Genomic DNA, 57,671 nt, shown 5'->3' with positions numbered 1-57,671 from the left:
GCGGCGTCGGGACTTTCTGTCCTTTATGGACAGTGATCGACGGGTGGGAAGTCTGTTCATCCAATGAACCGGTGCGTTGTCGTCGGCTTCGTGGCTGCACAGACTCGCCGCGCGGCCCGGTGGCTGACGTGGAATCCCGTCGAGTGGTCAGGAGTGGGCTGATGTCGGAAATCGACCGGAGGGACGCGCCGCGGGTGGCGACGTCCGACCTGTTCATCGGCGGCCGGTTCGTGCCGGCGAGCGGTGGTCGGTACGTGCGGACCGTCGAGGCCGTCGACGGCACGCCGATCGCCCGGGTCGCGGCGGCGACGGTGCGGGACGTCGACCTCGCGGTCGAGGCGGCCGCGGCGGCGTCGGCCGGGTGGGCCGGGTTGCCGCCGGCACGGCGGCGGGACGTGCTGGCGCGGGCCGCCGTGTTGTTCGGCGAACGGGCCGAGGAGCTGTCGGCGATCATGGGGCGGGAGATGGGCGCCACCCGGCCCTGGTGCCGGTTCAACGTCGACGTCGCGCGGGGGATGCTGGTCGAGGCCGCGGCGCAGGCCTATTCCGCCGTGGGCGAGGTCGTGCCGTCCGACGTCCCGGGCTTGACGGCGCTCGGAATCCGTCAACCCGCCGGTGTCGTCGTGGGCATCGCGCCGTGGAACGCGCCGCTGATCCTCGGCGTCCGGGCGGTCGCGATGCCCCTGGTGTACGGCAACACGGTCGTGCTCAAGTCCTCCGAGCAGACGCCGCTCACGCAGGCCGCCATCGTGGAGGTGCTGCACGACGCCGGCGCGCCCGCGGGCGTGGTCAACCTGATCAGCAACGCGCCCGAGGACGCGCCCGCGATCGTCGAGGCGCTCATCGCCCACCCGGCCACCGCGCGGGTCAACTTCACCGGTTCCACGAAGGTGGGCCGGATCATCGGCGAACTGGGCGGGCGGCACCTGACCCGGGTGGTGCTCGAACTGGGCGGGAAGGCGCCGCTCGTCGTGCTCGCCGACGCGGACCTGGAGGCCGCGGCGGCGGCTGCCTCGTTCGGGGCCTTCGTCAACCAGGGCGAGGTCTGCATGTCCACCGAGCGGGTGGTGGTCGAGCGGTCGGTGGCCGACGAGTTGAGCTCCCTGCTGGCCGCGCGGGCGGCGAAGCTCGTCGTCGGCGCGCCGGACGACGACGCCGCCCAGATCGGCCCGCTCGTGCACACCGGTGCCCGCGACCACGTGATGGCGCTGGTCGAGGACGCCGTGCGGCACGGCGCGGAGGTGCTCGCGGGCGGCACCGCCGACGGTCTTTACGTCCGGCCGACCGTGCTGCGGCACGTCACCCCCGACATGCGGATCTACCGCGAGGAGACCTTCGGCCCGGTGGTGTCGATCATCGAGGTGGACGACGTCGACGCCGCCGTCGCGACCGCGAACGACACCGAGTACGGGCTGTCGGCGGGCGTCTTCTGCCGGGATGGCGGCCTGGCGCTCGACGTGGCACGCCGGATCCGCTCGGGGATCTGCCACATCAACGGCGCGACCGTGCACGACGAGCCGCAGATGCCGTTCGGCGGCGTGGGCGCCAGCGGCTGGGGGCGGTTCGGGTCCCGCGCCGCCCTGGAGGAGTTCACCGAGCTGCGGTGGATCACGCAGCAGTCCGGCGCGCGCCACTACCCGATCTGAGCACGTCCACCCCCTGCTCGAGGAGACGACCCACGTGACCGACGCGAACCCCGCCACCGACGACGCCCCTCCGGGCCCGGACACGACCGTGCGGGAGGCGGTGTTCGAGGTGCTGCGGCGGCACGGGATGACGACGATCTTCGCCAACCCCGGGTCGACGGAGATCACCTTCCTGACCGGGCTGCCGGACGACTTCGACTTCACGCTCGCGCTGCACGAAGGCGCGGTCGTGGGCACGGCCACCGGCTGGGCGATCGCGACCGGCCGGCCCGCGTTCGTCAACCTCCACACGACCGCCGGGTTGGCCAACGCCGCGGGCGCGCTCGCGACCGCGCGGACCAACCGGGTGCCGCTGGTGGTCGTGGTCGGCCAGCAGGACCGCCGTCACCTCGCGCACGATCCGTTCCTCGCCGGTCGGCTGACCGGGCTCGTCGGCGAGTACCCGGTGTGGACCGGCCACCCGGCGCGGGCGCAGGACGTGCCCGGCGCGGTCGCCCGCGCGCACCACGAGGCGGTCACCGGCGCGGGCCCCGCGCTGGTCGTGGTGCCGATGGACGACTGGCTCCGGCCCGCGGCGCGACTCCGCCCGGCGGCGGCGCTCGACATCCGCCGGGGACGGCCCACCCTCGGTCGGGAGATCGACGGGCTCGCGGCCGTCCTGGACGACGCGCGGTCGCCGGCGGTCGTGGTCGGGTCCGCCGCGGACAGCGAGTCGGACTGGGCCGCCGTCGCCGCGCTGGCCGACCGCCTCGGCGCGCCGGTGTGGCAGGAGCCGTTCGGCGCGCGGGCGGGCTTTCCGCAGGACCACCCCGCCTTCGCGGGGCACCTGCCGCCGGCGCGGTCGGCGGTGCGGTCCGCGCTGGCCGACCACGACGTGGTCCTGGTGCTCGGCGCGCCGGCGTTCCGGCAGTACCCCTGGGAGCCGGGTGACATGGTCCCCGCGACGAGCACCGTCCTCCAGGTGACACCGCACGCGGACGACACCCACCACAGCATCGCCGACCGCGCCTTCGTCGCCGACGTCTCATCGACCTGTCAGGCACTCGTCGGCCGCATCCGTTGCCGGGAAAGGAAGTTCTCCGCCCGCCCACCGGTGACGCCCCTGCCGCCGCCGCGGCCCGGGGAGCAGTTGCGGCCCGGTCACGTCTTCGACCTCCTGGCCCGCGACCTGCCGCGGGACGCGATCCTCGTGGAGGAATCGCCGTCCAGCCGGCCGGAGTTGCACCGCCGGGTCCCCGTCCGCGCGCCGCTCGGTTTCCTGAGCGCCGCCGCGGGCGGCCTCGGGTTCGGCCTGCCGGCGGCGATCGGGCTCAAGCTGGGCGCACCACGTCGTCCCGTCGTCGCGGTGCTCGGTGACGGGTCGTCGCTCTACGGCATCCAGGGGTTGTGGAGCGCCGCGCACTACGGCGTCGGCGCGCTGTTCCTGGTGCTGTCCAACGGCGGCTACGCGATCATGGACCGGCTCGCGGAGCAGTCCGGGCGGGGCAAGCAGCCGTGGCCGTCGTTCTCCGAGGTGGGCATCGCCGCGATCGCGGCCGGGTTCGGCTGTCCGGCCCGCCGGATCGGGGACTACGACGAGCTGGCGGCGACGCTCGCCGAACACCTGCCCGCGCTCGCCGGGCGGACGAGCCCGCTGGTGCTCGACGTCGAGGTGGCCGCCGACCCGGCCTACGGGTGAGCGCTTTCCCGGAAATCCCAATCACGTCAGTCACATCGAGTCAGGAGAGATGCCCCGTGGTGGAGAACGACGTCGCGTCGGATGTGGTCGTGCTGACCGGAGCCGGCGGTGGGATCGGCCGGGCCGTCGCCGTGCGCCTGGGCGGGCGCGGCGTGCGCCTCGCGTTGACCGACGTGGACGAGCCGGCGCTGCGGGAGACCGCGGACCTGGTCGCCGAAACCGGTCGTGCGCCGATCGCGGTGGCCGGCGACGGCCTGGACGCCGGTGTCGTGGCGGCGGTGGTCACCGAGGCGACCGAGGCCTGGGGCCGGATCGACGGACTGGTCAACGCGACCGGCATCAGCCTGCCCAAGGCGTTGCGGGACACCACGTCCGAGGACTTCGACCGCGTCATGTCGGTCAACGTGAAGACCCACCTGCTGATGATGCAGGAGGTCCTGCCGGTCATGGCCCGCGCCCGGTACGGCTCGATCGTCAACATCTCGTCGGTGGGCGGCCGGATCGCGCTGCCGAACCTGAGCGTGTACTGCGCGTCCAAGGCCGCGGTGATCGGGTTGAGCCGCGGCGTCGCGGCCGAGTACGCCGCCGACAACGTGCGGTGCAACGCGATCTGCCCCGGTGGCGTGGACACACCGTTGGGGCGGGCCGCCCTGGACCCGTTCGAGGACAAGCAGAAGGGGCTGGAGATCCTCACCGGCCGCCAGCTGTTCAAGCGCTGGGCCGATCCGGACGAGATCGCCGGCCTGGTCGAATACCTCGTCGGTCGCGGCTCGACGTTCGTCACCGGCGCGGTGTTCGACATCGACGGCGGCCACACCACCACCTGATTTCCCCGCCACCTAGGAGAAGCACGTGCAGATCACCCACCTCGGGCACGCGTGCGTGCTCGTGGACACCGGTTCCGCCAGGCTGCTCGTCGATCCCGGCGTGCTGTCCGATGTGGACGGTGTCGGCGACCTCGACGCGGTGTTGCTCACCCACCGGCACCCCGATCACGTCGACCCGGCGAAGGTCCGGGGCCTGCTGGCCCGCAGTCGCCGGGCGGTGCTGGTGGGGCCCGGCGACCTCGGCGCGTCGGACCTGCCGGAGCACCGGGTTGTCGAACCGGGCGGGACGTTGACGTTCGGCGGCACCGCGGTCGAGGTCGTCGGCGGCCGGCACGCGACCGTGCACGAGACCATTCCCGGTTGCGTGAACCTGGGCTACCTGGTCGACGGCGGCGCGTTCTTCCACCCCGGCGACTCCTTCCACGAACCCGGTTCGGACGTCGGGGTCCTCGCCGTCGCGATCGACGGTCCGTGGCTCAAGATCGCCGAGTCCATCGACTACGTGCGACGGGTTTCGCCCCGGGTCGCGATCCCCGTCCACGAGGGGGAAACCCTCGATCCCGCGAAGTACGTGTCCATGATGGACAACGCGGTCGGCGGCGATGTCGTGCGGCGTCTGGAACGCGGGTCGGCGACCTCGCTGTAGTCGTCACGACGTCCGCGGCCCGCGGACGTCGACATCGGTCCTCAACGGAGAGGTAGGGCGACGATGCCCCTGTTCCCGGTTCCCGCGCCGCGTCGGCGGCGGTCGAGACGTTCGTCCGGTGCGGTGGTGTGATGGCGACGACCGGATCCGACGCGCGCCGCTACGAGCGGCGGCTGCTCGTCGTGCTGTTCCTGGGCGTGGGTTTCGTGCTGTTCGACCGGCAGGCGCTCGCGTTCCTGGCGCCGTACATCGAGTTCGGGCTGTCGTCCACGCAGCTCGGTGTGGCCGCGGGGGCGCTGTCCTGCACCTGGGCCGTGTCCGGCATCGTGATGGGAGCGCTCTCCGACCGGCTCGGCAGGCGCAAGTCGTTGCTGATCACGGCGGTGGTGCTGTTCTCGCTGATCTCCGCGGTGTCCGGGCTGGTCACGGGTTTCCTCGGGCTGTTCGTCGCGCGGGCGCTCATGGGCGCGGCCGAGGGCGGCGTGATCCCGTTGGCGCAGTCGCTGATGGCCCAGGCCTCGCGGCCGAAGCGCCGCGGGTTGAACATGGGGTTGATCCAGGGTGCGTCGGCGGGCCTGCTCGGTGGTGTCGTGGCGCCCTTCGCCTTCATCCGGCTCGCCGAGTCCGTCGGCTGGCGCTGGTCGTTCCTCGTGACGCTGCTGCCGGGTCTGCTGATCGCGGGCGCGATGGCGGTGATCGTCCGCGAACGCCCGTCGGCTCCGGTCGTCGGCACGACGCTGAAGCCGAGGGCCCCGCTGCGCGAGGTCTTGTCGCAGCGCAACGTGGTGCTCTGCGTGCTGATCGCGATCTGCTTCCTCACGTGGTTCGCCACCGTCGTCACGTTCACCCCGCGATACCTGTTGAGCGTCAAGGGTTTCACGCCGGGGACGATGGGGACGGTGATGACGTGCCTCGGCGTCGCCTGGATGGTGTGGGGTGTCGCGACACCCGCGATCTCGGACCGGATCGGCCGCAAGCCGGCGCTGGTGGGGTTCAGCGTTCTGGCCGTGTGCTGCCCGTTGGCGGTGATGTTCGTGGACGACGCGTGGCTCCTCGGGGCGGCGATGATGGTGACCTACACGGGAGTCGGGTGCTTCACGCTGTTCATGGCGGTCATCCCGGCGGAGACCGTGTCGCCGGGTGCGCTGGCGACGGCGGTGGGCGTGACGATGGGTGTGGGCGAACTGCTCGGCGGCGCGCTGGGCCCGGTGCTCGCGGGGTGGGCGTCGGACCGGTGGGGCCTGGACGCGGCGATGGTGATCGCGGCGGTGAGCGCGGCACTCGTGGTCCTGCTGGGCCTCGGCCTGCGCGAGACGGCACCCCGTGCCCTGGCCCGGTCGAAGGACCCCCTGCCGCCGCTGGTCGAGGACGTGCCCTGAGGGTTCCGGCGACGGCTCACCCGCCGCGATGAACCTCGCGCCGAGGAGCCCGACGTCCGGTTGGGCCTCCTCGATGCGTCTCTCGCCCTGGGCCACCGTCGACGCGATAGGCACGGCGCGACGGGTGTTGCGCGACATCGCCGAGGAGGCCGTGCCGTTGTCGAAGGAGTCCATTTCGATCATGGTCACCGCGGTGCCGCCGATGCTGCGGGTTCCTCGTGGAGGGGATGCGAGTTGGCCGCAACCGACTTGTCGAGGCGTCAAATGCGCTCAACTGCCTCAAAACAGCGTGTCGGATCGACATTCTCGCAGGTCGGAGCCTGATCGGGGCGAACCTGGGTGTCAAGGGGTCGCAGGGTCGAATCCTGTTGTCCCGCTGGTCCGAGGAAAACCGCTCGTGTCGATCTTGAGGGTGGTTGCGAAACGATCACCGCCCGAACCGGCGGGCTGTCCGAGGCCCGTCGGTGGGGTGGTTCGACGGCTCAGGTGAACGGGCCTTCGGTGATGAGGCGGTGCAGGCCGCGGGCGAATGTTTCGGCTTCGCCTGGTGGCCAGGTTGTCAGGCTTGCGGTGATGTGGGCGGCCAGGCGGCGGCGTAGTTCGTCCACTGCGCGTTCGCCGTGTTCGGTGAGGATGAGCAGGGTTGCTCGTCGGTCGAACGGGTCGGGTTCGCGGCGGACCAGTCCGGCCTGTTCGAGTCTGGAGGCGCGGCGGGTGACGCCGGAGCGGTCCAGGCCTACCTCCGCGGCCAGGTCGGCTGCGCTTCGGGGGCCGATTCTGGCCACCGCGCTCAGGACCGGGTAGGTCAGTTCGTCCAGTGCTTCGCCCATGTCGGCGGTCAGCGTCCGGTACAGCTGGACGCGTGTGGCGCGTCTGAGCAGCACGCCCAGCGCGTCGGCGATCTCGCCTCCCACCTCGTTCTGCATCTCCGCATACTACCGTGCGCCGCGCACGCATCATGTGCTAGCTTCGCGGTAGTGCGTGCGTGGCGCACGCACTTCGACGGTAGCTGTGAAAGGATCTCCATGGACCGGACCGGTATCCGTGCCGCCCTCACCGACCTGTTGTTCACCCCCGACCTCGACCTGCACGAGGCCGCCGATCGGCATTTCAGCCCCGACTACCGCCAACGCACCGACGGTGAGTGGGCCGACCGCGAGGGGTTCATCGCGCACATCGCCCACCTGCGCACGATCGTGACCGCCGGGTCCGTCGAGGTCCACGACGAGCTGTACGACGGTGCCCACTACGCCGATCGCCACACCGTCGAGGTCACCAAGGCGGACGGGTCGACCGTGCGCACGGAGGTCTACGTCTTCGGCGAGTTCGCGCCCGACGGGCGCTTCAGCCGCATCGAGGAGACCACGCTCCTGCTCCACGGCTCCGACGCGGACCGGAACATCGGTCGTGCCCGCTGAGGTTTCGGCGCACGCCCGACGGTCCACCCGCAACCGGTCCGACAACGCCTTGACCAGTGGGGAGCCTTGCCATGTCCGCCGAGCCGTTCGAGGTCAGCGTCACCGAAGGCGAGATCGCGGACCTGCGTGAACGGTTGCGCCGGACGCGGTGGCCCGAGCGCGAGCCGGTGGACGACTGGTCACAGGGTGTGCCGCTGGCGTACGCGAAGGAGCTGTGCCGCAGCTGGGCCGAGGACTACGACTTCGGGTTCGCCGAGCGGCTGAACGCGTTCCCGCAGTACCGCGACACGATCGACGGGCTGGGCATCCACTTCCTGCACGTCCGCTCGCCGGAGCCGGACGCGTTCCCGCTGGTGCTCACGCACGGGTGGCCGGGTTCGGTGCTCGAGTTCCTGGAGGTCCTCGGCCCGCTGACCGACCCCCGCGCGCACGGCGGTGACCCGGCGGACGCGTTCCACGTGGTCGCGCCGTCGTTGCCCGGGTACGGCTGGAGCGACAAGCCGGCGACGACCGGGTGGGGGCTCGCCCGCACCGCGCGCGCCTGGGACGCGTTGATGGTCTCGCTGGGTTACGGACGGTACGGCGCGCAGGGCGGTGACTGGGGTTCGGCGGTGTCCGCGGTGCTGGGCGAGGTGGCGCCCGAGCGGGTTGCCGGCGTGCACCTGAACCTGGGATCCGTGGCGGCGGGCACGTTCGACGACCCGACGCCCGCGGAGCTGGCGAACCTCGAGGCCGAGAAGGAGATGCAGCGCACCGGCCGCGGGTACTCGGCGATCCAGGCGACCCGCCCGCAGACGCTCGGCTACGGCCTCACCGACTCCCCGGCGGGGCAGGCCGCCTGGATCGCCGAGAAGTTCCGGGCGTGGACGGACAACGACGGGCATCCCGAGGACGCGTTGTCGCGGCAGGCGATCCTGGACGAGATCTCCGTCTACTGGTTCACCGCGTCGGCCACGTCGTCGGCGCGGCTGTACTGGGAGAGCTTCGACCACTTCCGGGACGTGGTGACCGCGCCGTCCGGGCTGTCGGTCTACCCGCGCGACATCACCCGCCCGTCGAGGCGGGAGGCCGAGTTGCGGTTCACCGACCTGCGCTGGTTCGAGGAGCTACCGCGTGGTGGCCACTTCGCCGCGCTCGAGCAGCCGGAGTCACTGGTCGAGCAGGTGCGTGGATTCTTCCGCCTGTTCCGCTGACCGTCCGTGCGGCCGACCCGGCGGGCGATCACCCCGCGTGCCGGACGGGGGCGCCGCGTCAGCCGTCCAGTCGCCGGCCCGACGTCCACCGGCCCTGCCATCGTGGTCGCGGAGCGGTCCGCCCACCGCGGGACGTCAGTGCGGAAGGAACCACCGACCCATGAGACCCGGGATCACCCGACTTCCGGCCGCGCTCGCGGTCACGGCGGCGCTGCTGTCGCCCTCGGCCGCCGTCGCCGACCGCGGGGCCGACCGCTGGCCGGACCGCGGTGCCGACATCGCCGCGCCCGCCCTGGTGGCCGGGCAGACGGTGGTGAACGGCCCGGACGGGCTGGAGGTCTACCTCCGCGCCGTCGACGGCGCGGTGTGGCGGATCCGGAAGCTGTCGTCCACCCCCACCGGGTGGAGCACCTGGCAGAGCCTCGGCGGTGACGTCGTGGGCGTGCCGGCGGTGGGGTACAACGCCTACGGCCGGCTCGAGGTCTTCGCCCTGGGTGCGAACGGCGCGCTGGTGCACGCCGCGCAGCGGTCGGCGGACCCGGCCGACTGGGGGCCGTGGGAAAGCCTGGGCGGCACCCTGGACTCGGCCCCGTCGGTGGTGATGGGCGAGTACGGCGGCCTGGAGGTGTACGCCAGGGGAACGGACGGCACGTTGCGGCGCATCTGGCAGCGGCAGGTCTACCCCACCGTCTGGAGCAGCTGGGAGAACCTGGGCGGCTCGCTCACCTCCGCGCCCGCGGCCACCCTGAACAACTACGGCCAGACCGAGGTCTTCGCCCGCGGCGGCGGGAACTCGTTGTGGCACATCAGGCAGCAGGCCACGCCCGGCGGGTGGAGCGGCTGGATCGACCACGGCGGAACCCTCGCCTCGCTCCCGACGGTCGTGCGCAAGATCCGCGTCACCGGCCTGGAGGTGTTCGCCCAGGGGCAGGACGGCGCGCTGTGGCACATGAAGCAGTCGGGAGGGGTTGCCGACTGGAGCGCGTGGAGCAGCCTCGGCGGTCGGGTCACCAGCCCGATCGGGGTGGGCGAGAACGTCGACGGCCGACTGGAGGCGTTCGTGCGCGGCGACGACAGCGCGTTGTGGCACATCTGGGAACAGCCACCGGAGTGGAGCATCTGGCTGAGCATCCGCGGCAACTGGGCGACGGCGCCCGCGACCGACCTCGACCCGGACGGCACCTTGGAGGTGTTCGTCCAGGACGCCCACCGCGCGCTGTGGCACACCCGGCAGCAACCGCCCGGCGGCTGGAGCACCTGGCACAGCCTGGGTTCGCCGCCCTTCACCTCCCCGACCGCACCGGCGGCGCCGCGCGTCGACGAGAGCACCGGCGTCCTGCGGTGACCCGCCGTCCCGGAGTGGGTCGTCCAGTCCTTTGTGGTCGATCGTCGTCAGAAGTCGTTGCGGCCTCGGCAAGGCGGGCGTGCGGCTGGTGATCCCCGGTCAGCGGCGGCGAGGGGCGAGGATGACGAGGAACTGGCCGCCGCCCGCTTCGACGCCGGCGGTCACCGGCACGTCCGGTACCAGGCGGGAGAAGCGGTCGACCAGCCAGTCCGCCGCCTCCTGGGCGTCCTGCGCGGTCGGGCAGCGGGCCACCATCTCGCGGCCGCCCTTGCGTTCCAGCCTCGCGGCGACGGTGATCAGCGGCGCGGGTTCGACCACGTGCAGTCGTTCCGGCCAGGCGATGACCGCCTTGACCGCGCCCTTGCGGGTGTTGCAGCCGCGGTGCGCGAGCCGTTCGGCGACCTTGGCCTTCCGGTCGGCGGTTCGGCTGTCGACGCTCGGTCCGCGGGGGTCGTTCACCGACATGTCGGGGTCGACCGGCTCGTCGCACACCCAGCACCGCCAGCCGTCGCGGTCGGCCACGTCATCGAGGAGGCTCACCCGGGCAACCTAGCCTCCCGGTCGCCGCACCCCGCACCCGGGACGAACGCGCTCGGCCTGGTGGTCGTGGGCTGGGTGGTCGTCCCGGAGTTTTCTCCCGATCGGTGGTGCTGTGGGTTCCGATCCCGCTGCCATGCTGAACGGAGTCCCGCGCCGCGCGCGTGCGGGATCCGTTCCGGAGCAAGGAGGTCCACCGTGATCCGTCGCCTGCTGGTCGCCGTCGTCGCGGCACTCGGCGTCGCCGTCCTCGTGCCGGCCTCGGCGCAGGCCATCCCGGTGTGCAGGAGCGGCTACGCCTGCCTTTACCAGTGGTACGCCGACCTGGCGCACACCCGGTTCAACGGATACCGGTCCGTCGACTGCGACGGCACCGTGGACAGCTCCGGCGTGCAACGCGGCTACATGGAGTTCAGCCAGTCGCGCTGCAACACCCCCTGATCAACTCGACCTCGAGGGGGCGTCGCTCGGCGGTTCCGGTGTTTGTCCCGGCCGCTGGAGGAGTTCTTTCACCTGGCCGGCCAACTCGGCTATCCGCTCGGCGGAGACGGTGGGAATCCGGTAGTCCTGGCTTCTGATGTGTGCCAGGAAGGCCGGGTCCAGGCGAAGGTTGTACTTGCCGAAGTAGTAGGACAGGCTGTCCCGCCAGACCCACACCCCGTCTTACGCCTGGTCTGCTGGCCGGCGCTTGATCGGCTGGTACGTCATCGGCCCAACGCGGGGGCAGCTCAAGCAACCGGATGCGCCGACCGCCGCCCCAAGCACGGTTCCTGTTCCCCACGACACCGCGACCACCTGGTTCGCGCGCCGAGTCGTGCGTGGCGGCGGGTGGGTCAGAGGTTGGCGTGGGCGGTGGTGATGGATTGTTCGGCGTGGGGGTCGCGGAACTCGAAGTGGGAGTTGTCCGGGAAGGTGATGCGCACGAACCACTCCGGCTGGTCGGCGCGGCCCAGGGGGGTGGCGGTGTAGGTCGCGTGGTGGGCGGGCGCCTCCCACCACGTGGTCAGGGGTGGGGTGTCCGGCTGTCGTGGGCCGCGGGAGAGGACTCGGCCCACCAGGCCCGCCGACGACGGCTCGGGTGGGTGGGTCAGGTCGGCCTCCACGACGAGGGCCAGGCGGTGGGTGCTGAGCAGGAGCCAGCACTCGTCGTGTCCCGCGCCGAACAGGTCGGCCCAGCGGGCGGCGGTGTGGCCCGGGTGCGTGCCGTGTGCCCAGCCCCAGATCGCCGGGTCGTGTGCCCATTCGTCGCGGTGGAAGCGGTTCTCGCCGACCGCTCGGGTCGGGAGGGGCCAGGCCGGTTCCGGGGCGTGCAGTTCGGGGGTGTGGTCGAGGGCGGTGTGCGGCGCGGTGCGGGTGGTGCCGATCGTGCTGCCCAGGTGGCCGGTGCGGTTGACCGCCCACACCACCTGTTCGCCGGGGGCGCACCAGGTCCGCTGGGCGAGTTCGGCGATCTTCGTGCGGCTCTTGGGCATCGGTCGCTATCCCGTCACGAGCGTCAGCAGGCGGTGTGCGTGCTCCGGTCCGCGCACCGCGACCACGTCCAGGCCGGAGCCGTCGACCAGGGACAGCCGCAGCACGTGCGCCTGCCGCGGTTGCACGCCGCGGGGCAGTTTGCGCTCGGCGAGCGCGACACCGGCGATGTGCTCGCGAGGCACCTCCGCCACGGTGACGACCTCTTCCGTCTCGACGGGCCGGTGCGGCGGGTAGGACGTGGCCGTGAAGATGTCCCGCGCGCCCTTGGCGAAGCCGGTCACCCGGTCCAGCAGGCTCTTCTCCGGCTCGGGATCCGGGGGCGGCTGCACCACCGTGACGCAGCCGAGCCGGTGCGACGTGAGCACCAGCCACGACTGGCCGGTGCCGACGCGGCAGGTGCGGGTGGCGAGGGTGTCGGGCCGCGGACCCCACACCACCGCGGTCGGTGCGTCCGGTCCGCCGTCCTCCGGGCCGGAGCCTCCGGTGGCGGCGTTGGCCACGGAGAACACCGCGTTGCCCAAGCCTCCCGCGACCTTGCCGAGTGCGCCGCGCTCGGGCCGGCCCCACCAGTCCAGGCCCGTCACGTCGAAGCGGATCGCGCTCGGGGACACGCCGACGCACAGCAGCACGGGCTCGTCGGGGCGCGCCCAGGACTCGCGGATGGCCAGTACGCCGCCGAGTTTCACCAGGAGAACCCGCGTTCCTGCGTCTCGCGACGTTCCTCTTCGGACGGTGCGTCCTGTGCGGCCTCGTAGGCCGCGTCGGCGCCGAACTTGATCCCGCCGTCGATCGCGGTGTCGACGCCGGCGCTGAACACCGCGCCGCCGACCCTGGTCTGCCCGCCCAGCACGCCGCTGAGCACCGTCTGCGAGATGTTGCCCGCCAGGGCGCCTTCCCCCGTGACGCCCTGCATGAAGCGGTTCGCGGTGGTGGAGGCCAGCGTGCTGCCGTCCGCGCGGGTGACGATGTTGACCAGCGGGTTGGAACCGAGGTGCCGACCGGCGAACTGCTGGGCCATGTTGCCGCCGCGCAGGCCGTTCATGCGCTGGATGACCTGGCGCAGCGGTCCGCGCAGCCGCACCAGCAGCTGCTCGATCTCCCGCACCAGTTTCGCCAGCTGCACCTGGAGTTTCGACACCCGCATGGTGATCCGCACGCCCGTGCTGCCGACCTGGACGGTGGTCGTCGCGCCCGCCGCGGCCACCGAGCCGCCCGCGGTGATCCAGGACGCGGCCAGCGCGGCGAGCCACTGCACGATCAGGCCGATGATCAGCTCGGTGAGGACCTCGACGACGAACTCGACGAACATGTCGAACAGCTCGGCGATGGTGTCCAGGGTCTTCTTGAGCCCGCGCACGTCCTCGGCGAGGGCGGCGACGCCGGCACCGAACTCGGTGACCTGGTTGCGGAACGCGTCACCGGCGGCGCCGGACCACAGGCCCTTCGTCGCCTCGGCGCGCTTCCGCTCGGACTCGGCCACCTCGTCCAGCCAGGTGGCGACCTGTTCCCAACCGTTGCCGGTGGCGCGCATCTGCTCGGGGTCGCCGATCGCCCACTCGGCGATCTCGATCAGCGGGCTGAGCACGATGGACACCAGGAACCCGAGTCCGTTGTCCACCAGCGCCTGGCCGGGACTGGCCAGGGTGTGCAACAGCTCCAGGCGGCCGGAGATCGTGGCCGCGGTCATCTCCGGCGGGCTGGTGGCGTCGGCCAGGTCCTGGAGGGCGCCGATACCCGAGCTGCCGCGCCCGGCCGCCTGCTCGAACCAGTTCTTCCGCTCCCCGCCGTTGAGGTCGGCGAAGGAGCCCGGTCCGTCGTTCACCGGCCACCACCGAGGCCCTTGCCGATCTGCGCCAGGCCCTGCACCACGCCGTCGTCCACACCGCGGTAGACCTCGAAGCTCTGCCGCAGCTGATCACCGGTCTGCTTGAGGAACTCCTGCGCGTCGGTGGCCAACTGCCGGCACTCGTCCAGGCTGGAGAAGTAGCCGCTGGACAGCCCCACCGCGTCGCCGATCGGGCCGAAGCACTGGTCGTCGACCCGCGCCTGCTCCAACAGCCCGGCCAGCAGGCCGAACTTGTCCGCCAGGCTTTCGCTTCCGGCGGCGAAGGCGGTCAACGCCTCCGGCACCACCTGGAACGTCACCGAAGATTCCCCCTCAACGCAGATACGTGCTCGGTGGTTCGTCGTCGTCCTGGACCGGCGGACGCGGCGGCCTGGTCCGGGGCGCCGGGCTCGGCGGCGGTGACGGCGGAGGTGGCGGCTGGACGGGAGCGGGCGGCGGCACCGGAACGGGCGGCGGGGGAGCGGACGGCATGATCGGCTGCACCCCCGACGAGGCCAGGCCGTCCTTGAACTGCTGGAGCCGGTCGCCCAGGATCGGCGCGACCGCGGCCTCCATCCGCTGTGCGGCGTTCTGCGTGGCGGCGCGGACGGCGTCCAGGATGTCCTGCTGCAACGCCACGTGCGTCCGCCCCATCGCGGCGGGCGACAATTGCAGGCCCAGCACGGCACCCGACGGCGCGGCGGTCACCGTGACCGCTCCGTCGCGACTGCGCCCCACACCCCGGACGTCCTTCATCGCGTCCTGGAGTTGCCCGGCCTTGGCGGCTTGCTCCTCGAACTCGCGCATCATCGCCTGAACGCGCTGCTGTGGGTCCGTCACCACACCCTCGATCTACCTCGACTGCCCTTCGCGACCACGAGGCTACGACAACCGTCGCACGGCTGTCCGGGCAACGCCGGAACAGCACGCGAGGTGTCGTGGTCGGGGAGTTCGTCGGCGAGGACTCGGGTGAGCGCGGTGGTGGCGGTCTTCGCACGGCCGGGGCGGAGTCGGCACCGCGGTGCCGACCCGCCTGGGCTTTCCGGAGATCCGCGGTCCTAGAGGAATTCGTCCAGGCGGTCCGCCAGTTCGGTCATCCGGTCGATGGGGACGGGCGGCACCTGGTAGTCCTGACTCCTGATGTGCGCCAGGAATTCCGGCTCCAGGCGGACGTGGTACTTCCTGAAGTAGTAGGCCAGGCCGTCCCGCCAGACCCACACGCCGTCCGTCGTCACCGACGATCCGATGATGGTCTTGGTCGGTTCGAAGAGGTCCGGGCGGACGCCCATGATCTCGTAGATCACGGAGCCGTTCGACAGGTAGTGGGTGATCCGGTCGGCGTCGGGTTCCCGTTCGTCGCCCGTGAAGTCCCGGATCGAACCGCTCGGTCGACCTGCCGCGGCGGGCCAGAGTTCTGCGTAGTGACCTGCGATCCTCATGATTTCTCCCTCGGTCGGAACGTCTCCCACCTACCACCGTCCATCAGTTTCGGTTCCTCCGGTGCATTTCCGAAGCGTCGCACGCCCACCTCGGAGGTGGGTGCCTTGACCTCCACGCCCAGGGCGTCGGACAGCGCCTGGCCCGCGGGAACCCCGTCCGAGCCCGGCTCGATCGTCCCGGAGAAGCAGGACAGCAGCCGCACGGGTCCGCCGTCCCAGTTCGGATTTCCCCGTACCGCGTCAGCCAGGTGGTTCGGGTGCACCTCGCTGGGCGAGATGTTGTGGCCGTACGCGTTCACCGAGCCAGGGGTGAAGTAGCCCTGCGGGTTCCCGTGGACCACGACGTCGTGGTACCCGTCCTCCGGTTTCGCCTTGGCCGCGTTGTTGAGCGTCCTCTCGTCGTAGCCGACGGTCGTGGAGTGCGCGTTGTGGTAGATCGGGCTGCCGTCCACGAGGGTGGCGTCCCCGGGCTCCTTGGGCGGCGCGGGGATGTCCGAATCGGAGTCGTTGACTTCTCGCCATTGCCGGCGGGTGCCCATGAGACTGTGGTCGTCGGGACTGGTGGAAGCAGTGGTGGCACCGTCGGTGGGCTCTGCGTCCTGGTCCGCGGGGGAGGTGTCCTCGGCGGGAGGGGGCTCGCCGGTCTGCTCCGCCTGCTCGACCGCGTCGGTCGTGCTCGGATCCGCGCCCGCGTCGACCTGCTCGGGCTGTTCCTCGTCAGGTCCGCTTTCCGCCGCGGAGGGGGGCTCGTCGCCCGGGGGCGGCTCGTCCGCGTGGTCCGAGGGCGGCGGCTCGTCCGCTGGACGGTCGTCGTCGTGGGGTTCTCGGTCGTCCGGGAACTCGGAGACGTCCTCCCCATCGGGTTCCGCTGCGACATCGGGCTCGGGCTCGGGCTCGCGCTCGGGTTCGGGTTCGGACCGGGACTCGGGTTCGGGTTCGGACTGGGACTCGGGCTCGGCCGAGGTCGGTTCGTCGGCAAGGGGGTGTTCCTCGTCGATCAACCGATCGCCGTCCGACGGCGACTCCGCGCGTCGGGTGTCGGCCCCCGATTCGTCGTTCGGTGCCGCCTCGACGCCGCCGTCGCGTTCGTCCGCGGTGGTCGCGGTCGGGAGCTCGGAGGTCTCGGAATCGGGTAACGGTTGTTCGTCGTCGATCGCCGTGTCCGGATCGGACGGTCGCGGCGTCTCCTCGGGAGGCGCGGGTGGGGGTTCGGGGGTTTCGATCGGCTTCGTCTCGACGCTCATGGCGGTGTCCGGGGTAGGTCCAGTACGGGAAGGGGTCAGGTCGTCCGCGGGTGGAGGGATTTCATCGCCGCCGAGAAGTACTTACCGAGGTCGAAATCCTGACTCTTGTTCGTATCCGCCTTTCGGGTGACATGGGTCGGGGTCGGCTCGTGAAGGTTTTTACCACACGTCTTCATGGGTGTTGTCGGCTGTCTTGCCCGGGAATTTGCGGTCCGCATTTTTGCGGCCATACCTCCGGGGTGTCGCGCACATCGATTCGCGGGTATTGCGGAGTGGTGGGCCGCCGGGTTCACCGGTGATCGGTTCGGGTGATCCGGTCCGGTCGGAGTTCCGGTATCGCGGCCAGTTCGGCCGGTGGTCGGCCCGGGTGCACGATGCCCAGGCGGTGGGTGGCTCTGGTCATGGCCACGTACAGGTCGTTGTGGCCCAGTGGTCTCGTGAGGATGTCGGCCGGGTCGGCGATCAGGACCGAGTCGAACTCCAGGCCTTTGGCTTGATCCGGGGTGAGCAGCACGACCTCGCCGGTCAGGTCGGGCGTGGTGGGGAGGGACAGCGCGGTGGCGAGGGCCTTCGTGTGGGTGCCCGGGGCGATGATCGCGAGTCGGCCGTGGGCGTGGGTCGTCGCGAGCGTGGTGACGCGCGTGATCAGGTCGGCGCGGGTGGTGCGGAGTCGCCAGGGTGGCCTGCCGGTCGAGCGGACCGAGCGGGGTGGGGGCGTCGCGGGGTGGTGGGTGGCGAGGAGGTCCGCGGTGGCGGCCATGATCTCCGCCGGTGTGCGGTAGTTGACCGTGAGCCCGGCGAGTTCCCAGCGGTCTTGCACGTGGGGGCGCAGCACGTGGTCCCACGACGAGGCGCCGGCCGGGTTTCCGGTTTGGGCCAGGTCGCCGACGACGGTCATCGACCTCGTGGGGCACCGGCGCATCAGCATCCGCCAGGCCATCTCGGACAGTTCCTGCGCCTCGTCCACGACCACGTGCCCGAACGTGGCGCGGTGGCCGCGGCCGATCAGGGCGGCGGCCTCGTCCAGCAGGGGGACGTCCGCGGTGCTCCAGCCGTCCTCCTGCCCGCCCGGGAGGTCCGCCACGAGATCGGCCACCACGCGTTCCGGGGTCAACGGGGGCCACAGCGCGTCGAGTGCGGCCCGGACGGCGGTGTCGGCGAGCAGGGAGTTCCGCAGGCCGGCGCGGTCGGTGTCGTCCAGCAGGGGCCTCGGCCCGTCGTCCCGGTCGATCACGACCCCCGCGGTGGCCAGTGCGCGCAGGTCGGCCTCGCCGAGCCGGCCGTCCGGGTCGCCGCCGTCGATCGCCTCGCCGGTGTCGGTGAGCACGACCGCCTCCAGGCCCTCGACCAGATGCCGCGCGAGCACCTCCACGACCTCCTGCCGGAAGACCAGCCCGGCCTGGTCGTGCGGGAGTCCGGTGCGCCTGGCCTTGCGCACGGCGCGGTCGTAGGCGCGCGGGTCGAGTCGCAGCGGCTGCTGTTCGAACTCGACGTCGAGCGGGTGGTCCGGTGTCCGCACCGCCGACCGCACCGCCTCCGCCAGCCGCTCCGCCATGACCGCCCGGCCCTTGAGCTCGGCGATCCCGGGCGGGTCGACCCGGCCGATCCCGACGTCCGGCCCCAGGTCGGCGATGGTCGTGGTCACCACGCTGTGCTCGCCGAGGCCCGGCAGGACCTGGCCGACGTAGTCGAGGAAGACCCGGCTGGGACCCACCACCAGGACACCGCGGGTGCGCAGGTGCGGACGGGTGTGGAGCAGGTAGGCGACCCGGTGCAGCGCGACGGCCGTCTTGCCCGTGCCCGGGCCGCCCTGCACCACCAGCACCCCGCGCGACTCGTGCCGGACGATCCGGTCCTGCTCGGCCTGGAGGGTGGTCACGACGTCGTGCATCCGCCCGGTCCGCGCCGCCGTCACCGCCGCCAACAACGCCGCCTCGCCGACCAGGCCGTCGTCGCCTCCGCCGTCCTGGTGCAGCACCTCGTCGTTCAACGCGACGACGGTCCGGCCCCGCGTGGTGATGCGCCGCCGTCGTCGCACGCCCTGTGGGGCGTTCGCGGTCGCGGTGTAGAACGCCCGGGCCACCGGAGCGCGCCAGTCCACCAGCACCGGCTCGCCGCCGTCGTCCGGGAACAGGCCGAGCCGGCCGATGTAGAGGCGCCGGCCGTCGTCGGTGTCCAACCGCCCGAAGCACAACCCCCGCTCCACCGCGGCCAGTCGTTCCCCCTCCGCCCGCCAGACGGCCACCGCCTCCCGATCACCGCCGGCCCGCGCCGCCACGCACCGCCCGGCCGCCTCCGCGCGCAGGGCGTCCAGACGGGCGTACAGGCCCGTCACGTACTCCTGCTCGATGTCGATCTCCCGATCGATGCCGCTGCCGGTCACGCGATCCCCCGAGGTCGACGGTCAGTGCCACCGAGCGTGCCCCGCGCCCTCCGGCGGGAACAGTCTTGTTCTTTTCCGCCGGCTCAGCCGCCCGCGACCGGACTGTGGTGTGAACGACCGACGCGGGTCGGTTCGCCGGTCGACTGGCTTGTCGGTCGCGGGATCGAGGTCGACCGTCTACAAAGGACCCCGTCCGTTCGGGGCGGTGCCCGGCACGGCGGGCAGCTGAGCGGACGGGAGAAGACGAATGACCGGAGACGGCGACACCGGGACGGCCGCCGAGTCGGACCGCCTGGACGCGGCGGTCAGGGCGGCGCCCGCGGGGGACACGACGGCGCAGATCGCGTTGTGGCGCCGGGTGACCGCGTTGGAGCACTGGTTCTTCATCGCGCGCGGCCCGGCCGACCGGCCCCGGCCCTACGCCGCGGCCGCCGCGCAGGGGCCGATGATCTGCCTTTACAGCAGAGTCTCGCGGGCGGCGAGGCCGGAGTCTTCGGCGTGACGCTGGACCACCCGAGGCTCGGTCACTGCATCCCGCCGGCGAACCTGGGTCTGCTCAAGGGCCTGCTCGACGGGGCCGGCCGGTGAGCGGTGCCGAGCCGGGCGACGGCTTCAGCGAGGTGATCGCCCGCGAGGTGGAGGCCGATCCCGGCAACCTGGCCCTGCGCGAGGACTTCGTCACGCTGCTGCTGGGGCAGGACCCGGACCGCGCCGCCACCGAGCTGACTGCGTTCGAGGCGCGCGGCGGTGATCCGGCGCGGGCGCGCCTGCTGCGCGCCCGGTTGGTGGCGGCGCGGTCCGGGGTGGACGAGCCGACACCGGTCGCGGCGCCCGCGGAGGAGGACCGCCACGACGGCGGCGCCGCGTCGCTGTGGGACGCCGAACGCCCGGCGGTGACGCCGGCCGACGTCGCGGGCCTCGCCGAGGTCGAGCGGCACCTGGACACCGTGTTCCTGGCTCCGCTGCGCAATCCCGGGTTGGCGGGCGGCGTTCGGGCAGAAGCCGGGCGGGTCGCCGCTGATGTACGGCCCGCCGGGGTGCGGCAAGACGTTCATCGCCAGGGCGATCGCGGGCGACCTCGGCGCGTCCTTCATCCACGTGACGCTGGCGGACCTGCTGGGCAAGTGGATCGGGGAGAGCGAGAAGGCGAGCCGGAGCCTGTTCCGCAACGCCCGCGCGGCGCCGCCGGGCGTGATCTTCCTCGACGTGTTCGACGCGCTCGGCGGCCGGCGATCGTCCGGGACGCGCCGGCGGGCAAGCCCGCCGACGGGGTGGACGTCGTGGCCGTCGCGGTGGCCACGGAGGGGTTCTCCGGCGCCGATCTCGCCCACCTGACGACCACGGTGCTCCAGCAGGCCATGGTCGAGTCGATGAGCAGCGGTGTGCTGGTGCCGGTCACCACCGACGCGGTGCCGGCCGCGGTCGGCGGCGTCACCCCGTCCACGACGTCCTGGTTCGACCAGGTGGCGCCGGTGTTGGAGTACGGGCGTACCGGGTCGAGCGGGGCAGGCGATGAGGGACCCGGCCGACGACGCCCTGGAGCGGAGCCTGGACCTGGCCTGGGAGCTCTTCGCCGCACAACCGGCGCACCCCGAGGTCGCCGTGCCGGCGTCGCGGGTGCTCGCGGCCCAGCCGGAGCGGAGCAGCGTGGCGCTGGTGCTCGCCGACCACCGCGAGATCTGCGGCCAGGGCGGTGAGGCACGGCGGCTCTACCTCCAGGTGGCCGGTCGCCGCGACCACCAGTTCGTCAACGCGGCCCGCGCACTGCGGTACCTGGCGTTGGCCGAGCACGACCACCCCGAGGCGCTGCGCTGGGCGCGCGGCCCGACGAGCCCGTCGCCGCGTCCGGCACCCCCGGTGGCCGGGACCCTCCCTCCCGATCCGCCTCCTGTCCCGGGACGTCGCTGACCGGCGTCGCCGCTCGCGGTGCGGCCGGCGGCCGGGTGCGATCCGCCTGCGCCTCGGTGGACCTCGCGGCGACTCGTCGGTCGCCCCGGCGGTTTTCGATTCGCATTCACCCGGCCCGCGGGGAATGCGGAAGAAGTGCGGAGTCGTGCCCGGGTGATCAGTCCACGCGGCCGGGAATTGCGCCGCGGTTCGACTTTCCGGTCGAACGGGGTCGACCCGCACCGGGCCGGTCTTGTGCTGGCAACCGGGCAGAAGTGGGGCTAAGGTCGAATGAGTGCGTGGTCGGGGTTGGGGGACTCCGGGTCCGGTCTGATGGGCTGTTGACGCCGCGCCTCGCCGTTCGGGGAACGGTTGTCTCAGTCTGGGGGGACGGGGTGGAATTCTACGAAACAGCCGTCGCGGAATCGCCTGTGGTGCGGGTGCCGGTGGAGTCGGTCGGCACCGGGGTGTCGCCTCGGCTCGGCGGCGAGGACCTGGAGCACGTGCGGACGTTGGCGGCCCTCGACGAGGAGTTGCCGCCGATCACGGTGCTGCGGTCGAGCATGGAGGTGATCGACGGCGCGCACCGGCTGATGGCGGCGAGGTTGAAGGGCGATCCACGCATCGCGGTGCGGTTCTTCGACGGCACGGCGGAGGAGGCGTTCGTCCTGGCGGTGCGGCTGAACATCACGCACGGACTGCCGCTGTCGCCACGTGATCGGCTCATCGCGGCACTGCGCATCGTGGCGTCGCACCCGGACTGGTCCGACCGGAAGGTGGCCGCCGCGAGCGGGTTGTCGGCGAAGACCGTCGCGTCGTTGCGCGTGCGTGCGGGCACACCGGTGGACACGCGGGTGGGACTGGACGGGCGGCTGCGGCCGACGGATCCGGCGCGGCGCAGGGAACGGGCCGCGGAGCTGATCGGGGAACGGCCGAACGCCTCCCTGCGCGAGATCGCGGCGGAGGCGGGGATCGGGCTCGGTACCGCCAAGGACGTGCGGGACCGGCTGCGCAGCGGGCAGGACGTGATACCGCCCAAGCTGCGCGGTGTCCGCGAGGTGACCCCGCGCCGGTCCGAGGGGCGGGGCGGTGCGCCGGGGCCGGGGTTCCCCGAGGTGTTCGAGGTGCTGCACAAGGATCCGGCGCTGAGGTCGACGGAGGTGGGGCGGGCGGTGTTGCGCATGCTCGCCACGCACCGGGTCGAACCGGACCAGCTGTCCCGGCTCGCGGCCGGGATCCCGGTGCACGCCAGGGCGAAGCTCGTCCGCGCCGCGCGGTTGTGCGCGGAGCTCTGGACGCAGTTCGGCGACGAGGTGGAGGACCGCGACCGCCGGGACGAGGCGTCCTGACGGTCGACGGGAGTTCAACCACCGACCATCCGCAGTTGAACCCGCGTCCACGCCACGTTTCCCGGCGCGCACCCGCGCGGAGTCGACCGACTCGGCGGGGCGAAGTCCGGTCGGTGTGCTTGTGTCCTTTGTGGACACGTTGGTGCGCCTGCCGCTCGAGCACGGGCGCCGTGGACAGGGGGAGGAGGAACGAGGGTGAGAGGAACGACGGCCCGGACCACCGGGCCACCCGCGTCCGGGACGTCCGCGGCGGCGGGCACTTCGGCCGAGGCCACGCGCGCCCGACGTCCGGTCCCGCCGGACACCCGCGCACGGGCGGGCGGACCGCCCCGCTCCACCGGGATCGACGCGGCCGCGCACCCGGAGCCCGCGCAGCTCGGGGAGGTGGCCGGTGCCTGACCTGGAGATCGCCGTCAACATCAACCCGCGCTCGATCGGCGAGGCGATCCGCTGGGGTCGCCTGGTCGAGGACCGCGGTGCGGCCCGGCTCGGCGTGTGGGACTCGCCGCTCGCGGTGCCCGAGTGCTGGACGGTGCTCGGCGCGCTGTCCCAGCACGTGACCCGGGTGCCGCTCGGGGTGAGCGTCACGAACCCGGTGACCAGGCACCCGGCCGTGACCGCGAGCGCGCTCGCCGGACTGGCGGGCGAGGCGGCGGCCGGCGTGTTCCTCGGGATCGGCACCGGCGACAGCGGTGTCTACAACCTGGGTGGGCGTGCCGCGACGCTGCGCGGCCTGCGTGCGCACGTCCGGGCGGTGCGGGAGGACCTGGCCGGACGGGGTGTCGCCGTCAAGGTTCTCGTCGCGGCGCACGGGATGCGATCGCTGGAGGTCGCGGCCGAGGTCGGCGACGGCGTGATCGTCGGGCTGGGCCACAGCGAGGAGGTGGTCGCGGCGGTCACGGCGGTGACCGGTCACGACGTCGAGGTCTGGTGGAACACCGGCACGATCACCGTCGACCCCGACGGCGACCGGGCCGAGGCGACCGGCGGCTGGGTGCTCGCGTCGCTCGCGCACCACTTCACCCGGTTCGGCCTGGAGTCGAAGCTCGTGCCCGCCGGGTTGCGGTCCGCCGTCGAGCAGCTGGGCGCGCTGTACGACCTGTCCCGGCACGGCGCCCAGACCGAGGAGGACAGGCGGCGCTACGTCGAGGCGGCGAAGGGGCTCGGCGTGTGGGACCACCTCGCGGACCGGTTCCTCATCGCGGGCACCGAGAGCGATGTCATCGCGCGGCTCGACGCGTTGAGCGCGCGGGGAGTGCGCCGGCTGGAGATCGGCACCGCGAACGGTCCGGACGCGGTGGCGGCGGTGCTGAGCCTGGTCGCGGGACGGGCGGCCGGTCCCGCGGGCGTTGTCCCGGATTGATCGGAATCGCGTCGCGGGACGCGGGCTGCCAATGGTTCCGGCGCGTGCGGACAATGGTGGGTGCGTTTTTCGGGATAGCCTGGACGGGTATTTCCACAGGCGGGGAGGACTGGTCGATGAAGCAGGGTGGTCGGGTGCTCCTGCCGATGTTCGGCGGCTCGCAACTGGACGTGGCGTTGGCCGTGGTCGACTTCGTGCACGATTCGGTCCGGAAGACCGTGTGGGACGCCGAGCGGATCAGGGAATCGTACCTGCGGCGCACGGTCGGCGAGATCCTCGCCGACGGCGACACGATGGTGTTCGGCCCGTGTCCCGACCGGACGTTCGTCGCGTCCTGCCTGCTCGGTGCCCACGGCATCGACCACGTGCTGGTCTACCACGAGCGCAGGGTGCCGGGTTACGGGCCGTCGACCGCGCACCTCGCGCTGGAGACGACCCTGGACGGCAGCGGTTTCATGATGGATTTCGGGACCAGGGAATCGCGGCTGATTCCCGGTGGTTACCACTTCACCGAAGAGCTCGAGGAGACCATCGCGCTCAAGCGCATTCCACTCCGGTCGTTCGACCCGGACGGCGTCGCGCCCCATCTGCTGTTGCGGCAGGTGGTGTCCGACAAGATCGATCCGGAACTCAAGTTCGAGTGGTACGCGAAGCAGGCGCGCAATGTTCGACCGGATGCCGTTCGGGATCGGCTCGCGCTGGACCAGCGGTACAGTGTCTACCACGAGCTATAGCGCGGAGGATAGTGCGGTGACGGTCGCGTACAGGGTCGAGAATCTGGTCAAGCGATATCCGCGACAGGACGTCCTCGCGGTCGACGGAATGAGTTTCGAGATCGCCGAGGGCGAGATATTCGGGCTGCTCGGGGACAACGGCGCGGGCAAGACGACGCTGGTGCGCCAGCTGGTCGGGCTGCTGCGGCCGACCTCGGGTCGCATCGAGCTGTTCGGCAGGGACGTGGTCGAGTACACGGGCTTCGTCTCCACGATGATCGGCTACATGCCGCAGAGCACCGCGGCGCTCAACCGGCTGACCGTCGGCGAGGCCGTGTACTTCTCGGCGCACCTGCGGGGCATGTCCCGGGGCGACGCCCGCCGCGAACGGGACGAGCTGCTCGAACTCTGGCGCATCGCCGAGATCAGGGACAAGGTCTCCACGAACCTGTCCGGCGGCCAGAGCCGGCTGCTCCAGCTGGCGGTGGCGACGGCGGGCAGGGCGCCGGTGCTGATCCTGGACGAGCCGACCAACGACCTCGACCCCGTCAACAAGAAGCACGTCTGGGAGGTCCTGCGGGGCTTCAACCAGGGACGTGGGACGACGATCGTGCTCGTGACGCACGACGCGGTGGAGGCCGAGAAGGCCATCCAGCGGGTGGGCATCGTGCAGCGCGGGCGGTTCACCGCGCTCGGGACGCCCGCCCGGCTCAAGGCGGAGATCGCGCAGAAGCTCAAGGTGCACCTGGCGTTCCCGCCCGACGACCCGCCGGAGTTGCCGTACGGCGTCGTGCCGCAAGAGCGATCAGCGGGCACCTGGCTGCTGATGCTCGACCGGGACGAGGCGGGCGAACTCCTGGGCAAGCTCGACCTGCGCAAGATCACCGACATCCGGATGACGTCGACGACCCTCGAGGACCTGTACCTCCACTATGCCTCCTAGTCTTCAGCGGCCGAGACCGCACATCCAGTTCACCGACCTGTTCCTGATCCAGCTCTCCAACTTCCGCTGGTCGTGGCGCGGCCAGGTGGTGACCGGCATGCTGGCGCCGGTGCTCGCCACCGCGGCGCTCGGCGCGTTCGCCGGCCGGGACCAGCAGAGCCTGACGTACGTGCTGTGCGGCAGCATCGTGCTGTCGCTGATGTTCCAGAACCAGAACAACGTCGCGGCCAACTTCGGCTACATGAAGGCCATGGGCACGCTGGACTTCTTCGCGACGCTGCCCGTGTACCGATCGCTGGTCGTCCTGGCCACGGTGCTCGCGTTCTTCGTGCTCTCGATCCCGTCGCTGGTCGTCACGGCCCTGGTGGGAACGATGATCCTCGGCGTGCCGCTGAGCATCAGCCCGCTCGCGCTGCTGGTCGTTCCGCTGTGCGTGCTGCCGATGGCCGGGATCGGCGCGCTGATCGGCATCACGGTCCGCTCGCCGGCCGAGGCCGGGACGGTCAGCATGTTGATCACGCTGCTGCTGCTCTTCATGGGCCCGGTGGTCCTGCCGCCGGACCGGTTGCCGGACTGGATGATCGGCGTGAGCCACGTCAGCCCGACGAGCTACGCGGCGTCGGCGATCCGGCAGGTCGTGATCGGCCCGGTCACCGGGCAGGTGTGGCTCGACGTGGCCGTCCTCGCGCTGGTCACCGTCGTGACGCTGTGGGGGGTCGGGCACAAGCTGCCGTGGCACCAGAAGTAGGACCGTTGCCGACTGGTCGATTCGGGGGGACGACGCATGATCATCGAGAAGGGGCGCACGCGCCTGGCTCTGGAGGTGCTGTTCGGGGCGGACCTCGCCGAGAGCGCCGATCCCGAGCTGCTCCAGTGGATCGAGCGGCGGCCGCACCAGTGGCGGCAGGCGGTGCGGGTGCTCTGGCACGTGTCCGGTCGTCCCGGCGCGAAGACCGGGATTCCCGCCGCGCCAACGAATTCGCCGCCAACGCCGCCACCGCCACCGTCGCTGCAACCAGCACCGGCGCCGCCGCAGCCAGCGCCACCGCCGCCTCCTTCGCCACGGCAGCCGGCGCCACCGTCGTCGTCGCATTCGCGGCCGCCGCAAGCGGAACCGGGCTTGTCGGGCGAACCGGCGGTGCTCGGGCGGGTACTCGTCGAGGCGCGATCGCCCGCGGTCGCGGCGGACTGGCGCGGCCGGACGGTGCTGGTGCTGGGCGACGGGGGCGACCTGGCGATCGCCGTCGACCACGCGCTGCGGGCCGCGGGGGCGCGCACGGAGTGCGTGACGGTGCGGGAAACCGCGCGGCTGCGGGTGGACGAGCGGGCGGGGCGGGTGATGACCGCGGCCGAGATCGCCGAGCGCCTGCGCGACGAACCGCAGCCGGAGTGGTTGTTCCTGCTCACCGGTCGCACCACGCCGCGGACGACGAACACCGGTCCGGTCGACGCCGTCCACGTCCGGGCGGCCCTGGGCGCGTTGCGCGAGGTCCTCGCCGCCAGGCAGGACTGCCCGACCGCCGCCGTCACCGCGCTGGACGGCCGGTTCGGCGAGACGGGCGCGGTGCCGCTGGACCCCGTCGCCGGCGCGATGGCGGGCCTGCTGCGCGGGCACGCGTCGAGCCGGGTGCTCGACGTCGCGCCCTCGCTCGGGCCGGCCGAGGTGGCCCGCGAGCTGCTCGCGTTCACCGGCGGGGCGCCGGAGCACCGCGAACTCGGCTTCGACGGCGCGAACCGGGTGACACCCGCGTTCGCGCCCGCCCGGCTCGGTGCGGAGACGGGTCTTCCGCTCGAACCGGGATCGACGGTGGTCGCCGCCGGCGGCGCGCGGGGCGGTGCGGCCGAGGTGCTCGTCACCATGGCGGAAGAGGTGCCGTGCCGGTACGTGCTGCTCGGGCGGACGCCGCTGGTCAACATCTACGCGACGCTCGGCGTCGGTGACCGCGACTACGTGCTGTCGATGAGCGCGGAGGAGTTCGAGGAGCACCGCGTCCGCCAGCGCGCGTCGCTCGAGGCGAACTCCCCGGAGTTCTCGGAGGAGGAGTTCGAGGCGTACTGGGCGCGGTTGGCCCGCAGCCTCGACGTGATGCGCACGATCGGCCGGATGCGCGACGCGGGAGCACAGGTCGAGTACGTCCGGCAGGACGTCACGGAGTCGCACGCCGTCCGCAGGCTGGGGCAGGAGCTCAGGTCGCGCGGTCTGCGGATCCACGGGCTCGTGCACGCCGCCGCGCACGGCGACGAGTCGGACGCGCGGGCGTGGGACCGCACGATCGCCACGCGGATCAACGGCTTCTACCACCTGGCCCCGTTGCTGGACGACCAGGTGCGGCTCGTGGCGCTGCTCGGGTCGTCCGGTGGCAGCGCGGAATCCGCGGGCAGCGGGTTCCTCGTACCGCTGGCGGATCGGCTCGCCGCCGAATTCCCGCGGGCGCGGGTCCGCTCCGTGCACTCCGCCGCGGCGTCCGTGATCACGGCGGCGCTGCGGTCACCTCGGGCACCGCGAACGCTGATGGAGCGCGCAGGCCGTTGACCGGCCGGACACCCGCGGTGCGGCGCGAGGCCGCACCGCGGACCGGTCGTGTCCACATCGGACAGGGGGACAGCTGGAATGACTGGGGGGAACGGTTCCGCGTGGCGATCGCCGAGCGTCTTGGTGATCGGCGTGGGACCGCACGCGAGACGCAACCACCTGCCGGTGCTGCTCGACGCGCAACGCGCGGGGCGGCTCGGCACGATCATCGGCGTCGACCTCGTGGAGACGCGGGAGGTCAACGACGAGTACGCGCGGTCGACCGGCTCGTCCGCGTTCTCGATGGTGTACCTGAAGAAGTCCGACACCGGCCGGGTGGCGCTGCCGCCCTCCACCGGGCGGCTGCTCGACGGCTTCGTCGCGCGGCACGGCATCCGTGGCGTGCTGGTCGCGACCGAACCGACCTTCCACCTGGCGTACGCGAAGTGGGCGCTGGATCGCGGCCTGAGCGTGCTGATGGACAAGCCGGTGTCCGCGCGGGTCAACGCGTCGCTGGACGAGGACCAGGCCGGGCTGCTCCTCGAGGACTACGACGAACTGGCGAGCCGCTACGCGGAGGCGAGGCGCCGCGACCCCGGCGTGGTCGTGAGCATGATGTCGCAGCGCCGCTACCACCCCGCCTTCCGCACCATGCGCTCGCTGGTCCGCGAGGTGGCCGAGGCGACGAACTGCCCGGTCACCTCCATCCAGTCGTTCCACAGCGACGGGCAGTGGCGGATGCCGACCGAGCTGGTGGACATCGGGTACCACTCGTACGACCAGGGCTACGGCAAGGCGTCGCACTCCGGCTACCACTTCCTCGACATCGTGCCCTGGTTGCTGGAGGCCGCCGAGACACCGGGCAAGGAGCTCGACGAGGTCGAGGTGTTCTCCAACGTCGTGCGGCCGAGGGACCTGCTGCGGCAGCTGGACTTCGAGGACTACCGCCGGATCTTCCCCGACTTCGACCGGCACAACCGCTACAGCGCCTCGGACCTGTGGCGCCGGGTGCGTCACCACGGCGAGGTGGACGTGTTCGTCTCGCTCGCCTTCCGCAGCGCCGGGCGCACGATGACGCTGGGCTCGGTCAACCTGGTGCACAACGGGTTCTCGCAGCGCGGCAGCGTGCTGCCCAACCGGCTCGACCTGTACAAGGGCAACGGCCGGGTGCGCCACGAAAGCCACGTCGTGGAGCAGGGCCCGTTCCAGGCGATCTACTTCCAGAGCTACCAGGCCCGTGACGGCGCGGCCGGCGCCGACCCGGCGGGGGTGGGCGGTGATCGGCACGTGGACGTGCACGTCTTCCGCAACCGGGCGCTGTTCCCGGACTGGGAGAGCCACGCGCACCTGCGGCTCGAGGACATGGACGGCGGAGGGCCGCCCCTGCGCGGCCACCAGGAGAACGCGCGCCGGCACTCCGTGGAGGAGTTCCTCTCGCACCTGCGCGGCGACGGCGTGCCGGTGACCTCCGACCTGGCCGAGCACCGCCGCGGCTGCGTGCTCATGGCGGGTGCGTACCTGTCGGCCGCGCGACGACGTCGTGGCGCGGATCCGCTGGTGCGCCTGGGTTTCCACCGCGAGCGCGAGGTCCAGCCGGTGCGCGGCGGGGTGACCCACCTCCTGCCCGAACGCGTGGAGGGCTGAGATGACCGCCGTGACGCCCGCGCTGCTCGACCTGTGCGCGCCGCACGTCGGCGGGGTCGAGGACGTCGAGGAGCTGGTGGGCGGCAACGTGAGCCACGTGTACCGGGTGCGGGGGCCGCGCGGCGCGGTGATCCTCAAGGTGCGCGGGTCGTGGTTCGCCCGGATCCCGGACGTGCCGACCGATCCCGCCCTGATCGGGGTGGAACGCGCCGCGCTGGCCGTGTTCGGCGCGGCCGTGCCGGACGTGTTCCCCGAGGTGCTGGAGTTCGACGAGGCGCGGCACGCGCTGGTGCTGAGCGAGATCTTCCCGGCGGGCGGGTCGTTCGAGGACGCGTTGCGGCTCGGCCCGGCCACACCGGCGCAGGCGCGGCGGCTCGGCGAGGTGCTGGGCGACGTGCACGCGGCCACCCGGTCGATCACCGCGCCGATCCGCCCGGGCGGCGACCTCGCGTTCCGCGACCACCAGCTGTGGTACTGCCTGGAGAGGTCCGGGCACCCGGCGCTGGTGGCGTGCAGCGCGCACCTGAAGTCCCTGCCGGACAACGATCTCGTGCTCGGCGACGTGGCGCCGAAGAACATCAGCGTCAGCGCGGACCGGGTGGCGATCTGCGACCTGGAGACCGTCCACCGCGGCAGCCAGTGGTACGACGTCACGTTCGTGCTGGCGCACCTGGTGCTGCACCACCTCGGGGCGCCGGAGCGGATCCGCCCGCTGGCCGCGGGGTTCCTCGCCGGCTACCGGTCGCGCAACTCGCCGCCGGAGCTCGCCGTGTCGGTCCGGACCAGGCTGGTCATCGGGTTCTGCCTGTACCGCCTGGTGAACGAGCTGGTGCCGTACCGGCTCGAACTGGACGCCGCGCAACGGGCCGCCTGGCGCGAGCGGTTCCTCGCGGCGTTGGACCGGTCGAACCCGGAGGGGGGTTGAGGTGCGCGTCCCGATCGAAGAGGTCAGGCGGCTCATGACGGCGGTGTGCGCCGGCGCCGGACTGTCCGAAGTGGAGTCGGGCCTGGTGGTCGACCACTACCTCGACGGCGAGCTGCGGGGCAGGACCTCGCACGGTGTGGCCAAGTTCTGCTTCGAGAGCCAGTTCTTCGGCACGAGGGCGGGCAAGCCGTTCGTGGTGGAGGACTTCGGCGCGGTCGCGGTGGTCGACGGCGCCCGCGAGGTGGGGCCGTTGAGCGTCGGGTTCGCGGTCGACGTCGTCGTGGAGAAGGCGCGGCGGTTCGGGATCGGCCTGGTGGGGATGAACAACACCCAGCGCCACGGCGCGCTGGGGTACTGGACGCGCCGCATCGCCGAGCAGGGGCAGCTGGGCGTCGTGATGAACACCTCGACCGCCGACAGCACGGTCGTCGGCGCGACGCGGGCGTTCCTCGGGGTCAACCCGCTGAGCTTCGCGTTCCCCGCCGAGGGCGGACCCGTCGTCGCGGACCTGTCGACCACGGTGGCGCCGATGGGCCGGCTGTGGGAGGCCAGGCGCGGCAACGGCGGACTGGAGGACGGGCAGTTCGTCGACGCGGGCGGCGGCTTCACCACGAATCCGGACGAGGCCACCGCCGCGGTGATCTTCGGCGGGCACAAGGGTTTCGCGCTGTCGCTGCTGGTCCAGCTGCTGACCGGTTCGGTGTTCGGGTTCCCGATGGGCGAGCGCGTCGAGTCCCTGCTCGACACCGGTTACGCGTTCCTCGCGGTGGACCCGTCGTTCGGCGGTGGGCGGAGGACGTTCGTGGACGAGAACTCCGCGCTCGTGCGGGCGCTGACCTCCGTGCCGATGCGGGACGGGGGCACCCTGCGGTTGTTCGGCCGGGAGAGCGACGCGGTGCGGGCCGCGGCGCTCGCGGAGGGCCGGATCCGGCTGGGCGCCGGTGTCCTCGAGCGGTTGCGCTCCAGTGCGAGGCGGTCGTGAGGCGCGCCGACGGGGTGGACGACGCGACGGCGCGGAAAGTCCTGGCGCGCCGCGGATTCACCGTGCCGGACGTCCAGGGGTTGGCGGTGGACCAGAGCCCGTTCGCCCGCCGGATACCCACCCGGCGCGCGGTGCTGCGCCGGGGCGTGACCCTGGAGGCCCGCACGATCGAGCTGGGCGGCGGGCACTTCACGAACTCCTACACCCTGCGCGCGGCGCCGGACGCCGGGTACGTGCTGGACACCGTGAGCGACAGCACGGGTTTCCCCCTGCGCGACGCGCTGGTCGACCCGGCGGTCGTGGGTGCGATCAACGGCTCCTTCACCTTCATCTCGGACGACCCCGACTACCAGCCCGCCGAGCCGCACTTCGACCTGTGCGTGCGGCGCGGCGTGGTCGCGGGGCTGCCGTCGGCGACCAAACCGGCCCTGCTGGTCCGGGGCTCCACGTCGTCCGCGCGGGGGGTCAGGGCCGAGGGCGTGATCCGGGTGGGCTCGGACGTGCTGCCGTGGGCGGGCGCGAAGGAGCCGGGCGGGCGGGTGCTCGTGTTCAACGCCGCGAACTGCCGGGTGAAGTACCTGGACTCCGACGTCACGGCGTTCCGGCGGATCGTCGAACCCGCGACGAACACGACGCCGGGCGCCGCGGCCGCGGTCGACGCGGTGGTGGAGGTCCGGCCGGACGGTTCCGCGCTGATCACCGCGCTGGTGCCCGGCGGAGGCGCCGACCTGTTCGCCGGCGGCTACGTCCTGCGGGCGCACGAGCAGGACGCGCGGTACTGGCGGGTCGGCGACCGCGTCGTGCCGCTGACCGTCGACGGCACGGACCTCCGCGCGCTCACCTCGGCGACCTCACTCGGGCCGTCGGTCGCGGACGCCGTGGTGCCGCAACGGATCGCGAACGCCTATGACGACTCGCTCGGCGTGTCGCCGTTCCGCGGCGTCCGGTACCCGAGGTCGCTCGTCTACGGCACCGGCGACGGCGCGGTGCACCTGCGGATCTTCGACGGCGCGCCGCTGACGGCGCGCTTCCAGGGCCTGACGCCCGGTGAGGTGGTCGACGTGCTCGCGGAGGAGGGCCACGACCTGCGCTGGGCGTTCCACCTCGACGGCGGGCAGTCCTCGAAGCTCGCGTACCGGCACGACGGCGGGGCCGAGGTGGTGGGCAGCCTGCACTACCTGGTGTGGCCGCAGAAGGACGGGACGCGATTCCGGTGGAACGGGCTCGACGGCCGGGTGCTGGCGTCGTGCCTCGTGCTGAGGGAGGCGGGTTGATGCTGGACGAGGCGAAGGCGGTGGTGGACCGGCTGCGCGGCGAACCCGTCCGGGTGGCCGTGCACCAGCCCGCGTACCACCCGAACATCTACTACTTCCGCAAGATGCTCGCGAGCGACGTGTTCGTCTCGCTCGACACCGCGCAGTTCGCGGACCGCGACTGGCAGCACCGCCAGGAGTTCTTCTACGAGGGCCGGCGGCGGTGGCTCACCGTGCCGGTCAACAACGGCCGGGAACCCCTCCACCGCAAGCGGATCGTGGATCCCGGCCGGGTGGAGGCGCACTGGCGGATCATCGCGCGGACGTACGCGGACGCGCCGTACTTCGGGATGTACCGCGAGGAGCTGGCCGGGGTGTACCGGCGGCCGTGGACGTCGTTGCGCGACCTGTGCGAGGAGATCGTGGCGTTCGCGCGCCGGGCGCTGGGGGTGCGGACGCCGGTCGTGCGGGCGAGCGACTGCTTCGACGGCACGGCGAGCAAGGGCGACCTGCTCGCCGAGCTCGTGTCGAGGGTGGCCGGGCTCGGCGAACCGTCGCGGGCCGTCTACCTGGTCTGCGCGCACCCGATCCGGCCGGACCACTACATCAACCGGCGACACGGCGGGAACCCGTTGTCGGAGCGGGAGAAGCTGGAGGCGCGGGGCATCGAGGTCGGCGCGTTCCACTACCGGCACCCGGTGTACCCGCAGGCGACGCTGCCCGCGGCGGCGGGGTTCCAGCGCGAGCTGTCGATCGTGGACCTGATCTTCAACCTCGGTCCGGGCGCGCGCGCCGCGCTGGACCGGTCGGGCGTGCGCGATGACTGACCTGACGGTGCTCGCCGTCGCGGCGCGGGCCGGTGACGCCGAGCTGGGCATGGGCATGCGGCTGCGGTGGTACGCCGACCGGGGCGCGGCCGTGCACGTGCACTGCCTGGCCGGCGAGCCGGACGCCGACTGGCGGGCCGTGCTCGTCCACCTGGGGCTGAAGGACTACACGTTCTCCGGCGTCCCGCGGGGGTTCGCCCGGTGCCGGGGTCTGATCAACGCGGAGTTGTTCCGGGTGGTGCCGGCGTTGCGGCCGGACGTGGTGTACGGCGTGTTCCCCGGTCACCACGACCAGGACCGCCGGATCGCGGGCGACGAGACGGAGGTGGTGGCGCTGCGGGAGGCCCGGGACCTCAGGTCCTTCCGCTGCGGTACCGCGGACGGGTTCCGGCCGAACCTGTTCTTCCTCGGTGACGACGAGCTGATGGGCGCGCGGCGGAGGGCGCTCGCCGCGCTGGGCCGCGACGCCGACGAGAGCCCGGCCCGGGTCGCGCACCGCGAGCACGTCCACCACCGCGTGGTCGAACGCCTGGCCGCGCACGACGCCTTCGCCGAGATGTTCACGATCTCGCGCGCGATCGAGGGGAGAGCACGATGACGCTGAGGTTCCACTGGTTCCTGCCGACCGCCAGCGACGGGAGGTCCCTGCTCTCCGGCACCCACCGGACCCACGGGCGGGACGCGGACGGCATGGTCGTGGCGGGTGCGGACCGCTACCGCGAACCGGACATCGAGTACCTCGCGCAGATCGCCCGTTCCGCCGAGCAGATGGGGTTCGAGGCGATCCTCACGCCCACCGGGACGTGGTGCGAGGACGCGTGGTTGGTCACCGCCGCGCTCACCAGGGAGACCGAGCGCCTCAAGTTCCTGGTGGCGTTCCGGCCCGGTTTCCTCTCGCCGACGCTCGCGGCCCAGATGGCGGCCACCTACCAGCGCCTGTCCCGCGGCCGGCTGGTGCTCAACGTGGTGACCGGCGGCGAGTCCGACGAGCAGGCCCGCTTCGGCGACCACCTGTCGAAGGACGAGCGCTACGCCAGGGCGGGCGAGTTCCTGGCGATCCTGCGCGGCGCCTGGAGCGGCGAGCCGTTCGACTACACGGGCAGCTATTACGACGTGCGAGGGGCTACCGTGTCGCGACCGCCGTCCCCGGTGCCGGAGCTGTACTTCGGCGGGTCGTCCGGCGCGGCGGGCGCGGTGGCGGCCGAGCACGTGGACACCTACCTCACCTGGGGGGAGCCACCCGCCCAGGTGGCGGCGAAGCTCGACTGGATCCGGGGGCTCGCCGAGGAGCGCGGTCGCCGGCTGCGGTTCGGGATCCGGTTCCACGTCGTCACCCGCGACACGTCCGAGGCGGCCTGGGCCGAGGCGGAGCGGCTGATCGCGGGGCTCGGGACGGAGAAGGTCGCGAGCGTGCAGCGGATCCTCGCGGCCAGCGAGTCGACGGGGCAGGCGCGGATGCGGTCGCTGCACGAGGGGTTCCGCGGCAGCGGCGACCGGCGCGAGCTGGAGGTCCACCCCAACGTGTGGGCCGGGGTGGGGTTGCTGCGCGGGGGAGCGGGCACGGCGCTGGTCGGCAGTCACCGCGAGGTGGCCGACCGGATCGCCGAGTACGCGGAGTTGGGCATCGACGAGTTCATCCTGTCCGGCTTCCCGCACCTGGAGGAGACGTACTGGGTCGGCGAAGGCGTGCTGCCGGAGCTGCGCCGGCGCGGTCTGGCCGCCGAGGTGGGCCACTGACTGTCGGTTCTACGGGGGAGAGATGTCTGCAACGAGGTGGGGGATTTGTGTCGCGCGGGCGCGTGTCGGCCGCGGTGGACCGCTCGCGCGCACGACCGAGCTGGGCAGCGTCACCGTGCACCAGGTGGTGCCGGCGTCCCAGCCGCACGTGGTGCCCGCGCGACCGGGGCACCACGCGTTGGTGCTGAGCGCTTCGGGCGTCCTCGTCGTGGAGCGCGACGGCCGCGAGGTCGTGGTGGACGACGAGGGGATCGCGCTGTCCGACGTGCGGCGCTCGTTGGAGATCCGCCCGTGCGGGCCCGGCGCGGAGGCGGTGGTGATGGTGTTCCCGAACTCGGCCGCGCCGCTGCTGCCGCCGCCCGCTCCGGTCGCGCGGCACGAGGTCTGCGACCTGACCGGTCCGGGGGCGTTGCTGTGCGACCTGCTGGCGGGTGCGACGGTCGCGGCACCGGCGCTGCACGCGTCGGAGGCCGCGCGGATCGGGGACGCCGCGCTGCACCTCGCGACCGGTGTGCTGGAGCGGCACTTCTCCGGACCCGGTGACGGTGTCGTCACGCACCAGCACGAACTGCTGACGCGGATCCGCGGGTACGTGGACCGGCACCTCGGCGACCACACGCTGACCCCGAGCCGGGTGGCCGCCGCGCACCACGTCTCCGTGCGGTACCTGCAACGGCTGTTCAAGATCGACGGTGCCACGCCGTCGGGCTGGATTCGCTCGCGCCGGCTCGAGATCTGCCGGCGGGAGCTGGCCGACGAGGCGCTGCGAGGTCTGTCGATTCGGGAGATCGGGCTGCGCAACGGTTTTCCGCAGGCGTCGGACTTCAGCAGGGCGTTCCGCGCCGAGTACGGCAGGCCGCCCGGCCGGTTCCGCGCCGAGCTGCGCTCGACCGGGACGTGGGTCGGCAACCAAGCGGTCGCCTCAGGCCAATGACAGTTCCCGACGTGCTGGGAAGAATCGTCCTGGTCGGCCAGTCCCCGACGCACCGGATTCGTCACTCCACTGTGGACGCACCGGGTCGGGATGAGGGGGAGAATCCAATGCCGGGAAGTACTCCAACGCTCGATCCCGCGGTCGAATTGGCGGCGCGGGTCCTGTTCGGCGACGAGCTGCTGACCGCGCTCGGGCCGGGTTTCGTGCACTCGTTGACCGAGCGGCCCGCGGCGTGGGCGTCGGCGCTGACGTCGATCTGGACGATCTCGCGCGGCGCCGGTCCGGCGGGCAACGGCGCGGGCCCCGAGGTCGCCGCGCCCGTCGCGGTCGCGCCCGTCGCACCCGCACCGGCTCCACCTCCCCTGAGGGCGGATCCGGTGCGGGAGACCGAATCCCCGGCCGAGCTCGACTTCTTCGACCCGGCGGCCGGCGACGAACCCGCGGTCGAGAAGCGCGACACGCCGTGGGAGTACGAGGAGGTCCGCGCCGAGTTCGCGAAGCTCCTGGAGGACGCCACCGGGTACCCGGCGGAGGTCCTGGACGAGGACGCCGACCTCGAGGCCGACCTCGCGATCGACTCCGTCAAGCAGGTCGAGGCGCTGGGCAAGCTGCGCGAGCGCTACCAGTTGCTGTTCGAGGAGGACTTCTCGATCGTCGACCACCGCACGATCCGCAGTCTCGCGGGTCACCTCACCGATCGCCTGAACCGCGAGCGGCTCACCCCGGCGCCCGCGCGATGAGCCGGTTCGCGGGCAAGGTCGCGCTCGTGACCGGCAGCAGCCGCGGGTACGGGCGGCAGATCGCGGTCGGGTTGGCGGCCGGTGGCGCGAAGGTGGTGCTGAACTCGCGCGGCAGCGCGGCCGACGGCCGGATCGTCGCCAGGGACATCGCGGCGGCCGGCGGCGAGGCCATCTACGTCGAGGCCGACATCGGCGACGAGTCCAAGGTCCGCGACCTGGCGGCCGTCGTGGCGCGCAAGTACGGCGCGATCGACATCGTCGTGCACAACGCCGCGCGCGGCTACGAGCGCGCGGTGGACGAGACGACGTGGCCGCAGTTCGAGGAGGCGCTGCGGGTCAACACCTACGCGATCATCGCGCTGGCGCGGCACTTCCGGCCGTTGTTCCGGCCCGGGGGGAAGTTCCTCTACGTGTCGAGCATCGGCGCCGAGCGCGGCATGCCCGGCTACAGCGCCATCGGGGCGAGCAAGGCCGCCGGCGAGGCGCTGATCCGGTCGCTCGCGCTGGAGTGGGCGCCGGACGTGCGGGCGAACACCATCCGCCCCAACGTGATCCCGACGTTCTCGCTGCGGTCGTTCACGTGGGCCGACGACCTGTGGAAGGTCTTCGAGGACGAGGCGCCACTGGGCGTCACCGGCGTGGAGGAGCTCGCGCGGACCGCGCTGTGGTTGTGCGGCGACGAGTCGGACTACGTCAGCGGTCAGGTGATCAGCGTCGACGGCGGGTTCACCACGTCGATGCGGCGGCCGGGCCTCACCACGCGGCGGCGCGACGCGAGTGCCGTGAAGAAGTCCGAGGGGGTGTGAGCCGTGGCGCGGTTGTTCGAACCGATCGCGATCGTGGCGAGCGAGTGCCTGCTGCCCGGCGCGGTGGACCGGGCCGCGTTCTGGCGCGTGTTGGACGAGGGTCGGACGGCGATCGCGCCGGCGCCCGAGACGTGGCTCGACCGGTCGATCTACCACTCGACCGATCCCCACGCGGTCAACCGCGGCGACAGCGACACCGTGGCGTTGCTGCCGGAGTGGGAGTTCTCCACGCCGCCGAGGCTGCCGCCCAAGCAGTTGTCCGGAATGGACCTCGCGCACCGGTTGGCGCTGGAGCTCGGCCACCGGGTCGTCGGCCCGCTCGACGAGGCGGGCGTGCTGCCGAAGGAGACCACCGGCGTGTGGGTCGCCAACGTCGCCGGCACCCTGGGCACCCAGCTCGCCATGGTCGCCTACCACGCCAGTGAGGAGTGGTCGCGCAAGGCGGGCGAGCTGCGGCCCGACCTGGCCGACGAGATCGACTTCTTCAACCGCGGGTTCCAGGAGCGCTTCCCGCACCTGCGCGAGGACGCGGCGGTCAACGGCAACATCCTGGCCGGGCGCATCGCGAACTACTTCGACCTGCGCGGACCGCAGATGGCCGTCGACGCCAACTGCGCGAGCTCGCCCGCCGCGCTGAGGGCCGCGTGCCTCTCGCTGCGCGACGGCACCTGCGACATGGCGCTGGTGGCGGCGATCGGCGTGCAGGCGGCCGAGATGACCGTGGTGTCGTCCAAGGCGCGGGCGTCCGCGCCCGGCCCGTCGTTCCCGTTCGACGCCGACGCGCGCGGGTACGTGCCCGGCGAGGGCGCGGTGATGGTGGCGCTGGTGCGGGCGGAGGACGCGGTCGCGAAGGGCATGCCGGTACTCGGGGTGATCCGCTCGATCGGGCGCAGCTCCAACGGCCGTGGCACCGCGCCGTGGTCGCCGTCGCAACGCGCCGAGGAACTCGCCATCACCCGCGCCTGGGAGGAGGGCGAGTTCACGCCGGGGGAGCAGATCGACTACATCGAGGCGCACGGCACGGCCACCCAGGTCGGCGACCGCACCGAGCACGCGGCGATGCTCGCGACCTACGGCGCCGCCGGCCACCGCGACGCGATCCCGTTCGGCTCGGCCAAGTCCGTGGTCGGGCACACCATCGAGGTCGCGGGCATGGTGGGCCTGCTGCGGGCGCTCTACGTCTTCGACCGCGGCCGTGTCCCGCCGTCGGTCGGCGTCGCGACGCCGGCGGCGTTCGTCACCGAGCACGCGGACCGGCTGCGCCTGGCCACGCGGACGGAGGAACTGGCGCCCGGACCGCGTCGGGTCGCGGTGAGCAGCTTCGGCGTCGGCGGCGTGAACTACCACATGATCATCGAATCCGAGGTCGAGGCGAGACCCGCACCGGCCGCGCCGCGCCGCGAGCCCGTCGCGATCACCGGCATGGCCGCGATCATGCCGGACGCGAACGACGTCCCCGGCGTGTGGGAGCACCTCCGCCGGTCCACGGCGGTGCGCGGGCAACTGGCCGGGTACCTCCGCGAGTTCGAGAGGTTCTACTCCCGGGACAGCTCGCACCGGGACCGCACGACCTGCCCGGTGTCCTCCATCGTGGACAAACCCGTGCTGGCGGAACCGGCGCGCTGGCGGATCCTGCCGAAGGTCGCGAGCGAGATGTTCGACGACCACCTGCTCCTGCTGAACGCGGTGTCCCAGCTCGTCGCGGGTGACGTGGTGCCGGAGGATCCCGCGGTGCGCGCCCGGTCGGGCGTGTTCGTCACCGACATCCTCGACGGCGACGGCCGCAACAGGCTCATCCGCGACCTGATGTTCCAGCGCTGGCAGGAGGAGCTGACCCGGCACGTCGGGGACCCGTCGCTCGCGGCGGAGGTCTTCGCCGACCCGGGGCTGGGTCTGGGCGCGGTGACGGAGAACGCCTCGGTCGCGGGTCAGGGCGTGCTCGGCGCCAGCAGGGTCGCGGGCGGGCTCGACCTGCTCGGCGCGGCGGTGTCGGTGAACTCGGCCTGCGCGTCGGGTCTGGCCGCGTTGTCCCTGGCGATCCAGGAACTGCGCGCGGGCGGGTTGGACTTCGCGGTCGTCGGTGGGGCGAGCCTCGGCGTCGACGTGACGAACCAGGTGGCGCTCTCGGCCATCGGCTCGCTGTCCGCGAGCGGGGAGGGCCGCCCGTACGACCGCGCCGCCGACGGCTTCGTCATCGGCTCGGGCGCCGCGGTGTTCACGCTGAAGCGGCTGTCCGACGCCGAGCGCGACGGCGACGAGATCCTCGCGGTGATCCGCGAGTGCGTCGGCAACAGCGACGGCAAGGGCCGCAGCATGCTGGCACCGCAGCTGCGCGGCCGGCGCGAGGTCGTGCGCCGCGCCTACGCCCTGGCGGGCCTCGACCCGTCCACCGTCCAGTACGTCGAGGGTCACGGCGCGGGCAACGCGCTCGGCGACTCGTCCGAGTTGCAGGTGATCGCCGAGGAGATGGCGACCGCGGGCCGCGAGGTCGCGCTGGGCAGCGTGAAGGGCAACTACGGCCACCTGAAGGCCGCGGCGGGCTTCGCGGGTCTGCTCAAGGTCGTGCTGTGCCTGCGCAACCGCACCATGGTCGCGACGCCGGGGTTCACCTCGCCCGGCGACCTGGGCGCGAGCCTCGCGGACCAGGTCCGGATCCTGGACCGGGCGGTGGAGTGGCCGGCCAACGGCGGCTCGCCGCGCCGCGCCGGGCTGAACTCGTTCGGCCTCGGCGGGACCAACTTCCACGCGATCGTGGACGAGTACGTCCCGACGACCTCCGGGCGCGCGGACGAGCCGGCCGCCGACTCGCCCGGGTTCGCCGCCGAGAGCGCCGCGGACCTGGCGGACCGGCTCGACCTCGGCACCGCCGGCGGCACGGGCCCGTGGCGCGCGGCGGTCTTCGCGCCCACGTCGAAGGTCGCGCGGGCCCAACGCGCCGTCCTCGCCTCCCGCCTGCGCGCGGCCGGGCGCCGCGTCGCCGAGGTGACCGAGTCCGCGGTCTGGGCCGGCCCGGCGGTGCGCACCGGACCCGTCGTGGCGCTGTTCCCCGGCCAGGCCGGCACGAAGGACTTCGCCGCGGTGTCCTGGTTGGCGCGCAACGGCGGCGCGGACGAGTTGGCCGTGCTGCCCGAGGTGCTCGGCGAGCCGGGACGGATCATCGCCGGTGCGCTGGAGTCCGGTGACCCCGCCGACCTCGGCGACCTGGCCACCCGGTCCGGCACCTCCCAGGTGCTCGGTCTGCTGTCCGCGCACCTGGTGTGGCGGTGGTTCCGGCCGGACGACGCCGTGCTGCTCGGCCACAGCGCCGGTGAGTTCGGCGCCCTGGTCGCGGCCGGCGTGCTGCGGTTCGCCGACGCCCTGCGGGCGTGCTGGGCGCGCGGCGAGTTCGCGGAGGAGGCCGTCGACGGTCGTGCCGGCCTGATGGCCGCGGTGTTCGCGGGGCCGGACACCGTCGCCCGGCTGGTGGACGCGGTGCCGGGCGCGCACCTCGGCACGGTCAACGGACCGGCGTTCTGCGTGGTCTCCGGCTGGGCGGACGCGATCGAGCGGGTGATCGCCGCCGCGGCCGCCGAGCGGATCGACTGCACCAGGCTCGACGTGCACCTGCCGTTCCACACGCCGCTGCTCGCCGCCGCGGTGCCCCGCCTGCGCGAGATGCTCGACGGGATCGAGGTGTCCCCGCCGGCCTTCCCCGTCCACTCGGCCGCGCTGAACGGGCTCTACCCGGCCGATCCCGAGGTGATCAGGACCGCGCTGGCGGCGCTCTACACCGAGCCCGTCCGGCTCGACCAGCTCATCCGCCGGGCCGCCGGGAGCTCGCGCCGGTTCGTGGAGTGCGGCGCGGGACGCTCGTTGAGCCGTTCGGTCGACGCCGTGCTGGGCGACGAGCCGCACCTCGCGCTGCCCGGTGTCACCTCGGCGCGCGGTGGCCTGAGCCGGCTCGCCGACGGCCTGTGGGTGGCCGGACTCGAGCCGGCGCGGGCCGAACCCGCCGACTTCGCCCTGTTCACCCCGGTCCCGGTGGCCGCGGTGCCCTACACCGGCACGTCCTGGAGCGGCGTGCCCGTGCGGGTGGCCGGTCCGGATCGCGCTCTCGCCGCGGAGGTCGCGGACGCCCTGCGGGCCGCGGGCGCCGAGGTGCGCTCCGAGGCGGACTGGCTCGTCTGGGTTGCCGCCGAGCAGGCCGAGGAGGGTGTGCCCGGCGCCGAGGCCACGATGGCGGAACTCGTGCACCTGCGCGCGGTGACCGCGGAACTGGCGACCGGGTGGGGTGCGCGCGCGCCCGGCGGCCTGCTCGTCGTGACCACTGTGGACGGTCGGCTCGGCTCGTCGCGGTCGCTGCTCGACCCGGCGGGCGGCGCGCTCACCGGCTTCACCCGCGCGCTGGGCCAGGAGTACCCGCAGGCCGCCACCGCCGTCTTCGACGTCGGCCCGGACGCGCGTCCCGCCGCGGCGCGCCGGATCGTGGAGCTGGGCCGCCCGCCCGCGGGCCACCACGAGTTCGGCGTGGACGCCCGCGACTGGTGGCGCACGGAACTGGCGCCGGTGCCGCCGAACCGGGTGGTGGGGCCGGGACTGCTCGACGCGCTGCGCGAACCGGACGCCGCGGTGGTGGTGTCCGGCGGCACCACGGGGATCGTCGCCGAGATGGTCTGCGCCGCCGCGCGGCGGCTGACCGACCCGAAGGGCCTGCTGGTCCTGCTGAGCCGCACACCGGCGGCCGAGCGCACGGAGGAGGAGTGCCTGCGCGCGCTCGCCGAGGACCGCAAGACCGATCACCTCCTCGCGTGGCGGCGGGGCAACCCGGGGCGGTCCCTGCACGAGTTCGAACGCGAGTGGCGGCGCGGCCGGCGGGCGCTGGAGGCCGGGGTCACGCTGGCCAGGCTCGCCCGGGCGGGTGTGCGGGTGGCGCACGAGCTGGTCGACGTGTGCGACGTGGCCGGCATGCGGGCGTTGCGGGAGCGGTTGCGCGACAAGGTGGTCCGCACCGTCGTCCACGGCGCCGGCGTCGAGCGGTCCAGCCGCATCACCGACAAGCCCGCCCGCGAGTGGGAGGACACCGTCGCGGTGAAGGTGCTGGGGTGCCAGACGCTGATCGACCTCGCCGGGGAGGGGCTGCGGCTGTTCGTCGCCCACGGCTCGGTGTCCGGCGCGGTCGGGCTGCCCGGCCAGACGGACTACTCCTGCGCCAACGAGTACCTCGCGAAGGCGACCGCCAGGCTGCGGGCGCGGCGGCCGGGGGTCGTGGCGCAGTACGTCGGGTGGCCCGCGTGGAACCGGGTCGGGATGGCCGCGGACCCGGAGACCAGGCGTCGGCTGGAGGGCAGGGGTTTCCGCTACCTCGACCCGGACGCCGGCGTCCGCTGGTCCGCGGAGATCGTGGCCGCCGCGCCCACGCTGGCCTCGCACGTCGTGCTGCTGCCGGTGCCGCTGCCCGCGCTCGCCCGGCGGTGGACGAGCACGCCCACCCCGCCGGGCGAGCGGTGGTGGCTGGTCGACGCGACGACCGCGTCCGGCGCCACCACGACGGTCCACCGGCTCTACGACGCGGCCGACCCGCGTGACGCCGACCTCGCGGGCCACCGGGTTCGCGGTGGCGTGCGGATCGCCGCGGTGCAGCTGGTGGAACAGCTGGCCGAGGCGGTCCTCGCCGCGACCGGCGTGGTTCCGGAACGCCTGGAGCTGCACGACGTGGTGTTCCACCAGGGCCTGGTGCTCGGCCGCTCCGGCCGCCGGCCCACGCGGGTGGTCGTCACGGGCGATCAGCTCCGCCTGGAGACGACGCCGGTGCTGCGCGGCGACCTGCCTGGACCGGGTTCGGTGCTGGTGGCGACGGCCTCCTGGACGGCGGGCACCGGGCGGGACGAGGTGGATCTCGCGGCCCTGCGGCGCGTCGGCGGCGGTCCGGACGTGGTGGCGGAGGCGGCCCGGTTCGGCATCGACTACACCGGCCGGTTCGCGACCCGGCTGCACGTCGAGGCGCACCCGGACTTCGCCGCCGCCGGGCGGTTCACCTGCGAGGAACCGGCGTTCCGGGCCGGCGGGAGGATCATCGACCCGCCGGAGCTCGACACGGCGCTGCGGGCGGTGTTCGCGGCCCGCTCGGACAGCACCGACCAGGGCCTGCCCGCGGCGTTCGGCACGGTCGTGCTCCACCCCGGTCGGACACCCGGCGAGAAGCACGTGTTCGTCTCGGTCGCGGACACCGGCGGCTACGACCTGAAGATGACCGACGCCCGCGGCCGGGTCCTGGTGTCCGTCGAGGGCCTGCGGCTCAAGGTGCCCGCCGAGTGGGGTCCGCGATGACCGCCGTGCTGGTGGTCGCCGCGCACCCGGACGACGCCGAGCTGGCGATGGCCATGCGGATCCACGCCCACGTACGGGCAGGCGACGCGGTGCGGGTGCACTGCCTGACGACCGGGACGCCGGATCCGGACGGCGCCGAGCCGAGGCGGCGGGAGGCGCTGCGGGCGGGCGCGGTACTGGGCGTCGGCGCGTACACGTTCTCGCCGGTGCCCGACACCAGGTTCGTGGAGCACCGGGCGCTGATCCACGACGAGGTCACCGCCGTGATCGAGGACGCGCGGCCCGACCTGGTGTACACCCACTTCCCGCACGACCAGCACCTGGACCACCGCGTCGCGGGTGAGGAGACGACGGCGGTCGCGCTCGCCCACGTCCGCGCGCTGACCCACTTCCGGTCGCCGTACAGCACGGGCTTCGACCCGACGTCGTTCTTCCTGGCGGGCGGGGAACTCATGGCGATCAAGGTCGAGGCGCTGGCGTGCTTCGGCTCGCAGGCGCAGCTCGACATGCGGGTGTTCCACGACCTGGCCGAGGTGGCGCACCACCAGCACGTGCACCGCCGCGTCCTGGACGCGGTGGACCCGGGGCTGAGGTACGCGGAGTCGTTCCGGATCGTGCGGGAGCTGCATTTGTCCGAAGTGGACTGACCTTGGTGGAAGCCGCTGAACGGGGGGAAAGTGGCTGCGATCGAGTACCTGGCGGAACCCGAGTTGTCGGTGGTCGCCCCGATGTACGACGAGGAAGAGGTGTTGCCGGGCTTCCTCGACCGACTGCGCCCGGTGCTCGACGGGCTGCACGTGCGGTACGAGGTGGTCGCGGTGGACGACGCGTCGGCCGACCGGACACCGGTCCTGCTGCAACGGGCCCTGCGCGCGTGGCCACAGCTGCGCGTGGTGCGGTTGCGGGCCAACGCGGGGCACCAGGCCGCGTTGTCCGCGGGGTTGTCGCGGGCCCGCGGGCGGTGGGTGGTCACGATCGACGCGGACCTCCAGGACCCGCCCGAGCTGATCGCGGACCTGCTCGCCGAAGCCCGGACGGGCGGGGTCGACGTGGTCTACGGGGTGCGGTCGAACAGGTCGAGCGACAGCGCGTTCAAACGGCGCACCGCGAGCCTGTACTACCGGGTGCTGCGCCGACTGTCCGGAGTGGACGCACCGCGCGACGCCGGCGACTTCCGGCTGATGTCGCGCGCCACGGTCGACGCCGTGCTCGCGATGGCCGAGCACGGGCGGGTGCTGCGGGTCGTGGTGCCCGCGCTCGGCTTCCCGTCCGCGATCGTGCGCTACCGCCGGGAACGACGTCCGGCGGGGCGGTCGAAGTACCCGCTGGCGAAGATGGTCGGCCTGGCGGTGGAGTCGGTGGTCAACTGGTCGCTCGCCCCGCTGCGGCTCGCGACCTGGTTCGGGCTGCTGGGTTTCCTCGCGGCGCTGCTGTCGACCGGTTACGGCGTGGTGGGCGGTCTGCTCGGGCACGCGGTGCCGGGCTGGACGTCCACCGTCACGATCGTGTCGGCGTTCGCCGCGGTCGAGCTGTTGTGCATCGGCGTGCTGGGCGAGTACGTCGGCCGGATCCTCAAGGGGCAGCGGGAACTCCCCGCGTTCTTCGTCGCCTACGACTCCGCCGAGCCGGCGTCCGCGCGGAAGGTCTCCTGATGCACCACGAGGAGATCCGCAAGCTGACGCGCCTCGAGGACTCGCACTGGTGGTACCGGGAACGGCGGCACCTGCTCGCCCGGATGATCGGCAGGCTGGCACCGGGCGTCGCGCTCGACGTCGGCGCCGCCGGTGGTGGCAACACCCGGGTGCTGGTCGCGCACGGCTGGCGCGCGACGTCGGTGGAGTACGACCGGGAGGGCGCGGCGATCGCGGCCGCGCGCGGGCTGCCCGTCGTGCGGGCCGACGCCTGCCACCTCCCGTTCGCGGACCGGTGCGCCGACCTCGTCATCGCGTTCGACGTGCTGGAGCACATCTCCCGGGACGACGTCGCGGCCGCCGAGATCCACCGCGTCCTCAAGCCGGGAGGCACGTTCCTCGCGGCGGTTCCCGCCGATCCCCGGCTGTGGTCGGCGCACGACGTCGCCGTCGGGCACGTGCGCCGCTACACCCGCACGTCGCTACAGGACCTCCTGCGGCGCAACGGGTTCGAGATCGGGTCCTGCCGGTCCTGGAACGTGCTGCTGCGGCCCGTCGCCGCGTGGCGGCGCAAACGGGCGTCGGGCAGCGACCTGGAGGAACCGCACCCGCTGGTGAACCGCGCGCTCGCCGCCGTGGTCGCCGCCGAGCGCTACCTCGACGTCGGCAGGTGGCCGGGGGTCACCCTGCTCGTCCAAGCCCACCGCCCACGGACGTGAGGTGACATGTCGACCCAGGTCGAGATCACGGAAGAGCGACATCCCGTGCTGCCAAGGCTGTCCCGCGCGGTGCCGGCGCTCGTCGTCGCGTTCGGCGTGCTCGTCTGCGTGACGCAGAACGGGTACGAGCTCGCGGGCGACGAGTACTTCTTCCTCGTGGCGGGAGATCACCTCGCCTGGGGCTACGCCGACCAGCCGCCGCTGGTGGCCGCGCTGGCCCGGCTCTCCGACACGCTCCTGCCCGGTTCGCGGCTGCTCCTGCGGCTGCCCATGGTGCTCGCGGTGTGCGCGGGAATCCTCGTGACCGCGCTGATCGCGCGGGAGTTCGGCGGGCGGCGCGCCGTCCAGCTGTGGGCCGCCGCGGCGTTCGCGCTCAGCACCTACGCGCTGGTGCACACCCGTGCCGTGACGACGGACGCGATCGACATGGCCTGCTGGGCGACGGTGACCTGGCTGCTGGTGCGGTGGACCCGCACCCGGCGGGACGGGCTGTGGTGGGGAATCGGGCTCGCCACCGCGTTCGCGTTGCAGGGCAAGTACATCATCGGGGTGTTCTGGGTCCTCGTGGCCCTCGCCCTCCTGGCGGTGGGGCCGCGTGAGGTCTTCCGCAAGCCGGTCGTCTGGCTCGCCGGGCTGCTCGCGGCGCTGTCCACGATCCCGAGCTTGACCTGGCAGGCGCGCAACGGCTGGCCGCAGGCGGACGAGGGGCCCGCCATCCGGGCGGACGCCGAGGCGCTCGGCGGGCACCTGGTGTTCCTCCCGTCGTTGTTCTCCTGGGTGGGTCTCGCCGGCGCGGTGCTGTTCGGCTGGGGCACGTGGTGGTTGCTCCGACACGGCCGGGACACCCGGTTCCTGGGCGTCGTGCTCGTCGCCGCCGTCGCGCTGGTGTGGCTGCTCGAACTGCGCCGCAACTACCTCGGCGGGCTGTTCCCGCTCGGCATCGCGGTCGGCGCGGTCCGGTTCGGGCTCCTGGCCGAGCGCAGGCCGTGGCTGTGGCGCGGGGCCGCGCTGCCGGCCCTGGCGCTCACCGTCGTGGTGCTACTGCCCGCGCTGATCCCGGTCGGTCCCGGTTGGCTCGGCGGCGTGAACCGGTACCTGCTGCCGGACCACCGGTTCGACTGGGACGGGCTGGCGGTCGCCGTGTCCGAGGTGGCGCGGCGGGTTCCCGAATCGGAACGCGGCACCACCGTGGTGATCGCGGGCGACTACTGGCGGTCGAGCGCGCTGGAGCGCGGGCGGGACGAGCACTCGTTGCCGCCGGTCTACGGCGACATGCAGGGCTCGTACTTCTTCGGCCCGCCGCCGCCGGGCACCACGACCGTGATCTACGTCGACGATCTGCCCGAGCCGTTGCGGCGTCACTGCGGCAGCCACGAGCTCGGCGGGACGTTCGTCGACCCGCTGACCTCGCCGGTGCACCGGGAGCAGACGCACACACCCATCCACCTCTGCCGAGACCTGCGTGTGCCGATCGACCGCCTCTGGCCGGAGCTGCGGCACACCACACTTCCCTGGGACGGTCGAAGATGAGACGTCAACGGACGTTCGTGCTCGCGGTGGTGGCCGCCCTGGTGCTGGTCGTCACCGTGCTCACCGCCGGTGGTCCGAACGCCGGCCACCACGTGGTGCCGGCGGCGGCGATGACGCCGAACGCGCCGACGTTGTCGCGCGCCGGCTGGACCGCGTCCGCGAGCGACGAGGAGATCGTCGCCGGCCCGTTCTGGGCGGCCAGGGTGCTGGACGGCGACGAGAACACGTTCTGGCACAGCAGGTTCCGGATCGCGCCCGCCCCGCTGCCGCACTCGATCACCATCGACATGCACCGGATCCAGGTGGTGTCCGCCCTGGTCTACCTGCCCAGGCCCGGCGGGGGCAACGGCACGATCGGCGGCTACGAGATCAGGCTCAGCCACAACGGCGAGACCTGGGGCTCCCCGGTCGCGATCGGCACGCTCGCCGACACCGCGTCGGCGCGGACGCTGAGCTTCCCCGCCCAGGCAACGAGGTTCGTGCGGCTCGTCGCGACCTCCGAGGCGGGCGACCGCGGCCCGTGGTCCTCCGCGGCCGAGCTGAACCTGCTCGGTGACCCCGGCACCCTGCCGGGCCTGGTCGAGCTGCCCCGCGCGGGGTGGACCGTCGCGGACACGGACAGCGGTGACGGGCGCGGCGTGCTGGACGACGACCCCGAGACGTTCTGGCAGGGCGGTCGCCGGATCACCCTCGACCTGGGCGCACCGGTCACCGTCTCGGCGCTGCGCTACCAACCGCGCCGCGACGGCCTCGGCCGCATCGGCTCGTACGCGGTGGAGGTGAGCGCCGACGGGGTGGCGTTCACCCCCGTCGCCACCGGCCGGTGGCCCGACGACGGACTCCCGAAGAGCACGACGTTCCCGCCGGTCGCCGCGCGGTACGTCCGGCTGGGCGCGTCGGGTGACGCCGGTGCGTCCGAGATCGCCCTGAGCGCGCCCGCGAACCCGGCCGCCGCGGGCTCGTGGGGCGAGATGATCGGCTTCCCGATCGTGCCGGTGGCGACGGCGACCCTGCCCGGCAACAAGGTGCTGGCCTGGTCCGCCGTCTTCGCCGACGACCACGGCGGTTCGTGGGGCTCGACCGAGTCCGCGCTCCTCGACCTGGGCAGCGGCGCGGTGAGCAGGCGGCGCGTGTTCACCACCGGTCACGACATGTTCTGCCCCGGCACCGCCCAACTGGCCGACGGCCGCCTCATGGTCACCGGCGGCAGCAACAGCGACAAGACGAGCATCTACACCCCGGCGACCGACAGCTGGCAGGCCGGTCCGCGCCTGCGCGTCCCCCGCGGGTACCAGGGCATGACCGCGCTGCCGGACGGCGGGGCGTTCGTGCTCGGCGGCTCCTGGAGCGGCGGCACCGGCGGCAAGCACGGCGAGGTCTGGTCCTCGTCCGCCGGCTGGCGCGAGCTCCCCGGCGTGCGGGTGGACCCGACGCTGACGGACGACCCGCAGGGCGTCTACCGCTCCGACAACCACGGCTGGTACCTCGCGGCCTCCGGCGGACGGGTCTTCCACGCGGGCCCGTCGCGCGCCATGCACTGGATCGGCACCGCGGGCGACGGCTCGGTGACCGACGCGGGCCCGCGCGGCGACAGCCAGGACGCCATGAACGGCAACGCGGTCCTCTACGACGTGGGCAGGATCCTGACCGTGGGCGGAGCGACCGCCTACCAGGACGCGTCCGCCACGCGGCGGGCGTACACAGTGGACATCACCGGCGCGCAGCCCGTGGTCGGGCGCGTCGCGGACCTCGGGCACGCCCGGACGTTCGCCAACAGCGTCGTCCTGCCCGACGGCAAGGTCCTCGTGGTCGGCGGCCAGGCCCACGCGGCGCCGTTCAGCGACGAGACGTCGGCCATGACACCGGAACTGTGGGATCCGGCGACCGGCGGGTTCACCCCGATGGCGACCATGGCCGTGCCGCGCAACTACCACAGCGTGGCCAACCTCCTGCCGGACGGCCGGGTCTTCTCCGGGGGCGGCGGTCTGTGCGGCAAGTGCGCCACGAACCACTTCGACGGGCAGATCTTCACCCCGCCGTACCTGCTGAACCCCGACGGCACCCCGCGCGACCGCCCGACCCTCGTCGCGGCGCCGCGCTCCGCCGCTCCCGGCGCCGTCCTCCCGGTGCGGACCGACCGTCCGGTGACGGCGTTCTCCCTGGTCCGCACGGGAGCCGTCACCCACTCCGTCAACAACGACCAGCGCCGCGTGCCGCTGCCGGTCGTCTCGTCCGAGGGCACGACCTACTCGCTTTCCGTGCCCGCCGACCGGGGCGTCGTCCTGCCCGGCGAGTACCTGCTCTTCGCCCTGGACGCGGCGGGGACGCCGAGCGTGGCGGCGACCGTCCACATCGGCTAGTCCCGGCGCGGGTGGAACACCCAGTACCGCAGGACCGCGAACCTCGCCAGCGTCGTCGTGACGCTCGCGAGGACCAGCACCACCAGCTCCACCACCGGCGGCGCGCCGGCACCCAGCAGTGCCAGCGCGCCGTTGGTGAGCCCGAGTCCGAGCCCGAACACCACCAGCCCCTCGACGTGCTGCCGGGCCAACCCGGCCCGGCCCTGCCTGCCGAACGTCAGCCGGCGGTTCGCCGCCGTGTTGGCGACGGCGGTCACCAGCAACGCCGCGCTGTTCGCCGCGAACGGGCCCATCACACCGCGCAATCCGCTGTACAGCACCAGGTACGCGAGCGTGCTCACCGCGCCGACGACCGCGAACCGCAGCAGCTGTCCCCCCAGAGCCCGCATGGACGTCCTCCGCGCTGGTGACGGTCGACGGGATTTCCCCCACCGTCGATGAAATACAGCCTCCCGGGGTTGGTCAACCCGGAACTCCGGTCGGCGGTCGGCTCGCGGCGCGCGAAGTCCGAAGGGCGCGGAGCGGGCGGCCTTCCGCCTCGTCCGGCACCGAGCGGGTCCGGGCGTCCGATCGGGCGGAAGTCCCCGCAGCGCAGGGAAGTTCGGGGGTTCTCGGCTACGATTCCGGCGTGGACGAGGGGGATCCGCGACCGGCGAGCGCGGCCGGCCCGGCGGAGTTCGCCGCGCTGATGGAGCGGCGGAAGAACCGGTCCGGCTACACGTACCGCCAGTTGGAGGACCGCGCGTCGAGACTCGGCGACACTCTGCCGCGCAGCACCGTCGCCGACGCACTCCGCAGGCGCACCCTGCCGAGAGCCGAGGTGGTGTCGGCGTTCGTCCGGGCGTGCGGCGGCACCGACGCCGAGGTCGAGGAGTGGCTGGCCGCGCGGCGGCGACTGGCGGACGAAGGCCGGCCGCCGCCCTCGACCGAGTCGGTGCCCGTACCCGCGCCCGGGTCACCCGCGGAGTCGTCGGCCGAGCCGCCGCCGAGCGGGCCTCCGGCTTGGCGTGCCGGGATTCCCGTCACGCTCGCCGCGGTCGCCGTCGTCGTCCTCGCCGCGGTCGCGGTCGTCGTCGCGGTGCGGCTCACCCGTCCGGACCCCGGTGCCGGCTCGTCGGTGGTCGACGCGACCGCCGCCACCGTCGTGTCGAACGGCCAACGAGTGCCGTCACTCGACGGGTGGGCGCGCATCCACCCCGGGCGCGCACCCGCCTTGTGCGTCACGGAGGGGCACGACCGCACTGGCCGCTACCGCAGCGAGGTGGCCGTCCAGCGCCCCTGCTCCGAGGCCGAACCACCCCGCACCCTGCTGGAACGGGTCCGCGGCGACCTCTACCACGTGAAGTGGGACCACCCGGAGCACGGACTCGGCTGCCTGACCGCCGTCGAGCAGGGCGCGGCGGCGAACCTCGTGGAGCCGCGGTCGGACTGCCGCGGCGACCAGCCGTCGCAACTGTTCCTCGTGGAGCCGGTCGACCCCGCGGCGCCGGGGCGGTACCGGTTGCGGCCCGCGGACACCCAGCTGTGCCTGGGCATCCGCGACGACGACGAGGCGCCGGGCGCCGAGGTGGTGCTCGAGTCGTGCACCGGCCACGCGGACCAGGAGTTCGTCGTCGAGGCACGCCCGGACCGGTGAGGCCGGCTCTGCGGCCCGTGGCGGCCGAGTCGACTCCGCGGCGTGCCGGCGCCGACCTCGCCGCGGGCGAAGTCGGCGCCGACGGGTCGCGTCAGGCGCCCAGTCCACCCGCGCAGGCGTCGGCCACCCAGCCCTTCTGGCCGTTGTACCGCACCGCGACCCAGTAGTTGTCGACGGGCTCGCCCTGCTCGCACCGGTAGGACTTGCCCACCTCGCCACCGCAGGCCGCCCACACCGGAAGGCGCGTGCCGGTGTACTTCACGATCAGTCCCGCCGTCGGGTCCTTTGCCTTTCTCACGTTGTAGTAGCCGCGGGACCTGTCCACGTACAGGTAGCAGGCCACCGCCTCGGGCGCCGCCGCCACGGCGTCGTCGCCGTTCACCGCGGCCCGAGCGGTGCCGGGGATCGACACCGACGCCATTCCGATGACGGCGCACACCAGTGCCCGCCCGATTCTGTGGAACACCATTCCTCCCGGGGAGGTGAATGGGGGTGACTCGTGCGCTGATCGCGTCGCGCTCGGTGGACCGTGCGCCCGCCCCGAACCGCCGGAGCGATTCGGGGCGGCACCTCGTAGGGCTCACGAGTCGGGCCTTCCCCCCACGTCGTCCGGCCCACCACAAGCGTCGCGAATTCCGGATCCTCCGCCAAGCGATCAGGCGTGTCCCGGACTGTCCCGGCACGTTCCGCCTGCTCAGGGCCACTCCGTCCGGCTGTCCGGACGGGGTCGGACAGCCGGCGCCGCGGATCTCCCCGCCCGGTCGCGCCACTCAGCTGCCCGGTTGGTGGACGGTGAGGTCGCCGTAGGTCCGCAGGGTGGCGGGCAGGTCGGCGCGGTCGTCCCGCAGGGTGGCGTCGAGGAAGGCGAGCGTGGTCGCCGCGACGACGCGGGGGCTTTCGGTGCGGCCGAGGGAGCCGACGATCGAGGGCACGGGCGGCAGGTACAGGGGTGCGTCGGTGAAGGTGAGGTGGGCGGTGTCGGGAATGGTGAGTCGGTAACTCGTCGCGGAGTTGTTCGTGAGGGCCTCGGTGAGGCGGGGGAGGTAGCGCGGGTCGGTGTCCGGGGTGATGGCCTGGGTGAGGGCGAGCGTCGGTTGGTCGAGTGCCGGCGTGGTGGGACCGTGGGGGAAGCCGTCCAGGTCGAGGACGGCGGTGAACCTGTGGTCCTGGCGGGCCGCCTGGAGGGCGGCGGCGCCGCCCATCGAGTGACCCGTCACGGCGGTTCGGGTGGTGTCCAGGTGGCCGGTCAAGGGGTCGGCGATGGAGCCGCGATCCAGGTTTTGCAGCTGGGTGAGGGCGAAGCCCAGGTCGGCGGCGCGGATCGCGGTCCAGTCGGCGGCCAGCTTCTCGTCCTGGTCCCGGTCACCGGTGGACGTGGTCCGGGTGGTGATCGTCCGGCCGTCGGAGAGCACGACGGCGGCGGAGTCGTACGGGTGGTCCAGGGCGGCGACCACGTAGCCGTGGCCGGCGATCTCCTCGGCCCAGGCGGTGTTCTGGGTGCGCACTCCGCTGGATCCGGGTGAGAACAGCACGAGCGGGAAACGTCGGTCGGCTACTGCGGCGTCGGGTACGGCGTGGGTGTGTGCCCGGGGAACGCCGTCGACCAGGAAGCCCGGCATGCCGACGCCGGCGGCGATGGCCTCGGAGACGGTGCGCGCTTCGGCCTCCGTGCGTCCGAGGTACTGGGCCCGCGGGGCGTCGGCGGCGACGTGCTGCGCGGGGTACCAGAGCTGGACCACGACCGTGCGCCGGTCGTCCGGGTCCGCGGTGAAGGTCTCGGGGCGGTCCGGGTCGGTCCACTCCAGCACGCGGGTGCCGACCGCGAAGTCGCCGGTGGGTTCGGGGAACGCGGGCACCGGGAAGGCCCAGGCGGCCACCGGGGAGGTGGCGATCAGGGCGAGGCAGGCCAGTGTTCCCGGCAGGGCGAGCCACGGGCGGGCGCGGCGCGCCGGGCGGTCGGCGCGGCGTCGCACCACGGGGGAGAGGGCGAACGGCAGCGTCACGGCGGCGGCGGCCAGCACCGGCACCAGCTGCCAGCGCAGTCCCGTCACGACCAGCGCGATCGCGGACAGCAGGAACACCGCTCCCGCCACGACGGCGACGCGCGGGCGGGCGACGGGGGGAAGCCAGCGCGCCACGACCAGTGCGACGGCACTGAGCAGCGCGAGTACTTCCGGCAAGGACATGTGCAGTCCGGTGATGGTCTCGGTCACCTGGCCATGGTCAGCGCCGGGCACGCGCGGCCACATCGCTCGCGGGTCGCGTTCGCGTTGCCACCGGTGTGGCAGCGCGAGGCGGGGCCTCGTGCGATCGCGGTGGCAGTCGAACCCGCCGGATCGGCGGTCGGGTTGCGACCACGGGAGGTGCGCCGACTCCTCCCGTGGTCGTATTCCGGGACGCCGCCGTCAGCCGGTGGGTTCATGTGCTCGCCGCGTCCGCGCCCTACCGTGACAGGGCTGTGGTGCCGGCACGAGTGGATCGGACGGGGACGGGTGATGACCGAGGTGGCCGCGGAACCCGGCAACGGGCGGGTGCGACCGGAGCGCCGGGGCTCCCGGGTGCCGGCGCAGGTGTGGGACGTGCTGCCGGTGGCGCTGCTGCTGCTCAACGTCCTGACCACCCACCCGCCGCGGGAGTGGCCGGTGGCCGGGGCGCTCACCGTCGCCCTCGCGCTGCCCCTGGTGTGGCGGCGCCGTGCCCCGTTCGCGGTGTTCGGCGTCGTGACGGCCGCGGCCTTCGTCCAGTGGCTGGTGGACGTGCAGCTGCCGGCGGACATCGCGGTGCTGGTGGCCCTCTACACGGTCGCCGCGAACGCGGGCCGGCGCGCCGCGCTCGTCGCCGGCGCCGTCGTGGAGGCCGGTGCGCTGCTGGCCTGCCTGCGCTGGACCACGGACGGCGCGTTCCTGACCCCGTTCGTCGCGGCCAGCGCGATGGTCGTCGTCGCGGCCGTCCTCGGGGTGAACGTGCGGACCACGCGCGCCTACCTCGAGGCCGTGGAGGACCGGGCGGTGCGCCTGGAGCGGGAGCAGCGGCAGCGGGCGCGGGTGGCCGTCGCCGAGGAACGGACCCGGATCACCCGGGAGATGCACGACATCGTCACCCACAACCTGTCCGTCATGGTCGCGCTCACCGACGCCGCCGTCTACGCGCAGCACCGGGCGCCCGACAAGGCCACCACCGCGATGCTCCAGATCTCCGAGACGGGCCGCCAGGCCTTGACCGACATGCGGCGTTCCCTGGGACTCCTGCGGACCGACGAGCTGGACGCGGAGCGCCACCCGCTGCCCGGCGTCGCGCAACTGGACAGCCTCGCCGACCAGATGTGCGCCGCCGGGTTGCCGACCAGCCTCGAGGTCGACGGCGGCCACGCCCACGTGCCCGCCACCGCCCAGCTGACCGTCTACCGCCTGGTGCAGGAAGCCTTGACCAACACCCTGAAGCACGCACCCGCCGGCACCCGCGCGGAGGTCCGGATCCGGTGCTCGACCGAGAGCGTCACCGTGGACGTCACGGACGACGGTCCCCGCCCGCGTCCCGGCACCGCGTCGTCCGGCCACGGCATCACCGGCATGCGGGAACGCTCGGCCGCCTACGGGGGCACGTTGCGGGCCGGGCCGCTCCCGGGTGGCGGCTGGGGAGTCCACACGCGACTCCTCCTCGGCGGCAGTGGAACGGTGTCCGCATGACGATCCGCGTTCTGGTGGCCGACGACGAGGCGCTGCTCCGGATGGCCTTCAGCACCGTGCTGGAAGCCCAGCCCGACATGGCGGTGGTCGGCGAGGCCGAGGACGGCGACCAGGCCGTGCGCCTGGCCCGGGAGCTGCGGCCCGACGTCGTGCTCATGGACGTCCGGATGCCGGGCACCGACGGGATCGAGGCGACCAGGCAGGTCGTCCGGGTCCACCCGCCGACCAGGGTGCTGATCCTCACCACGTTCGACCTGGACGACTACGCCTTCGCCGGGCTCAAGGCCGGCGCCTCGGGTTTCCTGCTGAAGAACACCCGACCCGAGGAGCTGCTCACCGCGATCCGCGCCGTGGCCGCGGGCGACGCGGTGGTGTCGCCGCGGATCACCCGCCGCCTGCTGGACAGCCTCCGCCCGCACCTCCCCGACGGCGGCGACACCGTCCGCGACGAGCGGCTGGGCCGGCTCAGCGCCCGCGAGCGCGAGGTGCTCGTCCACGTGGGCTCCGGTTCGTCGAACACCGAGATCGCGGCCGCCCTGGGCCTCGCGGAGGCGACCGTGAAGTCCCACCTGGGCCGGGTCCTGCACAAGCTCGAACTCCGCGACCGGACCCAGGCCGTGGTCTTCGCCTACGAGAGCCGCCTCATCCACCCCGCGTGACGCGCGCGTCACCCCGCCGACGGACCACCGCGTCCGTCGGCAGGCTGACGCGCGCGGGGACGACCTCTTGCCAGGCTGAGCCGGACATCGGCAACCAAGGGGGAAATTCCGACATGTCGACACAACGCGTTGCGGCGCTGGCCGCGGGGCTCGCCGCGACCACCGCGCTGCTCGTGGCACCCGCCGCGACGGCGGCGCCCACGTCCGGGATCAGGATCACCACGCCCGCGCTCAGCGGGCGCCACCCGGTCGGCACCACCGAACTGCACCTGGTGGACGAGGCGCGCCAGGACCCGTGGCACCCGGCGGAGAAGCGCGAGCTGATGGTCACCGTCACCTACCCGGCCAAGCGCGAGGGGCAGCGCGCGCACTGGATGACGCCCGGCGCGGCCCGGGGCATCGACGCGGTGGCCTCGGGCCCGGACCTGCTCGACCTGCCTGCCGGCACGGTCGACTGGGCAGGCTCCCTGCGCCAGGCGCGCACCGGTGCCGCCGCCGACCGCTCGCAGGACTGGCCCGTGGTGCTGTTCTCGCACGGCTACACCGGTGCGCGGGAGCTGAACGCGGCGCTCACCGACGACCTGGCCTCCCGGGGTTACGTCGTGGCGTCGATCTCGCACACCGGCGAGGCGGCGGCGGTGGAGTTCCCGGGCGGCCGGGTCGTGCTCTCCGCGGTCGACCAGCAGCACGACCCGCGGTGGAAGCTCGCGATCGACACCAGGGTCGCCGACAGCCGGTTCGTGCTCGACCAGCTCACCAGGGTGGAGCGGGGGGACAACCCGGACGCCGACCGCGCCCCGCTGCCCCGCGGCCTCGCCGGTTCGCTCGACCTGTCGAACGTGGGCATCTACGGCCACTCCTACGGCGGGTACACCGCCGCCGAGACGCTGTACCACGACCGCCGGTTCGACGCGGGCATCAACGTCGACGGCTCGATGGCCTGGGACGTCCACGAGTACGGCGAGGCCGTCAAGCACGGCCTGGATCAACCGTTCCTGCTGGTCGGCGGCGATCTCGTGGACCCGGGCACGGGTGAGGTCTACGAGCACTCGCACGCGGACACCAGGCTCGACCCGACCTGGGCCGCGTTCTGGACCAACCAGCGGGGCTGGAAGCGCGACCTGCACTTCGACAAGAGCACCCACTACAGCTTCACCGACCTCCAGATCGCCGCGCCGCAACTCACGTCCGTGCTGAAGCCGGGCAAGAAGGAGGAACTGGTCGGCGCGATCGACCCGACCCGCTCGCTGGCCGCGCAGCACGACTACTTCGCGGGCTTCTTCGACCACCACCTGAAGCACCGCGACGGCCGCCTGTTCGGCCCGGCCGGTCCGGCGTGCCACCCCGACACGAGGTTCGTCGCCTGAGTTCGCGGCCCCGGGGGGGCCCCGCCCGGGCCCCCCGGGCCCGGGGCCCCCCCCGCCGGGGAAACGGGCGCGGGCGGGGAAGTTAGGTGGGTGGAGGGGGGGGGGGGGGGAGTTGGTGTGGGAGGTGGG

General features: G+C 73.0%; 52 protein-coding genes. 38 read left to right on the top strand and 14 right to left on the bottom strand.

Features of this window, described 5'->3' with window-relative positions:
• Positions 1–161: 161 nt before the first annotated feature.
• The 5 genes from AB0G50_RS15960 (at position 162) to AB0G50_RS15940 (ending at position 6,176) form a co-directional block, all read left to right on the top strand.
• A complete protein-coding gene (locus tag AB0G50_RS15960) occupies positions 162–1,646 on the top strand; it encodes an aldehyde dehydrogenase family protein (RefSeq protein ID WP_360108140.1) in 1,485 nt (494 codons plus the stop codon).
• 34 nt (positions 1,647–1,680) lie between these two features.
• Complete coding sequence (locus AB0G50_RS15955) at positions 1,681–3,324, top strand: thiamine pyrophosphate-dependent enzyme (RefSeq protein WP_360108137.1); 1,644 nt, start codon at positions 1,681–1,683, stop codon at positions 3,322–3,324.
• Between the two features lie 59 nt (positions 3,325–3,383).
• On the top strand, positions 3,384–4,151 hold the full coding sequence (locus AB0G50_RS15950; RefSeq protein WP_360108134.1) for an SDR family oxidoreductase: 768 nt from the start codon (positions 3,384–3,386) through the stop codon (positions 4,149–4,151).
• 25 nt (positions 4,152–4,176) lie between these two features.
• Positions 4,177–4,797 carry an MBL fold metallo-hydrolase gene (locus tag AB0G50_RS15945; RefSeq protein ID WP_360108131.1) on the top strand — a complete coding sequence of 207 codons (621 nt, stop codon included), beginning with the start codon at positions 4,177–4,179 and terminating at the stop codon, positions 4,795–4,797.
• Between the two features lie 131 nt (positions 4,798–4,928).
• Entirely contained in the window at positions 4,929–6,176 is a 1,248-nt protein-coding gene (locus tag AB0G50_RS15940) for an MFS transporter (protein ID WP_360108128.1), read from the top strand.
• A 482-nt stretch (positions 6,177–6,658) separates the two neighbouring features.
• Here the strand turns inward: AB0G50_RS15940 and AB0G50_RS15935 are convergent, their stop codons facing one another.
• A complete protein-coding gene (locus AB0G50_RS15935) occupies positions 6,659–7,102 on the bottom strand; it encodes a MarR family transcriptional regulator (protein WP_360108125.1) in 444 nt (147 codons plus the stop codon).
• Between the two features lie 99 nt (positions 7,103–7,201).
• Between AB0G50_RS15935 and AB0G50_RS15930 the strand changes: the two genes are divergently transcribed.
• The 3 genes from AB0G50_RS15930 to AB0G50_RS15920 all read left to right on the top strand — a co-directional run bounded on the left by AB0G50_RS15930 (position 7,202) and on the right by AB0G50_RS15920 (position 10,132).
• Complete coding sequence (locus AB0G50_RS15930; protein WP_360108122.1) at positions 7,202–7,594, top strand: nuclear transport factor 2 family protein; 393 nt, start codon at positions 7,202–7,204, stop codon at positions 7,592–7,594.
• Between the two features lie 71 nt (positions 7,595–7,665).
• Positions 7,666–8,787, top strand: coding sequence for an epoxide hydrolase family protein (locus AB0G50_RS15925; protein ID WP_360108119.1), 1,122 nt, complete (start codon positions 7,666–7,668; stop codon positions 8,785–8,787).
• A gap of 160 nt (positions 8,788–8,947) precedes the next feature.
• Positions 8,948–10,132: a hypothetical protein gene (locus AB0G50_RS15920; protein ID WP_360108116.1), complete on the top strand. Its 1,185-nt coding sequence runs from the start codon at positions 8,948–8,950 to the stop codon at positions 10,130–10,132.
• 99 nt (positions 10,133–10,231) lie between these two features.
• On the opposite strand, the gene AB0G50_RS15915 is transcribed toward AB0G50_RS15920, so the two are convergent.
• Positions 10,232–10,672 carry a hypothetical protein gene (locus AB0G50_RS15915; protein WP_360108113.1) on the bottom strand — a complete coding sequence of 147 codons (441 nt, stop codon included), beginning with the start codon at positions 10,670–10,672 and terminating at the stop codon, positions 10,232–10,234.
• 195 nt (positions 10,673–10,867) lie between these two features.
• Between AB0G50_RS15915 and AB0G50_RS15910 the strand changes: the two genes are divergently transcribed.
• Complete coding sequence (locus tag AB0G50_RS15910; RefSeq protein WP_360108110.1) at positions 10,868–11,110, top strand: hypothetical protein; 243 nt, start codon at positions 10,868–10,870, stop codon at positions 11,108–11,110.
• Between the two features lie 392 nt (positions 11,111–11,502).
• Here the strand turns inward: AB0G50_RS15910 and AB0G50_RS15905 are convergent, their stop codons facing one another.
• From AB0G50_RS15905 to AB0G50_RS15870, 8 genes are all read right to left on the bottom strand, one after another.
• Positions 11,503–12,141, bottom strand: a complete 639-nt coding sequence (locus tag AB0G50_RS15905) for a hypothetical protein (protein ID WP_360108107.1) — start codon at positions 12,139–12,141, stop codon at positions 11,503–11,505.
• 6 nt (positions 12,142–12,147) lie between these two features.
• The gene (locus tag AB0G50_RS15900) at positions 12,148–12,828 is read right to left on the bottom strand and encodes a hypothetical protein (protein WP_360108104.1); all 681 of its coding nucleotides are present in this window, start codon (positions 12,826–12,828) and stop codon (positions 12,148–12,150) included.
• The gene (locus tag AB0G50_RS15895) at positions 12,825–13,964 is read right to left on the bottom strand and encodes a hypothetical protein (RefSeq protein ID WP_360108101.1); all 1,140 of its coding nucleotides are present in this window, start codon (positions 13,962–13,964) and stop codon (positions 12,825–12,827) included. Before AB0G50_RS15895 ends, AB0G50_RS15900 begins: the two co-directional genes overlap by 4 nt.
• Positions 13,961–14,287 (bottom strand): hypothetical protein, encoded by a 327-nt coding sequence (locus AB0G50_RS15890; protein WP_360108098.1) that lies wholly within the window; start codon positions 14,285–14,287, stop codon positions 13,961–13,963. The genes AB0G50_RS15895 and AB0G50_RS15890 overlap by 4 nt, the downstream gene beginning before the upstream one ends.
• A gap of 13 nt (positions 14,288–14,300) precedes the next feature.
• On the bottom strand, positions 14,301–14,807 hold the full coding sequence (locus AB0G50_RS15885; protein WP_360108095.1) for a YbaB/EbfC family nucleoid-associated protein: 507 nt from the start codon (positions 14,805–14,807) through the stop codon (positions 14,301–14,303).
• A 218-nt stretch (positions 14,808–15,025) separates the two neighbouring features.
• On the bottom strand, positions 15,026–15,406 hold the full coding sequence (locus AB0G50_RS15880) for a hypothetical protein (protein ID WP_360108092.1): 381 nt from the start codon (positions 15,404–15,406) through the stop codon (positions 15,026–15,028).
• A complete protein-coding gene (locus AB0G50_RS15875; RefSeq protein WP_360108089.1) occupies positions 15,403–16,650 on the bottom strand; it encodes a hypothetical protein in 1,248 nt (415 codons plus the stop codon). The genes AB0G50_RS15880 and AB0G50_RS15875 overlap by 4 nt, the downstream gene beginning before the upstream one ends.
• Before the next feature lie 289 nt (positions 16,651–16,939).
• Entirely contained in the window at positions 16,940–19,033 is a 2,094-nt protein-coding gene (locus tag AB0G50_RS15870; protein WP_360108086.1) for a UvrD-helicase domain-containing protein, read from the bottom strand.
• Positions 19,034–19,280: 247 nt separating this feature from the next.
• On the opposite strand from AB0G50_RS15870, the gene AB0G50_RS15865 reads away from it, so the two are divergent.
• Positions 19,281–19,535: a hypothetical protein gene (locus tag AB0G50_RS15865; protein ID WP_360108083.1), complete on the top strand. Its 255-nt coding sequence runs from the start codon at positions 19,281–19,283 to the stop codon at positions 19,533–19,535.
• 22 nt (positions 19,536–19,557) lie between these two features.
• Here AB0G50_RS15865 and AB0G50_RS15860 read toward each other — a convergent pair whose 3' ends face one another.
• Complete coding sequence (locus AB0G50_RS15860) at positions 19,558–19,971, bottom strand: hypothetical protein (protein WP_360108080.1); 414 nt, start codon at positions 19,969–19,971, stop codon at positions 19,558–19,560.
• 82 nt (positions 19,972–20,053) lie between these two features.
• On the opposite strand from AB0G50_RS15860, the gene AB0G50_RS15855 reads away from it, so the two are divergent.
• From AB0G50_RS15855 to AB0G50_RS15740, 24 genes are all read left to right on the top strand, one after another.
• A complete protein-coding gene (locus AB0G50_RS15855) occupies positions 20,054–20,368 on the top strand; it encodes an AAA family ATPase (RefSeq protein ID WP_360108077.1) in 315 nt (104 codons plus the stop codon).
• A gap of 177 nt (positions 20,369–20,545) precedes the next feature.
• On the top strand, positions 20,546–20,941 hold the full coding sequence (locus tag AB0G50_RS15850) for a hypothetical protein (RefSeq protein ID WP_360108074.1): 396 nt from the start codon (positions 20,546–20,548) through the stop codon (positions 20,939–20,941).
• A 374-nt stretch (positions 20,942–21,315) separates the two neighbouring features.
• A complete protein-coding gene (locus AB0G50_RS15845; RefSeq protein ID WP_360108071.1) occupies positions 21,316–22,269 on the top strand; it encodes a streptomycin biosynthesis protein in 954 nt (317 codons plus the stop codon).
• Between the two features lie 391 nt (positions 22,270–22,660).
• Positions 22,661–23,632 carry an LLM class flavin-dependent oxidoreductase gene (locus tag AB0G50_RS15840; RefSeq protein ID WP_360108068.1) on the top strand — a complete coding sequence of 324 codons (972 nt, stop codon included), beginning with the start codon at positions 22,661–22,663 and terminating at the stop codon, positions 23,630–23,632.
• Positions 23,629–24,366 carry a hypothetical protein gene (locus AB0G50_RS15835; protein ID WP_360108065.1) on the top strand — a complete coding sequence of 246 codons (738 nt, stop codon included), beginning with the start codon at positions 23,629–23,631 and terminating at the stop codon, positions 24,364–24,366. Before AB0G50_RS15840 ends, AB0G50_RS15835 begins: the two co-directional genes overlap by 4 nt.
• Positions 24,367–24,454: 88 nt before the next feature.
• Complete coding sequence (locus tag AB0G50_RS15830) at positions 24,455–25,288, top strand: ABC transporter ATP-binding protein (RefSeq protein WP_360108061.1); 834 nt, start codon at positions 24,455–24,457, stop codon at positions 25,286–25,288.
• Positions 25,278–26,036, top strand: coding sequence for an ABC transporter permease (locus tag AB0G50_RS15825; RefSeq protein ID WP_360108058.1), 759 nt, complete (start codon positions 25,278–25,280; stop codon positions 26,034–26,036). Before AB0G50_RS15830 ends, AB0G50_RS15825 begins: the two co-directional genes overlap by 11 nt.
• 372 nt (positions 26,037–26,408) lie before the next feature.
• Complete coding sequence (locus tag AB0G50_RS15820; protein ID WP_360108055.1) at positions 26,409–27,821, top strand: KR domain-containing protein; 1,413 nt, start codon at positions 26,409–26,411, stop codon at positions 27,819–27,821.
• Between the two features lie 78 nt (positions 27,822–27,899).
• Positions 27,900–29,444, top strand: a complete 1,545-nt coding sequence (locus tag AB0G50_RS15815) for a Gfo/Idh/MocA family oxidoreductase (protein ID WP_360108052.1) — start codon at positions 27,900–27,902, stop codon at positions 29,442–29,444.
• Between the two features lies 1 nt (position 29,445).
• Positions 29,446–30,369 (top strand): phosphotransferase, encoded by a 924-nt coding sequence (locus tag AB0G50_RS15810; RefSeq protein ID WP_360108049.1) that lies wholly within the window; start codon positions 29,446–29,448, stop codon positions 30,367–30,369.
• 1 nt (position 30,370) lies between these two features.
• The gene (locus AB0G50_RS15805; protein ID WP_360108046.1) at positions 30,371–31,351 is read left to right on the top strand and encodes an Ldh family oxidoreductase; all 981 of its coding nucleotides are present in this window, start codon (positions 30,371–30,373) and stop codon (positions 31,349–31,351) included.
• Positions 31,348–32,625: a hypothetical protein gene (locus tag AB0G50_RS15800; protein ID WP_360108043.1), complete on the top strand. Its 1,278-nt coding sequence runs from the start codon at positions 31,348–31,350 to the stop codon at positions 32,623–32,625. The genes AB0G50_RS15805 and AB0G50_RS15800 overlap by 4 nt, the downstream gene beginning before the upstream one ends.
• The gene (locus tag AB0G50_RS15795) at positions 32,625–33,431 is read left to right on the top strand and encodes a WbqC family protein (RefSeq protein ID WP_360108040.1); all 807 of its coding nucleotides are present in this window, start codon (positions 32,625–32,627) and stop codon (positions 33,429–33,431) included. Before AB0G50_RS15800 ends, AB0G50_RS15795 begins: the two co-directional genes overlap by 1 nt.
• Complete coding sequence (locus tag AB0G50_RS15790; protein WP_360108037.1) at positions 33,424–34,029, top strand: PIG-L family deacetylase; 606 nt, start codon at positions 33,424–33,426, stop codon at positions 34,027–34,029. Before AB0G50_RS15795 ends, AB0G50_RS15790 begins: the two co-directional genes overlap by 8 nt.
• The gene (locus AB0G50_RS15785) at positions 34,026–35,168 is read left to right on the top strand and encodes an LLM class flavin-dependent oxidoreductase (protein ID WP_360108035.1); all 1,143 of its coding nucleotides are present in this window, start codon (positions 34,026–34,028) and stop codon (positions 35,166–35,168) included. Before AB0G50_RS15790 ends, AB0G50_RS15785 begins: the two co-directional genes overlap by 4 nt.
• 22 nt (positions 35,169–35,190) lie before the next feature.
• Entirely contained in the window at positions 35,191–36,102 is a 912-nt protein-coding gene (locus tag AB0G50_RS15780) for an AraC family transcriptional regulator (RefSeq protein WP_360108032.1), read from the top strand.
• A 146-nt stretch (positions 36,103–36,248) separates the two neighbouring features.
• Positions 36,249–36,842, top strand: a complete 594-nt coding sequence (locus AB0G50_RS15775) for an acyl carrier protein (RefSeq protein WP_360108029.1) — start codon at positions 36,249–36,251, stop codon at positions 36,840–36,842.
• A gap of 26 nt (positions 36,843–36,868) precedes the next feature.
• On the top strand, positions 36,869–37,648 hold the full coding sequence (locus AB0G50_RS15770; RefSeq protein ID WP_360108026.1) for an SDR family oxidoreductase: 780 nt from the start codon (positions 36,869–36,871) through the stop codon (positions 37,646–37,648).
• Between the two features lie 3 nt (positions 37,649–37,651).
• Positions 37,652–43,954, top strand: a complete 6,303-nt coding sequence (locus tag AB0G50_RS15765) for a beta-ketoacyl synthase N-terminal-like domain-containing protein (RefSeq protein WP_360108023.1) — start codon at positions 37,652–37,654, stop codon at positions 43,952–43,954.
• Positions 43,951–44,601: a PIG-L family deacetylase gene (locus AB0G50_RS15760; RefSeq protein ID WP_360108020.1), complete on the top strand. Its 651-nt coding sequence runs from the start codon at positions 43,951–43,953 to the stop codon at positions 44,599–44,601. Before AB0G50_RS15765 ends, AB0G50_RS15760 begins: the two co-directional genes overlap by 4 nt.
• 30 nt (positions 44,602–44,631) lie before the next feature.
• Complete coding sequence (locus AB0G50_RS15755) at positions 44,632–45,606, top strand: glycosyltransferase family 2 protein (protein WP_360108017.1); 975 nt, start codon at positions 44,632–44,634, stop codon at positions 45,604–45,606.
• The gene (locus AB0G50_RS15750) at positions 45,606–46,304 is read left to right on the top strand and encodes a methyltransferase domain-containing protein (RefSeq protein ID WP_360108014.1); all 699 of its coding nucleotides are present in this window, start codon (positions 45,606–45,608) and stop codon (positions 46,302–46,304) included. The genes AB0G50_RS15755 and AB0G50_RS15750 overlap by 1 nt, the downstream gene beginning before the upstream one ends.
• 6 nt (positions 46,305–46,310) lie before the next feature.
• A complete protein-coding gene (locus AB0G50_RS15745) occupies positions 46,311–47,834 on the top strand; it encodes a glycosyltransferase family 39 protein (RefSeq protein WP_360108011.1) in 1,524 nt (507 codons plus the stop codon).
• Entirely contained in the window at positions 47,831–50,194 is a 2,364-nt protein-coding gene (locus tag AB0G50_RS15740; protein ID WP_360108008.1) for a discoidin domain-containing protein, read from the top strand. Before AB0G50_RS15745 ends, AB0G50_RS15740 begins: the two co-directional genes overlap by 4 nt.
• Here the strand turns inward: AB0G50_RS15740 and AB0G50_RS15735 are convergent.
• A complete protein-coding gene (locus tag AB0G50_RS15735; RefSeq protein ID WP_360108005.1) occupies positions 50,191–50,583 on the bottom strand; it encodes a GtrA family protein in 393 nt (130 codons plus the stop codon). The two genes, AB0G50_RS15740 and AB0G50_RS15735, sit on opposite strands and share 4 nt — an antisense overlap.
• A 239-nt stretch (positions 50,584–50,822) precedes the next feature.
• Between AB0G50_RS15735 and AB0G50_RS15730 the strand changes: the two genes are divergently transcribed.
• Positions 50,823–51,830 carry a helix-turn-helix domain-containing protein gene (locus AB0G50_RS15730; protein ID WP_360108002.1) on the top strand — a complete coding sequence of 336 codons (1,008 nt, stop codon included), beginning with the start codon at positions 50,823–50,825 and terminating at the stop codon, positions 51,828–51,830.
• 91 nt (positions 51,831–51,921) lie between these two features.
• Here the strand turns inward: AB0G50_RS15730 and AB0G50_RS15725 are convergent, their stop codons facing one another.
• Complete coding sequence (locus AB0G50_RS15725) at positions 51,922–52,299, bottom strand: hypothetical protein (RefSeq protein WP_360107999.1); 378 nt, start codon at positions 52,297–52,299, stop codon at positions 51,922–51,924.
• Positions 52,300–52,600: 301 nt separating this feature from the next.
• Complete coding sequence (locus AB0G50_RS15720) at positions 52,601–54,043, bottom strand: hypothetical protein (RefSeq protein WP_360107997.1); 1,443 nt, start codon at positions 54,041–54,043, stop codon at positions 52,601–52,603.
• A gap of 282 nt (positions 54,044–54,325) precedes the next feature.
• Between AB0G50_RS15720 and AB0G50_RS15715 the strand changes: the two genes are divergently transcribed.
• The 3 genes from AB0G50_RS15715 to AB0G50_RS15705 all read left to right on the top strand — a co-directional run bounded on the left by AB0G50_RS15715 (position 54,326) and on the right by AB0G50_RS15705 (position 57,542).
• Entirely contained in the window at positions 54,326–55,516 is a 1,191-nt protein-coding gene (locus AB0G50_RS15715; RefSeq protein WP_360107994.1) for a sensor histidine kinase, read from the top strand.
• Positions 55,513–56,175, top strand: a complete 663-nt coding sequence (locus AB0G50_RS15710) for a response regulator transcription factor (protein ID WP_360107991.1) — start codon at positions 55,513–55,515, stop codon at positions 56,173–56,175. Before AB0G50_RS15715 ends, AB0G50_RS15710 begins: the two co-directional genes overlap by 4 nt.
• Before the next feature lie 113 nt (positions 56,176–56,288).
• Complete coding sequence (locus AB0G50_RS15705; RefSeq protein WP_360107988.1) at positions 56,289–57,542, top strand: prolyl oligopeptidase family serine peptidase; 1,254 nt, start codon at positions 56,289–56,291, stop codon at positions 57,540–57,542.
• Positions 57,543–57,671: the final 129 nt, after the last annotated feature.

Origin of the sequence: Actinosynnema sp. NPDC020468 (assembly GCF_040642015.1) — a bacterium.
In the GTDB taxonomy this organism is placed as follows: domain Bacteria; phylum Actinomycetota; class Actinomycetes; order Mycobacteriales; family Pseudonocardiaceae; genus Actinosynnema.
Note: the sequence above shows the minus strand (reverse complement) of the source record. Positions and strands in the feature narration are given on the sequence as shown.

Bases quoted from the DNA above. Each gene is read 5' to 3' on its own strand.
- AB0G50_RS15960 (WP_360108140.1), top strand. From the start codon at position 162: ATGTCGGAAATCGACCGGAGGGACGCGCCGCGGGTGGCGACGTCCGAC.
- AB0G50_RS15940 (WP_360108128.1), top strand. From the start codon at position 4,929: ATGGCGACGACCGGATCCGACGCGCGCCGCTACGAGCGGCGGCTGCTC.
- AB0G50_RS15935 (WP_360108125.1), bottom strand. From the start codon at position 7,102: ATGCAGAACGAGGTGGGAGGCGAGATCGCCGACGCGCTGGGCGTGCTG.
- AB0G50_RS15930 (WP_360108122.1), top strand. From the start codon at position 7,202: ATGGACCGGACCGGTATCCGTGCCGCCCTCACCGACCTGTTGTTCACC.
- AB0G50_RS15925 (WP_360108119.1), top strand. From the start codon at position 7,666: ATGTCCGCCGAGCCGTTCGAGGTCAGCGTCACCGAAGGCGAGATCGCG.
- AB0G50_RS15920 (WP_360108116.1), top strand. From the start codon at position 8,948: ATGAGACCCGGGATCACCCGACTTCCGGCCGCGCTCGCGGTCACGGCG.
- AB0G50_RS15905 (WP_360108107.1), bottom strand. From the start codon at position 12,141: ATGCCCAAGAGCCGCACGAAGATCGCCGAACTCGCCCAGCGGACCTGG.
- AB0G50_RS15880 (WP_360108092.1), bottom strand. From the start codon at position 15,406: ATGAGGATCGCAGGTCACTACGCAGAACTCTGGCCCGCCGCGGCAGGT.
- AB0G50_RS15875 (WP_360108089.1), bottom strand. From the start codon at position 16,650: ATGAGCGTCGAGACGAAGCCGATCGAAACCCCCGAACCCCCACCCGCG.
- AB0G50_RS15865 (WP_360108083.1), top strand. From the start codon at position 19,281: ATGACCGGAGACGGCGACACCGGGACGGCCGCCGAGTCGGACCGCCTG.
- AB0G50_RS15855 (WP_360108077.1), top strand. From the start codon at position 20,054: ATGTACGGCCCGCCGGGGTGCGGCAAGACGTTCATCGCCAGGGCGATC.
- AB0G50_RS15850 (WP_360108074.1), top strand. From the start codon at position 20,546: ATGAGGGACCCGGCCGACGACGCCCTGGAGCGGAGCCTGGACCTGGCC.
- AB0G50_RS15830 (WP_360108061.1), top strand. From the start codon at position 24,455: ATGAGTTTCGAGATCGCCGAGGGCGAGATATTCGGGCTGCTCGGGGAC.
- AB0G50_RS15825 (WP_360108058.1), top strand. From the start codon at position 25,278: ATGCCTCCTAGTCTTCAGCGGCCGAGACCGCACATCCAGTTCACCGAC.
- AB0G50_RS15815 (WP_360108052.1), top strand. From the start codon at position 27,900: ATGACTGGGGGGAACGGTTCCGCGTGGCGATCGCCGAGCGTCTTGGTG.
- AB0G50_RS15810 (WP_360108049.1), top strand. From the start codon at position 29,446: ATGACCGCCGTGACGCCCGCGCTGCTCGACCTGTGCGCGCCGCACGTC.
- AB0G50_RS15795 (WP_360108040.1), top strand. From the start codon at position 32,625: ATGCTGGACGAGGCGAAGGCGGTGGTGGACCGGCTGCGCGGCGAACCC.
- AB0G50_RS15790 (WP_360108037.1), top strand. From the start codon at position 33,424: ATGACTGACCTGACGGTGCTCGCCGTCGCGGCGCGGGCCGGTGACGCC.
- AB0G50_RS15785 (WP_360108035.1), top strand. From the start codon at position 34,026: ATGACGCTGAGGTTCCACTGGTTCCTGCCGACCGCCAGCGACGGGAGG.
- AB0G50_RS15780 (WP_360108032.1), top strand. From the start codon at position 35,191: ATGTCTGCAACGAGGTGGGGGATTTGTGTCGCGCGGGCGCGTGTCGGC.
- AB0G50_RS15760 (WP_360108020.1), top strand. From the start codon at position 43,951: ATGACCGCCGTGCTGGTGGTCGCCGCGCACCCGGACGACGCCGAGCTG.
- AB0G50_RS15750 (WP_360108014.1), top strand. From the start codon at position 45,606: ATGCACCACGAGGAGATCCGCAAGCTGACGCGCCTCGAGGACTCGCAC.
- AB0G50_RS15745 (WP_360108011.1), top strand. From the start codon at position 46,311: ATGTCGACCCAGGTCGAGATCACGGAAGAGCGACATCCCGTGCTGCCA.
- AB0G50_RS15740 (WP_360108008.1), top strand. From the start codon at position 47,831: ATGAGACGTCAACGGACGTTCGTGCTCGCGGTGGTGGCCGCCCTGGTG.
- AB0G50_RS15735 (WP_360108005.1), bottom strand. From the start codon at position 50,583: ATGCGGGCTCTGGGGGGACAGCTGCTGCGGTTCGCGGTCGTCGGCGCG.
- AB0G50_RS15725 (WP_360107999.1), bottom strand. From the start codon at position 52,299: ATGGTGTTCCACAGAATCGGGCGGGCACTGGTGTGCGCCGTCATCGGA.
- AB0G50_RS15715 (WP_360107994.1), top strand. From the start codon at position 54,326: ATGACCGAGGTGGCCGCGGAACCCGGCAACGGGCGGGTGCGACCGGAG.
- AB0G50_RS15710 (WP_360107991.1), top strand. From the start codon at position 55,513: ATGACGATCCGCGTTCTGGTGGCCGACGACGAGGCGCTGCTCCGGATG.
- AB0G50_RS15705 (WP_360107988.1), top strand. From the start codon at position 56,289: ATGTCGACACAACGCGTTGCGGCGCTGGCCGCGGGGCTCGCCGCGACC.